49 protein-coding genes and 1 pseudogene (2 of these 50 cut by a window edge) are annotated in these 57056 nt (G+C 70.9%); 21 read left to right on the top strand and 29 right to left on the bottom strand.

Annotated features, from left to right (window positions below; genetic code table 11):
- The 3 genes from ACIQG9_RS24755 to ACIQG9_RS24745 form a co-directional block, all read right to left on the bottom strand.
- Positions 1-3 carry the 5' end (the start) of a response regulator gene (locus ACIQG9_RS24755; RefSeq protein WP_400406653.1) on the bottom strand. 645 nt of this gene lie to the left of the window's left edge, so only the first 3 of its 648 coding nucleotides appear in the window; its start codon is at positions 1-3; the stop codon falls past the left edge of the window.
- A 53-nt stretch (positions 4-56) separates the two neighbouring features.
- Entirely contained in the window at positions 57-2129 is a 2073-nt protein-coding gene (locus ACIQG9_RS24750; RefSeq protein ID WP_400406651.1) for a sensor histidine kinase, read from the bottom strand.
- Positions 2130-2244: 115 nt separating this feature from the next.
- Entirely contained in the window at positions 2245-2769 is a 525-nt protein-coding gene (locus ACIQG9_RS24745) for a hypothetical protein (RefSeq protein WP_400406649.1), read from the bottom strand.
- A 375-nt stretch (positions 2770-3144) separates the two neighbouring features.
- On the opposite strand from ACIQG9_RS24745, the gene ACIQG9_RS24740 reads away from it, so the two are divergent.
- The gene (locus tag ACIQG9_RS24740) at positions 3145-3750 is read left to right on the top strand and encodes a hypothetical protein (RefSeq protein ID WP_400406647.1); all 606 of its coding nucleotides are present in this window, start codon (positions 3145-3147) and stop codon (positions 3748-3750) included.
- Between the two features lie 310 nt (positions 3751-4060).
- Positions 4061-9517, top strand: a complete 5457-nt coding sequence (locus tag ACIQG9_RS24735; protein ID WP_400406645.1) for a carboxyl transferase domain-containing protein — start codon at positions 4061-4063, stop codon at positions 9515-9517.
- A 124-nt stretch (positions 9518-9641) separates the two neighbouring features.
- On the opposite strand, the pseudogene ACIQG9_RS24730 reads toward ACIQG9_RS24735, so the two are convergent.
- From ACIQG9_RS24730 to ACIQG9_RS24710, 5 genes and pseudogenes are all read right to left on the bottom strand, one after another.
- Positions 9642-9932: pseudogene (locus ACIQG9_RS24730) on the bottom strand (DUF6271 family protein); the annotation flags it as partial.
- A gap of 13 nt (positions 9933-9945) precedes the next feature.
- Positions 9946-10746: an ABC transporter permease gene (locus ACIQG9_RS24725; protein WP_400406643.1), complete on the bottom strand. Its 801-nt coding sequence runs from the start codon at positions 10744-10746 to the stop codon at positions 9946-9948.
- 5 nt (positions 10747-10751) lie between these two features.
- Positions 10752-11588 (bottom strand): ABC transporter permease, encoded by an 837-nt coding sequence (locus ACIQG9_RS24720; RefSeq protein WP_400406641.1) that lies wholly within the window; start codon positions 11586-11588, stop codon positions 10752-10754.
- Positions 11588-12514, bottom strand: a complete 927-nt coding sequence (locus tag ACIQG9_RS24715; RefSeq protein WP_400406639.1) for an ATP-binding cassette domain-containing protein — start codon at positions 12512-12514, stop codon at positions 11588-11590. The genes ACIQG9_RS24720 and ACIQG9_RS24715 overlap by 1 nt, the downstream gene beginning before the upstream one ends.
- Positions 12515-12588: 74 nt before the next feature.
- On the bottom strand, positions 12589-13749 hold the full coding sequence (locus tag ACIQG9_RS24710) for a glycosyltransferase family 2 protein (RefSeq protein ID WP_400406637.1): 1161 nt from the start codon (positions 13747-13749) through the stop codon (positions 12589-12591).
- Between the two features lie 277 nt (positions 13750-14026).
- On the opposite strand from ACIQG9_RS24710, the gene dcd reads away from it, so the two are divergent.
- From dcd to ACIQG9_RS24690, 4 genes are read left to right on the top strand one after another with little or no spacing between them, the layout of a single operon-like run.
- Positions 14027-14554 carry a dCTP deaminase gene (gene dcd, locus ACIQG9_RS24705; RefSeq protein ID WP_400406635.1) on the top strand — a complete coding sequence of 176 codons (528 nt, stop codon included), beginning with the start codon at positions 14027-14029 and terminating at the stop codon, positions 14552-14554.
- Entirely contained in the window at positions 14551-15075 is a 525-nt protein-coding gene (locus ACIQG9_RS24700; protein ID WP_400406633.1) for a dCTP deaminase domain-containing protein, read from the top strand. The genes dcd and ACIQG9_RS24700 overlap by 4 nt, the downstream gene beginning before the upstream one ends.
- A complete protein-coding gene (locus ACIQG9_RS24695; RefSeq protein WP_400406631.1) occupies positions 15072-16160 on the top strand; it encodes a glycosyltransferase family 4 protein in 1089 nt (362 codons plus the stop codon). The genes ACIQG9_RS24700 and ACIQG9_RS24695 overlap by 4 nt, the downstream gene beginning before the upstream one ends.
- Positions 16157-16582, top strand: a complete 426-nt coding sequence (locus tag ACIQG9_RS24690; RefSeq protein WP_400406629.1) for an HIT family protein — start codon at positions 16157-16159, stop codon at positions 16580-16582. Before ACIQG9_RS24695 ends, ACIQG9_RS24690 begins: the two co-directional genes overlap by 4 nt.
- A 41-nt stretch (positions 16583-16623) precedes the next feature.
- On the opposite strand, the gene hppD is transcribed toward ACIQG9_RS24690, so the two are convergent.
- From hppD to ACIQG9_RS24660, 6 genes are all read right to left on the bottom strand, one after another.
- On the bottom strand, positions 16624-17724 hold the full coding sequence (gene hppD, locus ACIQG9_RS24685; protein ID WP_400406627.1) for a 4-hydroxyphenylpyruvate dioxygenase: 1101 nt from the start codon (positions 17722-17724) through the stop codon (positions 16624-16626).
- A 60-nt stretch (positions 17725-17784) separates the two neighbouring features.
- Complete coding sequence (locus tag ACIQG9_RS24680) at positions 17785-18621, bottom strand: phytanoyl-CoA dioxygenase family protein (RefSeq protein WP_400406625.1); 837 nt, start codon at positions 18619-18621, stop codon at positions 17785-17787.
- 21 nt (positions 18622-18642) lie between these two features.
- Complete coding sequence (locus ACIQG9_RS24675) at positions 18643-20241, bottom strand: hypothetical protein (RefSeq protein ID WP_400406623.1); 1599 nt, start codon at positions 20239-20241, stop codon at positions 18643-18645.
- Positions 20242-20611: 370 nt separating this feature from the next.
- On the bottom strand, positions 20612-21472 hold the full coding sequence (locus ACIQG9_RS24670; RefSeq protein WP_400406621.1) for an HAD family hydrolase: 861 nt from the start codon (positions 21470-21472) through the stop codon (positions 20612-20614).
- A complete protein-coding gene (locus ACIQG9_RS24665) occupies positions 21469-22419 on the bottom strand; it encodes an ROK family glucokinase (RefSeq protein ID WP_400406619.1) in 951 nt (316 codons plus the stop codon). The genes ACIQG9_RS24670 and ACIQG9_RS24665 overlap by 4 nt, the downstream gene beginning before the upstream one ends.
- Positions 22416-24191: an amino acid adenylation domain-containing protein gene (locus ACIQG9_RS24660; RefSeq protein ID WP_400406617.1), complete on the bottom strand. Its 1776-nt coding sequence runs from the start codon at positions 24189-24191 to the stop codon at positions 22416-22418. The genes ACIQG9_RS24665 and ACIQG9_RS24660 overlap by 4 nt, the downstream gene beginning before the upstream one ends.
- 491 nt (positions 24192-24682) lie before the next feature.
- Between ACIQG9_RS24660 and ACIQG9_RS24655 the strand changes: the two genes are divergently transcribed.
- Positions 24683-25627, top strand: coding sequence for a glycosyltransferase family 2 protein (locus ACIQG9_RS24655; RefSeq protein WP_400406615.1), 945 nt, complete (start codon positions 24683-24685; stop codon positions 25625-25627).
- Positions 25628-25775: 148 nt separating this feature from the next.
- Here ACIQG9_RS24655 and ACIQG9_RS24650 read toward each other — a convergent pair whose 3' ends face one another.
- From ACIQG9_RS24650 to ACIQG9_RS24640, 3 genes are all read right to left on the bottom strand, one after another.
- Positions 25776-26519, bottom strand: a complete 744-nt coding sequence (locus ACIQG9_RS24650; protein ID WP_400406613.1) for a class I SAM-dependent methyltransferase — start codon at positions 26517-26519, stop codon at positions 25776-25778.
- Between the two features lie 428 nt (positions 26520-26947).
- A complete protein-coding gene (locus ACIQG9_RS24645) occupies positions 26948-28894 on the bottom strand; it encodes a fibronectin type III domain-containing protein (RefSeq protein WP_400406611.1) in 1947 nt (648 codons plus the stop codon).
- Positions 28895-29565: 671 nt separating this feature from the next.
- Positions 29566-30570 (bottom strand): trypsin-like serine peptidase, encoded by a 1005-nt coding sequence (locus tag ACIQG9_RS24640; protein ID WP_400406609.1) that lies wholly within the window; start codon positions 30568-30570, stop codon positions 29566-29568.
- A gap of 80 nt (positions 30571-30650) precedes the next feature.
- Here ACIQG9_RS24640 and ACIQG9_RS24635 point away from each other — a divergent pair, with 80 nt between their 5' ends.
- Together ACIQG9_RS24635 and coaD are read left to right on the top strand one after the other, a co-directional pair.
- Positions 30651-30827 carry a hypothetical protein gene (locus tag ACIQG9_RS24635; protein WP_400406607.1) on the top strand — a complete coding sequence of 59 codons (177 nt, stop codon included), beginning with the start codon at positions 30651-30653 and terminating at the stop codon, positions 30825-30827.
- A gap of 144 nt (positions 30828-30971) precedes the next feature.
- Positions 30972-31430, top strand: coding sequence for a pantetheine-phosphate adenylyltransferase (gene coaD / locus ACIQG9_RS24630; RefSeq protein ID WP_400406605.1), 459 nt, complete (start codon positions 30972-30974; stop codon positions 31428-31430).
- Between the two features lie 135 nt (positions 31431-31565).
- On the opposite strand, the gene ACIQG9_RS24625 is transcribed toward coaD, so the two are convergent.
- Both ACIQG9_RS24625 and ACIQG9_RS24620 read right to left on the bottom strand, forming a co-directional pair.
- Positions 31566-32825 carry a hypothetical protein gene (locus tag ACIQG9_RS24625; RefSeq protein ID WP_400406603.1) on the bottom strand — a complete coding sequence of 420 codons (1260 nt, stop codon included), beginning with the start codon at positions 32823-32825 and terminating at the stop codon, positions 31566-31568.
- 2 nt (positions 32826-32827) lie between these two features.
- Positions 32828-33343, bottom strand: coding sequence for a SigE family RNA polymerase sigma factor (locus ACIQG9_RS24620; protein ID WP_400406601.1), 516 nt, complete (start codon positions 33341-33343; stop codon positions 32828-32830).
- Between the two features lie 406 nt (positions 33344-33749).
- Between ACIQG9_RS24620 and ACIQG9_RS24615 the strand changes: the two genes are divergently transcribed.
- The 5 genes from ACIQG9_RS24615 (at position 33750) to ACIQG9_RS24595 (ending at position 36980) form a co-directional block, all read left to right on the top strand.
- Positions 33750-34076 carry a PadR family transcriptional regulator gene (locus ACIQG9_RS24615; protein ID WP_400406599.1) on the top strand — a complete coding sequence of 109 codons (327 nt, stop codon included), beginning with the start codon at positions 33750-33752 and terminating at the stop codon, positions 34074-34076.
- The gene (locus tag ACIQG9_RS24610) at positions 34073-34429 is read left to right on the top strand and encodes a DUF1048 domain-containing protein (protein ID WP_400406597.1); all 357 of its coding nucleotides are present in this window, start codon (positions 34073-34075) and stop codon (positions 34427-34429) included. Before ACIQG9_RS24615 ends, ACIQG9_RS24610 begins: the two co-directional genes overlap by 4 nt.
- Before the next feature lies 1 nt (position 34430).
- Positions 34431-34757 carry a DUF1048 domain-containing protein gene (locus ACIQG9_RS24605; RefSeq protein WP_400406595.1) on the top strand — a complete coding sequence of 109 codons (327 nt, stop codon included), beginning with the start codon at positions 34431-34433 and terminating at the stop codon, positions 34755-34757.
- Between the two features lie 271 nt (positions 34758-35028).
- A complete protein-coding gene (locus ACIQG9_RS24600) occupies positions 35029-36009 on the top strand; it encodes an alpha/beta fold hydrolase (RefSeq protein ID WP_400406593.1) in 981 nt (326 codons plus the stop codon).
- 287 nt (positions 36010-36296) lie between these two features.
- Positions 36297-36980 carry a TMEM175 family protein gene (locus tag ACIQG9_RS24595; protein WP_400406591.1) on the top strand — a complete coding sequence of 228 codons (684 nt, stop codon included), beginning with the start codon at positions 36297-36299 and terminating at the stop codon, positions 36978-36980.
- Positions 36981-37180: 200 nt separating this feature from the next.
- Here ACIQG9_RS24595 and ACIQG9_RS24590 read toward each other — a convergent pair whose 3' ends face one another.
- Positions 37181-38023, bottom strand: coding sequence for an aldo/keto reductase (locus ACIQG9_RS24590; RefSeq protein WP_400406589.1), 843 nt, complete (start codon positions 38021-38023; stop codon positions 37181-37183).
- Between the two features lie 246 nt (positions 38024-38269).
- On the opposite strand from ACIQG9_RS24590, the gene ACIQG9_RS24585 reads away from it, so the two are divergent.
- A complete protein-coding gene (locus tag ACIQG9_RS24585) occupies positions 38270-38851 on the top strand; it encodes a type 1 glutamine amidotransferase domain-containing protein (RefSeq protein WP_400406587.1) in 582 nt (193 codons plus the stop codon).
- Between the two features lie 264 nt (positions 38852-39115).
- Here ACIQG9_RS24585 and ACIQG9_RS24580 read toward each other — a convergent pair whose 3' ends face one another.
- Positions 39116-40456 (bottom strand): GAF domain-containing protein, encoded by a 1341-nt coding sequence (locus tag ACIQG9_RS24580; protein ID WP_400406585.1) that lies wholly within the window; start codon positions 40454-40456, stop codon positions 39116-39118.
- Between the two features lie 93 nt (positions 40457-40549).
- Between ACIQG9_RS24580 and ACIQG9_RS24575 the strand changes: the two genes are divergently transcribed.
- Positions 40550-40678, top strand: coding sequence for a hypothetical protein (locus tag ACIQG9_RS24575; RefSeq protein WP_400406583.1), 129 nt, complete (start codon positions 40550-40552; stop codon positions 40676-40678).
- Positions 40679-40703: 25 nt separating this feature from the next.
- Here ACIQG9_RS24575 and ACIQG9_RS24570 read toward each other — a convergent pair whose 3' ends face one another.
- From ACIQG9_RS24570 to ACIQG9_RS24555, 4 genes are all read right to left on the bottom strand, one after another.
- On the bottom strand, positions 40704-41729 hold the full coding sequence (locus ACIQG9_RS24570; protein ID WP_400406581.1) for a LacI family DNA-binding transcriptional regulator: 1026 nt from the start codon (positions 41727-41729) through the stop codon (positions 40704-40706).
- A 136-nt stretch (positions 41730-41865) separates the two neighbouring features.
- Positions 41866-43293: an MFS transporter gene (locus ACIQG9_RS24565; RefSeq protein ID WP_400406579.1), complete on the bottom strand. Its 1428-nt coding sequence runs from the start codon at positions 43291-43293 to the stop codon at positions 41866-41868.
- A gap of 1 nt (position 43294) precedes the next feature.
- Complete coding sequence (locus ACIQG9_RS24560; RefSeq protein ID WP_400406577.1) at positions 43295-44449, bottom strand: glycerate kinase; 1155 nt, start codon at positions 44447-44449, stop codon at positions 43295-43297.
- A complete protein-coding gene (locus tag ACIQG9_RS24555; RefSeq protein WP_400406575.1) occupies positions 44446-45222 on the bottom strand; it encodes an SDR family NAD(P)-dependent oxidoreductase in 777 nt (258 codons plus the stop codon). The genes ACIQG9_RS24560 and ACIQG9_RS24555 overlap by 4 nt, the downstream gene beginning before the upstream one ends.
- Before the next feature lie 138 nt (positions 45223-45360).
- Between ACIQG9_RS24555 and ACIQG9_RS24550 the strand changes: the two genes are divergently transcribed.
- Genes ACIQG9_RS24550 through ACIQG9_RS24535 form a run of 4 tightly spaced genes read left to right on the top strand, consistent with a single transcriptional unit; the run spans position 45361 to position 49797 of the window.
- Positions 45361-46518, top strand: a complete 1158-nt coding sequence (locus ACIQG9_RS24550) for a DUF993 family protein (protein WP_400406573.1) — start codon at positions 45361-45363, stop codon at positions 46516-46518.
- A 4-nt stretch (positions 46519-46522) separates the two neighbouring features.
- Entirely contained in the window at positions 46523-47341 is an 819-nt protein-coding gene (locus tag ACIQG9_RS24545) for a sugar phosphate isomerase/epimerase family protein (protein ID WP_400406571.1), read from the top strand.
- Between the two features lie 18 nt (positions 47342-47359).
- Positions 47360-49006: an acyl CoA:acetate/3-ketoacid CoA transferase gene (locus ACIQG9_RS24540; protein ID WP_400406569.1), complete on the top strand. Its 1647-nt coding sequence runs from the start codon at positions 47360-47362 to the stop codon at positions 49004-49006.
- On the top strand, positions 49006-49797 hold the full coding sequence (locus tag ACIQG9_RS24535; protein WP_400406567.1) for an enoyl-CoA hydratase/isomerase family protein: 792 nt from the start codon (positions 49006-49008) through the stop codon (positions 49795-49797). The genes ACIQG9_RS24540 and ACIQG9_RS24535 overlap by 1 nt, the downstream gene beginning before the upstream one ends.
- 346 nt (positions 49798-50143) lie before the next feature.
- Here ACIQG9_RS24535 and ACIQG9_RS24530 read toward each other — a convergent pair whose 3' ends face one another.
- Genes ACIQG9_RS24530 through ACIQG9_RS24520 form a run of 3 tightly spaced genes read right to left on the bottom strand, consistent with a single transcriptional unit; the run spans position 50144 to position 55025 of the window.
- A complete protein-coding gene (locus ACIQG9_RS24530; protein ID WP_400406565.1) occupies positions 50144-53230 on the bottom strand; it encodes an ATP-binding protein in 3087 nt (1028 codons plus the stop codon).
- Between the two features lie 47 nt (positions 53231-53277).
- Positions 53278-54732 carry an amidase gene (locus ACIQG9_RS24525; protein WP_400406563.1) on the bottom strand — a complete coding sequence of 485 codons (1455 nt, stop codon included), beginning with the start codon at positions 54730-54732 and terminating at the stop codon, positions 53278-53280.
- On the bottom strand, positions 54729-55025 hold the full coding sequence (locus tag ACIQG9_RS24520; protein WP_400406561.1) for a hypothetical protein: 297 nt from the start codon (positions 55023-55025) through the stop codon (positions 54729-54731). Before ACIQG9_RS24520 ends, ACIQG9_RS24525 begins: the two co-directional genes overlap by 4 nt.
- A 1044-nt stretch (positions 55026-56069) precedes the next feature.
- On the opposite strand from ACIQG9_RS24520, the gene ACIQG9_RS24515 reads away from it, so the two are divergent.
- The gene (locus tag ACIQG9_RS24515) at positions 56070-56228 is read left to right on the top strand and encodes a hypothetical protein (protein ID WP_400406559.1); all 159 of its coding nucleotides are present in this window, start codon (positions 56070-56072) and stop codon (positions 56226-56228) included.
- Between the two features lie 95 nt (positions 56229-56323).
- On the opposite strand, the gene ACIQG9_RS24510 is transcribed toward ACIQG9_RS24515, so the two are convergent.
- A protein-coding gene (locus ACIQG9_RS24510) for a hypothetical protein (RefSeq protein ID WP_400406557.1) crosses the window boundary here: on the bottom strand, positions 56324-57056 show its 3' portion. The gene runs 5 nt beyond the window's last position; only the last 733 of its 738 coding nucleotides appear in the window; its start codon lies off the right edge, out of view; the stop codon is at positions 56324-56326.

Below are 57056 nucleotides of genomic sequence, written 5' to 3'. Positions count from 1 at the left end.
CATCGCCCTCACCGCACTCACTGCCCGGCCCGCTCCCGCATCACGTCGCCATCCTCTCAGCCGACCGGCCCGGTCGGTGGGGACGACGTCGGCTCGACCACCGGCAGCCGCCCGGCGGACGACGGGGCCGGCGACACCGCCGGAGGGGGCGCGGGGGGCGCGGGCGAAACCGGCGCGTCGGGCGACGGGGGCGGCACCGGCGCGTCGGGGACGGGCTGGAACGGCAGCCGGACCCGGATCCGGGTGCCGCGCGGCTCCCGGTCGATGATCTCGCAGTCGCCGCCCAGCTCCGCGGCCCGTTCCCGCATGGAGTCCAGCCCGACCCCACCCGGGCGGCGGGCGACGATGCCGATCCCGTCGTCGGACACCTCGACGACCAGGGCCCGGCCCCGGCGCACCACCACGTCACAGGCGGTCGCCCGGGCGTGCCGGGCCACGTTGGCCAGCGCCTCCCCGACGATCCGGTACGCCGCCACCTCGACGGCGGCCGGCAACCGGTGCAGTTCGTCCTCCACCCGCAGCCGGACGGTGAGGCTCGGGCCGTCGAAGCGCTGGCACTCGGTCCGCAGCGCCGACTCCAGCCCCCGGTCCAGGGCGGCCGGGCGCAACTGGTCGACCAGTTGCCGTACCTCCCCGGTGCAGGTACGCAGGTCGTCGGCGAGCCCGTCGAGGATCTGCGCCAGCCGCTCCTGGTCGGTGGTGGCGAGCTTGCGGGCCGCGCGTACCTGCATGGACATCCCGGCGAAGGTGGGACCGAGCCCGTCGTGCAGGTCCCGGCGCAGCCGCCGCCGTTCCTCCTCACGCGCCATGACCAGCCGTTCGCGGGAGTCCCGCAGGTCGCGGATCAGCCGGGCGGTCGCCGCGGCCACCGAGGCGTGCAGCGCGACGTCGCTGAGCAGCCGGCGCTCCACCGAGGTGAACCGGGTGCCGGGCGCCCGGTGGGCCACCACCAGCCGGCCCACCCGTTCCCCGTGGGTCACCATGTCGAACCGCTCGACGGAGGTGGTGGCCCGGCCGTGCTCGGCGTGCACCTGCCGGGGCCGGCCGGCGCCGTCGCCGTTCCCACCGAGCTCCACCGCCACGTACGGCACCTGGAGCGAGCGGGCGATGGTGCCGGTGAGCAGCGGCAGCACCGCCTGCGGCTCCACGGTCCGCTCCAGCAGGTCGCCCAGCCGGGCCAGGACGGCGTACGGCTCGTCCCGGTCGCCGTAGAGCAGCCGGTTGACCCCACGCTGCACCCGGTGCCGCAGCGGCTCGAAGGTCACCGCGATCAGGCCGGTCGCCACCAGGGAGGCGTTCGAGGTGTCGCCGCGCAGCACGAGGTCACGCAGCAGGGCCACGGTGGCCACGAAGGCGGCGATCACCAACAGGCTCATCACCAGCCAGACCAGGGTGCGGTTGATGACCTGTTCCAGCCCGTACAGCCGGTAGCGGAGCACGGCCAGGGTCATCGCGCCGGGGATCGCGATCACCATGAGCACCCACGCGCCGGAGAGGTTGAGCCCGTCCAGCAGGAGCCCCAGCAGGAAGAGCACCCCGGCGGCCAACAGGCAGGCAAGCTGCTGGCGGGCCTCGCCGACCGCCCGCCGCCAGCGCAGCGCCAGGGAGACCAGTACCGCCACCACCGCCAGCAGCTCGACCGCGATCGCCAGCAGGGCGACCTGGACCAGCACCTGCGCCTGCCGGGTGGCGGCCGGCTCGGCGGAGAGGAGCAGCCGCCGGGGATCGCTGATGGCGGCCACCGCCAGGGCGGCCGTGGCGAGCAGAGTGGTGGCCCCGATCAGGTATCCGACGGAACGCCAGCGCCGGCCCGGCAGCCGGCCGTCCGGGAAGACCAGCAGGGCGAGGAAGATCAGGCCGTACGGCGGCCACCACAGCCACTGCCCCACCCAGGCGACCGGCACGAGCTGGGTCCAGCTCAGCGCGAGCGTCGCCCCGGCGGCGGTGAGTCCGGCGGCCAGCATCAGCCGGCCGACGAGCTGACCGGGGACCCCGGCCAGCACGAGTCCACCGAGTGCGGTGAACGAGGCGGCGATGGTGGCGGTCAACGCCACCGGTCCGGCCGCGTTCGGTTCCTGGTTGAGCCAGTGCCCGATCAGCACGAGGGCGGCGACGACCGTCCCCGCCACCGCCAGGGCAACGCGGCGGACGGTCGTTGATCCGGTGGTAGACGGCAAGGCGGGCACTCCGGGCGACGATGGGACGGTCACAGGGCCGACGACGGCAGGGCGGGGCCCTGCCGACTCAGTGCGTCCAGCCGGCGGCGTGCATGGCGTTGTGCAGCAGGTTGCCCGAGTTTCCCCGGACGTGCACGGGCAGCGCGCCGATCACCTCGCCGAGGTCCGGGTGGTCGAGTTCGGGCAGGTCGGCGAGGGCCTCGTCCACCGAGACCCGGGAGTCGCCGAGGGAGTCCGGGTGCTGCTCGATGAACTGCACCAGGTGGGCGACGACCGCCTTCAGCCGCTGGCGTACGGTCTCCGGCTCGGCGAGCTGGGCCGTCGGCTGGAGCCCGACCAGGTGCCAGTCCCGGGTGAAGACGGTCGTCAACCGGCGGCCGGTGATGTCGAAGAACTCGGCACCACCGCCGAACTCGTCGCCGTACGTCGGCTCGTCGAGCAGTTCGGCGAGGTCGCGGTAGACGTGGCAGAAGCTGTTGTCCGCGGCGATCAGCAGGATCCGCCGGTCGGCCCCGGCGGATTCCCCGATCGGGGCCTCGGTGGGTTGGTCGGTGCGCGGGTCGGTCTGGCCGTCGGTGGGCACGAAGGTCATCGGATTCTCCTCGGATCGCGAGCCACGGCGTGGGCGGTGGCCGTCCACAGTGGCATCGTCGCCCGTTCCGGCGGTCCAGCGGCATCGTCGCCGGTACCGGCGGTCGTCGGCGAAAGTTCGACGTCCTCATCGTCCTTCGACGGCTGTCCCGCTGACCCGGGGCGGATGTCCCGGGGCGGCGGGATTCAGCGGTGGTGGCTGCCGGCCGGACCCCGGGCGGCCGGTTCCGGCGTCCGGAGGGGTGAACCGCCCGCCGGCCGGGCATTGGAGTAGCGAGCCGGTGTCCCGTCCGATCGCACCACCCGCCGTGAACCGCACCACCGACGTGAGGAGTGGAACATGTCGACGAACCGATGGCTCGCGCGAGCTGGGCTGATGGTACTGACCGGTGCGCTGGGGGCGTGCGCGGTGGGCGGCCCACCCGGTGCCGCGAGCGAGCCGCAGGCCGCGTCGGAGCCGGGCGGGGCGACCGGGGCGAGCAGCGTCCCGGTGGCGGTGTCCGCGTCGCCGCCGGAGAAGAGTTCCACCCGGGGGGTGTTGTCGGGCACCCGTCAGGTCACGATGGTCCGGGTCGGCTCGTTCGAGTCGGGATTGTCGCTGACCGAGGCCGGGGGGCTGGCCGAGGTCGACGACGACAGCGGTCGGCAGCTCTTCGTGCCGACCCCGCAGGGCGGGCGGAGGTTCCTGATCAAGGCGTACTCCCGGACCAGCACCGGGGCGCTCTGCTGGCGGGTGCACAACCCGGGCGACACCCGGCCGCTGGTGGTGCGGGCCGCCGCCTGCGCGGCGGAGGACCCCCGTCAGCAGTTCGAGATCGTCGCCGCGAGCACCGGCGACCCGCAGTCCTACCTCATCAGCAACAGTGGGGCGTTCCTGCGGCATTCGGCGCAGTCCGGTCTGATCCTGGAGGAACTGGGCGACGGGTCGCCGACGAGCAGCTTCCGGTTCATCGACAACGGGCCCGCGCCCGCCGGCCGGTGACGCCTCCGGACGGTGTGCCGCGCCAGGTCCGTGGCCCGGACGTCCGTCCGCGACCGGGCCGGGGTCCGGGCCACCGCTGATCGACAGCCCGGCGGACCTGTCGCATTGCCGACGTACCGTGATCTGGTTCACCCGTGCGCTGCTCAGGCGAGAGTGACCAACGACTGTTGGTCGTTTCCTACAACTGGGGCCGCGTAGCGTGCGCTGTTTGCGACATGGCGCTGCCGGGCGATAGGAGGAAGGGTGGAACCCTGCTGTGGCCACCGTGTCGCGGCGCCTACATCGTCGGTCTACAGGAGGGCTCGGTCGGGTGTTCAGCCGTGTCGCCATCGTCAACCGTGGTGAGGCCGCGATGCGCCTCATCCACGCCGTCCGGGAACTGGCCGCAGAATCCGGAACCCGGATCGAGACCGTCGCCCTGCACACCGACGTCGACCGCAACGCCACGTTCGTGCGCGAGGCCGACATCGCCTACGACCTCGGTCCCGCGTCCGCGCGCCCGTACCTCGACCTGAAGACGCTCCGGCGCGCGCTGGTGGAGACCGGGGCCGACGCCGCCTGGGTCGGCTGGGGCTTCGTCGCCGAGGACCCGGCGTTCGCGGAGCTGTGCGCGCAGGTCGGGGTCACCTTCGTCGGACCGAGCGCGGAGGCCATGCGCAAGCTCGGCGACAAGATCGGCGCGAAGCTGATCGCCGAGGAGGTCGGCGTCCCGGTCGCGCCGTGGAGCCGAGGTGCGGTCGAGACCCTGGACGCCGCCCTGACGGCGGCGGCCGAGATCGGCTACCCGCTGATGCTGAAGGCGACCGCGGGCGGCGGCGGGCGGGGCATCCGCGTGGTCACCAACGAGGCCGAACTCGCCGACGCCTACGAGCGCACCAGCCAGGAGGCCGCGCGGGCGTTCGGCAGCGGTGTGGTGTTCCTGGAGCGCCTGGTCACCGGCGCCCGGCACGTCGAGGTCCAGGTGATCGCCGACGGTCAGGGCACCGCCTGGGCGCTCGGCGTCCGGGACTGCTCGGTGCAGCGGCGCAACCAGAAGGTCATCGAGGAGTCGGCGTCGCCGGTGCTCAGCCCCGCGCAGGCGGCCGAACTCAAGACGTCGGCCGAGCGGCTGGCCGTCGCGGTCGGCTACTGCGGCGCGGCGACCGTCGAGTTCCTCTACCACCCCGGTGACAACCTGTTCGCCTTCCTCGAGGTCAACACCCGCCTGCAGGTCGAGCACCCGATCACCGAGAGCACCACCGGTTTCGACCTGGTCAAGGCGCAGCTACACGTCGCCTCCGGCGGCAGGCTCGACGGCGAGCCGCCGGTGGAGCGCGGGCACGCCATCGAGGCCCGGCTGAACGCCGAGGACCCCGACCGCGACTTCGCGCCCTCCCCGGGCCGCATCGCCCGGCTGGACCTGCCCGCCGGGCCGGGCATCCGCGTGGACACCGGCGTCAGCGAGGGCGACACCATCCCCGCCGACTTCGACTCGATGATCGCGAAGATCATCGCCTACGGCCGCGACCGCGACGAGGCGCTCGGCCGGCTGCGCCGGGCGATGGCGCAGACCACGGTGATCATCGAGGGCGGGGCGACGAACAAGAGCTTCGTGCTCGACCTGCTCGACCAGCCCGAGGTGATCGACGCCAGCGCGGACACCGGCTGGATCGACCGGGTCCGGGGCGAGGGCCGGCTGGTCTCGCACCGCCACTCCGCCGTCGCGCTGGCCGCCGCCGCCATCGACGCGTACGAGGAGGAGGAGCGCGTCGAGCGGCAGCGGCTGCTGTCGACGGCGTTCGGCGGACGCCCGCAGGTGCAGCACGAGAGCGGCCGGCCGCTGGACCTCAAGCTGCGGGGCGTCGGCTACCGGGTACGCGTCGCGCGGATCGGCGCGCACCGGTTCCGGGTCGGCGTGGAGGCGGGTGACGACGTCCGCACCGCCGACGTCGAACTGGACCGCTTCGACCGGCACACCGGGCAGATCGTCGTCAACGGCGCCCGGTACCGCCTGCTCACCGGCACCCACGGGCCGATCCACCTGGTCGAGGTGGACGGGGTGACGCACCGGGTCAGCCGCGACGAGGGCGGCGTCGTCCGCTCACCCATGCCCGCGCTGGTCGTCGCCACGCCGTTGCAGGCCGGCGACGAGGTCGAGGCGGGCGCTCCGGTGCTGGTGCTGGAGGCCATGAAGATGGAGACGGTGCTGCGGGCGCCGTTCAGGGCGCGGCTGAAGGAATGCGCCGTCTCGGTGGGCAGCCAGGTCGAGGCCGGGGCACCGCTGCTGCGGCTGGAGCCGCTCACCGACGACGAGGCCGAGAGCACCGCGGCCACCGAGTCGGTCGAACTGGACCTGCCCCCCGCGCCCGGCACCCCGGCGCGCGAGCGCACCAGCCGTGGCCAGGAGGACCTGCGCGGCCTGCTGCTGGGCTTCGACGTCGACCCGCACGACGAACGCCGGGTCCTCGACGACTACCTGGCCGCGCGCCGGGCGGCCATCGAGGACGGCCGCCGGCCGCTGGCCGAGGAGGTCGAACTCGTCGACCTCTTCGCCGACCTCGCCGAACTGAGCCGCAACCGGCCGACGGGCGAGGACGGTGGCGGCGACGGCCACCTGCACAGCGCCCGCGAGTACTTCCACACCTACCTGCAGAGCCTCGACGTCGAGCGGGCCGGACTACCGGCGGCGTTCCAGGCCAAGCTCGCCAAGGCGCTCGGGCACTACGGTGTCACCGAGCTGGAGCGCTCCCCCGAGCTCGAAGCCGCCGTGTTCCGGATCTTCCTCGCCCAGCAACGCGCGTCCGCCGACGCCACGGCCATCGCGACGTTGCTGCGCGCGTGGCTGCGGGAGCCGCCACCGGACGAGACGCTGCGCGAGCCCGCCGGTCTCGCGCTGGAGCGGCTGGTGGCCGCGACGCAGGTCCGCTTCCCGGTGGTGGCCGACCTCGCCCGTGGCGTGGTGTTCGCCTGGTTCGGCCAGCCGCTGCTGCGCCGCAACCGGGCCCGGGTCTACGCCGGCGTCCGCAAGCACCTGCGCCACCTGGACACGCACCCGGACGCGCCGGACCGCGACGCGCGCATCGCCGAGATGGTACGCAGCACCGAGCCGCTGGTACGGCTGCTCGGCCAGCGGCTCGTCCGCACCGATCTGGACAACGCGGTCATGCTGGAGGTCCTGACCCGGCGGTACTACGGCAACAAGGGCCTGACCACCCGCACCCACGAGGTCGCGGGCGGCACCTTCGTGGTCGCCGAGCGGGCGGGTTCGTGCGTGGCCTCGACGGCGGTGAGCTTCGCGGCGCTGGGTGACGCGTTGCGCGGGCTCGCCGAGCTGGCCGGTGGCGAGGACGCCATCGACGCCGACATCTATCTGGCCTGGGAGAACCAGCCGGCGGACTCCGACGCGATGGCCGCCGCGTTGCACGAGGTCGTCAGCGCCCACCCGCTGCCGCACCAGGTCCGCAGGGTCACCACCACCGTCGCGGGCCGTGGCGGCGCGGTGATGCACCACCACTTCACGTTCCGCCCGTCGAGCACCGGGATGGTCGAGGAGCGGCTGATCCGGGGCCTGCACCCGTACATCGCGCAGCGGATGCAGTTGGAGCGGTTGCGCAAGTTCGACCTCACCCGGCTGCCGTCCTCGGACGAGGAGATCTACCTCTTCCAGTGCGTGGCCCGGGAGAACCCGTCGGACGACCGGCTCGTCGCCTTCGCCCAGGTGCGGGACCTGACCGAGCTGCGTGAGCACGACGGCCGGCTGGTCGCGCTGCCGACGGCCGAGGACGCCATCGCCACCTGCCTCGACTCGATCCGCCGGGCGCAGTCGTTGCGACCGTCGAACAAGCGGGTCAACACCAACCGGATCGTGCTCTACGTCTGGCCGCCGAGCGACCTCACCGGCGAGGAGATGGCGATGATCGCCAGCCGGGTGCGGCCGACGACCGGGGGCGCCGGGCTGGAGGAGATCCTGTTCATCGCGCGGCAGCGCGACCGGAGGACCGGCGAGCTGACCAAGGTCGCCGTACGGATCACCTTCGACGCCACCGGCACCGCCCGGCTGACCGTCGGCGAGCCGTCGGACGAGCCGGTCGAGCCGCTCGACAGCTACCGGCAGAAGGTGCTGCGCGCGAGCAGCCGCAACACGGTCTACCCGTACGAGCTGACCGGCCTGCTCGGCGACTTCGTCGAGCACGACCTCGACGAGAACCACGCGCTGGTGCCGGTCGACCGGCCCAAGGGGCGCAACACCGCGGCGATCGTCGCGGGCGTGGTCACCACGCCGACCTCACGGCACCCGGAGGGCGTCACCCGGGTGGTGCTGCTCGGCGACCCGACGAAGGCGCTCGGCGCGCTGTCGGAGCCGGAGTGCCGCCGGGTGATCGCCGCGCTGGACCTGGCCGAGCGGATGCGGGTGCCGCTGGAGTGGTACGCGCTGTCCGCCGGCGCCCGGATCTCGATGGAGTCGGGCACCGAGAACATGGACTGGGTGGCCGCGTCGCTCAAGCGGATCGTCGAGTTCACCCAGGACGGCGGCGAGATCAACATCGTGGTCGCGGGCATCAACGTCGGCGCGCAGCCGTACTGGAACGCCGAGGCGACGATGCTCATGCACACCAGGGGAATCCTGGTGATGACGCCGGACTCGGCGATGGTGCTCACCGGCAAGCAGTCGCTCGACTTCTCCGGTGGCGTGTCGGCCGAGGACAACTTCGGCATCGGCGGCTACGACCGGGTGATGGGTCCGAACGGGCAGGCGCAGTACTGGGCGCCGAACCTGGCCGCCGCGCGGGACGTGCTGATGTCGTACTACGACCACACGTACGTCACGCCCGGCGAGGCGGGGCCCCGGCGGGCGACGACGAGCGACCCCGCCGACCGCGACATCTCCGACTTCCCGCACGACGTGGCGGGCAGCGACTTCACCACCGTCGGCGAGATCTTCTCGGCCCAGGCCAACCCGGACCGGAAGAAGCCGTTCGACATCCGCACCGTGATGCGGGCCATCTCCGACCAGGACCACCCGGTGCTGGAACGCTGGGCGGGAATGGCCGACGCGGAGACCGTGGCGGTGCAGGACGTACACCTCGGCGGCATGCCGGTGTGCCTGCTCGGCATCGAGTCACGGGCGGTGCCACGGCGCGGCTTCCCGCCCACCGACGGCCCGGACACCTACACCGCGGGCACGCTGTTCCCGCGGTCGTCGCAGAAGGCCGCGCGGGCGATCAACGCGGCCAGCGGTAACCGTCCGCTGGTGGTGCTGGCGAACCTGTCGGGCTTCGACGGTTCACCGGAGTCGATGCGGAAGCTGCAACTGGAGTACGGCGCCGAGATCGGCCGGGCGATCGTGAACTTCCGTGGGCCCATCGTGTTTTGCGTGATCTCGCGGTACCACGGCGGCGCGTTCGTGGTGTTCTCGAAGGCGCTGAACCCGAACATGACCGTGCTCGCGCTGGAGGGCTCGTTCGCCTCGGTGCTCGGCGGGGCCCCCGCCGCCGCGGTGGTGTTCTCCGGCGACGTCAACGCCCGTACCGCGGCCGATCCGCGGGTGCGGGACCTGGAGGCCCGCGCCGCAGCCGTCTCCGTTGCCGACCGGGCCGCGTTGACCGCGGAGCTCGACGAGCTTCGCTCGGCGGTTCGCGCGGAGAAGCTCGGCGAGGTGGCCACGGAGTTCGACCGTGTGCACAACATCCAGCGCGCCGTCGAGGTCGGCTCCGTCGACGCCGTCATCCGCGCCGCCGAACTCCGCCCGCGGGTGATCGAGGCCATCGAGTCCCGGTTGGCGAGCTGATCCGGCACCGGTCCGTCGGCGGCCCGGGTTGCTCACCGGACCCGTTCCCGCCGACGCCCCCGGCAGCCTGGCGGGTGGTGGTCGACTCGGCCACCACCCGCCAGGACCGGAATGTCCGACCCCGTCATGACCTCGCGGGCCCGGCGGGGCTCGCGCCCGGGACCTTCTGATCCGTGGCCGGCGGCAGCGGGACCCGCTCCGGCAGTCCGTAGAAGCTGATGTTGTGCAGGTCCACCCGCATCGGGTCGACCACGGACAGGAGGAATCGATCCCCGGCGTACGGCTCGCTGCCGGTGAACGACTCCTCGACCAGGGCCCGCTTCCCGGCGAGGGAGGTCCCGTCGGCGGCCCAGAGGCTCACCAGGTCGAAGTACGCCTCTTGACCGCGGACCTCACCGAGGTCCACCGACATCGCACCGGCCTGCGAATCACGCGCCGACGCTCTGGTAACCGCGAACCTGGCGGTGCCACCACCGGTAGGCGACCGTGAACCAGAGCAGACCGATCAGCGGTGCGGCGATCGCGACCGCCCCCGGGACATGCAGGTCGCCGGTCCTGCCGAGCAGCACGCTGGAGGGCAGGTACGCCACCACGGCGACCGGCACCACCCAGGTGAGCCCCCAGGCCAGGGTGGGCCCGAAGATGCTCGTCGGGTACGACCCGAACATCAGGTAGACATTGTCGGCGAGCCGGCTGGCCGCCCAGGTCTGCACGAACCGGAAGCTGAGCGACGAGACGAACACCTTCGCGGCGCCCTCGGCGAGCGCGCCGCCGATGACAGCCAGCACCAGGTAGAGGATGTGCAGCGGGGAGAAGTCGACCGACACCAGGTTCACGGCGATGACGAACATGACGACCGCCGCCAGCACGTCACCGATGACGTTCATCTGGAACCGGGTGGTGATCACCTGGAGGAACGGGCTCAGCGGCCGTACCAGATAGCGGTCGAACCGGCCCTCCCGGATCGTGCCGTCCATGAACTCGAGTTGGTGGAACGGCACCGCCCAGGCGGCATGGGCGAGCAGCCGCAACGAGTACAGGAAGGCCACCTCACCGAAGGTCCAGCCGGCGATGGTGTCGAAGGTGCGCAGCATGACCCAGACGAACGCGATGCCGCTGCCCTGGTACACCACGCCGAGGACGCACATCAGCACGAAGTTGAGCCGGTACTGCCGCTCGCCACGGATGGCGATCCGGTAGAGCTCCAGGGTGAGCCGGAGGTCGCTCATCGACCTCACCCGCCCTGCACCACGACACGGTGCAGCGCACGCGACCACACCACGCGGGCGGCGAGCGCGAGCAGGACGATCCACAGCAGTTGGACACCGATCGCCCGGATCGCCTCGGTGCCCTCCAGTTGCCCGACGTAGATCGCCACCGGGGTGTACGTCGTCGCCTGGAACGGCAGGTGCTCGGCGAGCGTGCGCAGCAGGCCGGGGAAGTAGCTCAGCGGGACGAACACCCCGGCCATGAACTGGCTGACCAGCGAGAACAGCATCATGATCCCATTGATCTCGGTGGTCCAGAAGGCGCTGAGGCAGATCATCAGGTTCATCATGATCGCGACACCGATGCCGCACAGCAGGCTGACGAGCCACAGCCCGAGGGCGGCCGGCGAGGCCGGCGCCCCGAGGGTGCCGATGACCGCGACCACCGGCAGCGCCGTCACCGTGAACATCAGCATCATCAGCGCGCTGCCGACCAGTTGGGCGATGATCTGCGGGATGAACCCGGCCGGCCGCAGCAGGTCGAAGGCGATCCGCCCCTCGCGGATCCGCTCCCACAGGTAGGAGCTGACCGTCGAGTCCTGCACCGCCCAGCCCTGCAGGTTGGCGAGCGTCAGGTAGACCAGCATCTCGGTCAGCGGGATCCCGCCGACCGTTCCGGCGTCGCCGTACAGCGCGGTCCAGACCTTGCGCAGGATGAAGATCTGCACGATCACGATGCCCAGGGTGAACACGACGTTCTGCCGGTACGTCACGGCCGTGCGCATCCGGCTCCGGATGATCTGGCCGTACGCGGGCATGTTGCGCCACGGCCCGTCGTGACGGGCGGCGAGTTCCGTGGACATCAGACGACCTCGCGGTCGCCGTAGAGGGTGCGGACCACGTCTTCGAGATCGGGCTCGACGATCGACAGGTCGGCCACCACGCAGTGGTCGTTGACCGCGGCGATGACCTCCTGAGCGCTCACCCGGGCGGCCTCGAACCGGATCTTCAGCACGCCGTCCTCGTCCGAGACGACTTCGCCCGGGATCCCGGCACGAAGCGCCTCGGCACGGTTGCCGGCGGGCACCGGGTCGGCGGCGAGCTGGGCGACGAGGATCCGGTGCGGGGCGTACCGGGCCTTGAGGTCGGACAGCTTGCCGTCGTAGAGCACCCGTCCACTGTCGATCAGAATGACCCGGTTGCACAGCGTCTCGACGTCGACGAGGTCGTGCGTGGTGAGGACCACGGTGGTCCCGTTGTCCCGGTTCATCTCGGCGACGAAGTCGCGCATCCGTACCTTGGCGACCGCGTCGAGGCCGATGGTCGGCTCGTCCAGGTAGAGGATGTCGGGTTCGTGGAGCATCGCGGCGGCAAGGTCGCCGCGCATCCGCTGACCGAGGCTGAGCTGGCGCACGGGCTGGTACAGGAACGGGGTGACGTCCAACAGCTCCACCAGCCGGTCCAGGTTGCGACGGTAGGTGGCGTCCGGGAGTCGGTACAGCTTGCCGAGCATGGCGAGCGAGTCGATCAGGGGCAGGTCCCACCAGAGCTGGCTGCGCTGGCCGAACACCACGCCGATGTGCATCCCGTTGCGTTCCCGGTCACGCCAGGGGACCGCGCCGTTGACCTCCAGGATGCCCCGGGTCGGCACCAGCACGCCGGTCATCATCTTGATGGTGGTGCTCTTGCCGGCGCCGTTCGGGCCCAGGTAGGCGACCAGTTCGCCGGCCGACACCGTGAAGTCGACGCCGTCGACCGCGCGGACCTCGTCGTACTGCCGGGTCATCATCGTGCGCAGCGTGCCGAAGGGACCGTCGAAGCGACGGGGCCGCCGGAAGCACTTCGTCAGACCTTCGGCCCGGATCACCGCCGACACAGGTCGTCCCCGGAAGGCCGAGCGGTCGGGTGGGCGGCCAGGATCTGCGCGCGGTCCTCCGCCGACGGCCGGCGGAAGTACGCCAACTCCCGGGACAGGTTCAGGCACTGGATGGTGGCGGCGAGTTCGCTGTCCCCGGTCTCGTCGAACACCAGCAGGTCCGCGGACTTGGCCCGCTCGGGCAGGCTGGCCCGCACCTCGGCCAGGTTGCCCGGGTTGACCTCGATCACCTCGTACGTGGTCCGTTCGGGCAGCCGGCCGTTCAGGGCACGGACCGCCGCCTCGAACCGCCGGTAGCACTCCAACCAGGTCAGGTCGGCGTTCACCCGGTCGAAGACGCGGTCCAGCACCCACTGCGCGGTGACGGCCGGGTCGGTCGGGTACTTGGCGGTGAACCGAACGAGGTTGGCGACCCAGTCCCGGTACATCCCGTCGGTCAGAATCTGGGCGTGCTGGTGGTAGACGACCGCGTCCCGGTTGTAGGCGAAGGCCAGCCCCAGCCGGTGCAGCCGGTATCCGAGCTCGCTGTCCTCCAGGCCCCAGCCGGTGAAGCTGTCGTCGAACCCACCGACGGTGAGGAGGTGCTCACGCCGTACCGAGACGTTGCAACTGAACGTCAGGTGCCAGGCCGTCGCCAGATTGTTCAGGTTGTCCGACAACGCGGCGAGGACCTGGTCCCGTAGGTCCGCGCCGGCGGCGGGGACCAACTCCGCCCAGGCGTCGGCGTCGACCGGGCCGTCCGGGCCGATCTCGACCTCGGTGAAAAAGCCGCGCGGGCCGGTGACCACCAGGTCCGGCCGGCGCCGGTGGTAGTCGAGATGGGCGGCCAGCGCACCGGGCGGCAGGAGCACGTCGGCGTCGACCAGCACCACGATCTCGCCGGTGGCCGCGCGGATGCCGTGGTTGCGGGCCGCCGCACGTCCCGACTCGGCGGTCCGTGGCAGATAGTGGTACTGCAGGTCGAAGTTGAGGTCGGGCCGGCCGCCGAGGTCCTGGACGAGCGCCCCGGTGCCGTCGTGTGAACCGTCGTCGACGACCACGACCTCCACCGGGTGGCCGGCTACCGGATGCTGCCGGTTCAGGGTTGCCAGGCAGGCCCGCAACTGCGGCCCGGAGTTGTACGAGGGGATGACGACGCTGACCTTCATTTCCCCGCTTTCTCTGCTGGTGGGATCACGGTTGCCGATCCGTGTGTGGAGACTACCTGATCCGCCGAATGCGTCGAATGTCCATGATAGACTGTCCCGGCAACCCCATTAAGGCATCGTCAGACTTCCATGATCATTGTAGAATGCGTGGAGCTGTGCCATACACGGGGAGGTACGCCGATGAGGCGACGCATTACGGCAATCATGCGACTTTTCAAGGGATCGCAGACGTGAGCATCGAGCCGAGCGTCGGTCCCGGGAAAGCCATGGTGCCCGCATGATTCTCACCGGTCCACAAATCATCGACTCGACAGCGAGCGGACGCATCAGGATTTCGCCGTTCGAAGCCGCTCAGGTCAACCCGAATAGCTACAACGTGCGTCTCGGCAGCACGCTGCGCACCTACAACACCGAGGTCATCGACGCCTACCGGCCGAACCCGACGCGGTCCGTCACGATGGACAGCGACGGGTACGTGCTGCGCCCCGACGAGCTCTACCTGGGGCACACCGTCGAGGAGGTCGGCTCGGATCACTACGTGCCGCTGCTGTTCGGCCGCTCGTCGGTCGGCCGCCTCGGACTGTTCGTCGAGATCACGGCGCCGATCGGGGACATCGGCTTCCACGGCCAGTGGACCCTGATGCTGTCCCCGGTGCGTCCGCTGCGGGTCTACCCGGGGATGAAGATCGGCCAGATCATGTTCTTCGAGTCGTACGGCGACATCGAGCTCTACTCGGGCAAGTACCAGCGGGCCGCCGGGCCGCAGGAGTCCCGGTACTGGCACGACGTTGTGGGGACGATGTGATCCTCACCGGCCCGGAGATCCGCCGCGCCGTCGTGGCCGGCGACATCACGATCGAGCCCTACGACGCCGCCCGGGTCTCCCCCAACGCCTACGACTGGCGGCTCGGCGACACGATCCGGGTCTGCGACACCGACCTGGACGCGGCCCGGCCGTCGCACTTCGTCGAACAGGTCATCCCGCCGGAGGGCATGGAGCTGATCCCCGGAAACCTGTACCTCGGCGTCACCCACGAGCGCACCCACTCGGACCTGTACGCCCAGTTCATCAACGGTGACCACAGCCTCGGCACGCTGGGCGTCTGGGTGCACGTGTCGGCGCCGCTGGGTCACACCGGCCACGGGATCCGCTGGACCCTGGAGATCCGCGTCGCGCGCCGCGCCCGGATCTACCCACGGATGACGTTCGGGAAGATCATCTTCCTGCGGAACAAGGGCACGATCGTCAGCTACCAGGACATCGGCCAGAAGTACGTCGCCAGCACCGGGATCGACGTGTCGCGTCTCTACGAGGAGATGCGATGAGAGTTCTCACCGGCATCGACCTCCCGTACGGCACCCCGGGCGGCAGCGTCGAACTGCTCCGCGACCTCTACCTCGGGGAGCGGCCACTGGTTCCGTCGGACGCCTTCATGCTGGCGCCGGCCGATCCCACCGTGGCCGTCCCCGAGGCGGCCCCGTTCATCCTGGTCGTGGACGGCAAGACGCTGGACGCGCCCGGGTTCTGGACGTACACGGAGAAGCTCAGCGTGGCCGTCAGGGAGCGGTTCGATCCGGCCCACGTCGACGTGATGCACCTGCAGCACCTCGCGTTCGGGGCCACCCCCGCCCTGCAACGGGCGTTTCCCGAACTGCCGCAGATCGCCGTCGTGCACGGCACGGATCTGCTGTTCGCCGAGTCCCACCCCACCCAGGCCGAGGTGCTGCGCAGCACCGCCCGGACGGCCGACGCGGTCGTGGTGCCCACCCTGGCGATGGTGGACCGGCTGGCCGCCCTGGACGCGTCGCCGCGCGGGCCGGTCGTGCACATCCCGTGGGGCGTGCCCGACGAGTTGCTCGCCGCCGAGGCGGGCGAGCAGCGGGACCGGTCGGGCCCGCTCCGGGTCCTCTACGCGGGGCGGCTGACCGCGGAGAAGACGACCCCGTCGATCCTGGCCGTGTTGGCCGGCCTGGACGGCGTGCAGCTCTCGGTGGCCGCCCCGCCGGGCGAGTACGCGCGGTTGGCCGGCAGCCACGATCTCGGCAGGGTCGACTACCTGGGCTGGAAAACCCGACCCGCGCTGTGGCGTGAGTTCCGGCGGCACGATCTGCTCATCGTGCCCTCGCTGCGGCTGGAAGCCTTCGGGCTGGCCGCCATCGAGGCTCAGGCGTGCGGGCTGCCGGTGGCCTTCCACGCCGTGCCCGGCCTCCGCGAGGTGCTGGCGGACAGCGCCCTCGCGGTGGACTTCACGGTGACCGCCGACGTGGTCGCGATGGTCGAACGTGTACGGCGCGACCCGGCCGTACTCGACGAGCTGCGGGCCAGGGGCCGGGCGAACAGCGCCCGTTTCCCGTTGTCGGCGACCGCGACGGCGCTACGGTCGCTCTCGGCCGAGGTCGCGCGAGCATGACGGACGACTGCGTCTTCTGCGCGATCGTGGCGGGCACCCACCCGGCGCCTGTCGTCTACGAGGACGCCTCCACCGTGGCCTTCCTGGACATCACCGCGGTGACACCGGGGCACAGCCTGGTGGTGCCGAAGAGGCACGCGACCGACCTGTGGGAGATCACGCCGGAGGACTGGGTCGCGGTCGCCCGGACCGCCCATCGGATCGCCCAGCGGATCCGGGCGGAACTGGATCCGGACGGCATGACCCTGTTCCAGGCCAACCGCGCCGCCGGCTGGCAGGACGTCTTCCACCTGCACCTGCACGTGGTGCCCCGCGCCGAGGGCGATCACCTGCACCGCCCGTGGGTGGCCTCGCCAGTGCCCCTGGAGCAGTTGGAAGGCATGCGCCGCCGGCTGGACCTGCGGGGTCCCGCCACCGCGTAGGGGCGGCGGCCGGTGCGGTACGCCGGCCGCCGCCCGCAGGCTCAGCCCCGCTCGCCGAGCGCCGCCGTACGCTCCAGCTCGACGGCCTCGTACAGCGCCTTGATGTTGGAGCTGCCGAAGGTCTCGGCGCCGCACCGCTCGATGAGCTCGAAGAACAGCGTGCGCCGATCGTGCACCGACTGGGTGAAGAGCTGGAACAACTGGCCGCCGTGGTCCTCGTCGACCAGGATGTTGAGCTCACGCAGGTCGTCCAGGCTGTGCTTCTGCGGCACGAGCCGCTCCCCGATCCGGTCGTAGTACGCGCCCGGCGTGGTCAGGAAGTGGACACCGCGGTCCGACAGCACCCGGACCGAGCGGGCGATGTCCTCGGTGGTGAACGCGATGTGCTGGACGCCCGCCCCGCCGTGGTTCTTGAGGAACTCGTCGATCTGACCCGGATCGGCGGCCGGGTCCGGCTGGATCATGGTGAAGGTGATCTGACCGGTGCGGCTCTGCACCACCTTCGAGATCATCGCCTGGGAGCCGACGACGATGTGCTCCTCGAAGATGTCGCTGAACCCGAATGCCGCCTGGTAGAACTCGGCCGCCCAGTCCAGATGCCCGGTCTCCAGGCAGATCGCAAAGTGGTCCATCTCGTGCAACCGGGACCCGGCATCGGCCGGCTCGGGCGTCGGCGTGCCGGGCAGCTCCCGGAAGCCCGGAAGCAGCCCGGACCCGGAATCGCGCCGCTCGACCAGCGTGTGCACGACGTCACCGAACCCGGACACCACGGCGCTGACGGCGACGTCACCACCGTCGTGCTGCTCCGGCCCGGCGAACACCCTGGCGCCATGCCCGACCACCTGGGCGAACGCCGCCCGTACGTCCGAGGTGCGGAACGCGATGTCGGCGACGCCGTCGCCGTGCGTCAGCACGTAGGAGGCGGCCGGGTGCTGCTCGCTCGTCGCCTCGGTCAGCACGAGCCGCATGTTGCCCTGACCCATCAGCACCGAACGGAAGCCCGCCGCGGGTGACCCGGCGGCGGCCACCTCGCGGAAGCCGTACCGGTCGCGCCACAGCGCGATCTGCGGGTCCAGGTCCCGGACGTACATCACCACGTGGTCCAGCTCGAAGTCATCGATCACGTCGCCGTGGGACGTCATGTCTCTACTGCCTTCCTTGTCGAAACTCGGTGGACGGTCTCTCCGTCGGCCGGGGCGGGGCTACCAGGGGTCCACGCCCAGCAGCTTGCGGCCGAGCGGCGTCATGGCGGCGAGCTGCGCCTCGTCGAAGCCGTTCGCGCCGGGGCGGTCACCGGGCCGCTCCCCCATGCCCCACGGGGCGTCGTCGCGCGAGTAGCGCAGGAACTGCGCCACCCGGGTGGTGGAGTTGCGGTTGTGCGACGCCGCGTGCGGCATCAGGTGATGCATCAGGACGAAGTCGCCGGCCGACCCGGTCACCTCGACCGTTTCCAGGTCGGTGATGTTGCGCCACTTGTCGTGCAACTGACGGCCGCCCGGCACGCCCCGGGCCGCCTCCTCCACGAGGCGGTGACCACCCGGCACGACGTGGATGCCACCGCCGTGCGGCGCGACGTCGGTGAAGTAGAAGCACCCACCGATCTCGATCTCCTCCGGGGTGAACAGGAAGTCGTCGACGTCCTCGGGCACCGCCGGGTCGAGGTGGACCTGCTGGCTCAGCTCACTGGCGTGGGCGGTGTCGTTGCGCATCGTGATGGCCAGCGACCCGTCCCGGACCAGCAGCCGGTGCGACCGCAACAGGCGGGTCATCACCGCGTACAGCCGCTCGTTCTGGAACAGCGGGATGAAGTCCGGGCCGTCGAAGGTCTGGACCCCGGGGGCCTGGAAGGGCTTGAACCGGCCGTCGAATGCCTGCCAGTGGTCCGGTATCCGGAGGTCGCCGGGCAGCAGTGCCCGGATCAACTCGGCGAAGTGGTCGGCCTCCTGCCTGCTCAGCGCTCCCCGGACGACCAGGAAACCGTCGGCCCAGAAGCGGTCGACCTCGTCCTGGGTGATGGCTGGTGGGGTGATGACGGACATGCGAACTCCGTTCCTTGGGTCTCAGCCGGCGGACGACTCCGGCCAACCGGCGATCTCGTAGCGGTCCGGAATGATCAGCAGCTCGCCGGTCCCGACCGCGGGAAGAAGACCGGCGCGCAGGTCCGTGGGGCGGGGCGTGGTGCCGGGCGCGGCCACGACGTACGCGACGAGCTGCGGCTCGGCGCCGTCCGCCACATGCGGGACCACCTCGGCCCGCGCCACGTCGTCCCGCTCACCCAGCCGCTGCGCGATCAGGGCGGGATCGATCCAGCGGCCCGCGATGCGGGCTTCACCGTCCACCCGCTCCCGCCCGGCGAGCCCGACCTCCTTCGCGATCTCGCCCGGCTCGCAGTCGAGGCCGGCCGCCAGCCGGCCGAGGCCGCGCTCGATGCCACGGAGCAGCGCCTCGGCATCGTCGGGCGGCAACGCCTCCGCGTCGCCGTGGATCGAGAGCCGGCCGGTACGAGCGTCGGCCCACCGCACCGACAGGCTGGCGGCGTACTCGTAGGAGACCTCGTCGGTGGTCGAGCCGGTGATCACCGACTCGGCCTCCGGCCCCGGCTCGCGTTCGTCCTCGACCAGTGCGGTCCAGCCCTGCGGCGGCGGGACGAAGTTGAACGCGAGGTCGGCGGTGAGACAGGCGCCCCGGCGACGCTGCGCCCGGTCGCGTTCGGCGAGCAGATCGAGCGGGTCGTACCGCCCGTATGCGGGGTAGCCGTCGGCGAGTACCCGTTGCACATCCTGGGCGTACGCCCGCAGCAGCCGATCGGTCCCCAGCAGGGCGACCGGGATGCGTTGCGCCGTCGCGCAGAGGGTCAGCCGCAGCTCACGGTTGTGCCGGTTGTCGACCGAGACGTTCACGGTGCAGGCATCGTGGTCGTTGTGCCAGCACATGAGCTGGGTGAAGGCCGCCAGGATCAGCGCGGACGGGAGCACGGCGGTGGCCGAGATCAGCCGGGCGAACAGCCGGTCCGCGCCGGGAACTTCGAGCGTTCGCCGGTAGTAGCGGCCCTCGGCGACGTCGCCGGGGGGACGGCGGCGATGCATGCGCAGCGGGGTGTCGGCGAAGTGGCGGCGGAGTCGCTCCGCCGCCCTGTCCCGTTCCCGCTCGCCGCAGGTGCCGGCCTCGATCGCCGCGGCGGCGAACGGCTGAATGCCCGCCTCGTCGCCCAGAATGCTCGGCCCGTCGCCGGGTGGCTCGCCGAGGAGCCGGCTGATCTCCTGGTTGATCACCCGGTGGAAGGCGGCGTCAACGGCCACGTTGTCGGCGACCATGCCGAGCCAGCCCCGGTCTGCCGTGCGCAGCAGGAAGAACTGGGCCAGCAGCCCGCCGGGGCGGCCCTGCCGGCCGACTCGGAACTCCTCCACCAGGGCTGCCATCCGGGTTTCCAGCTCGGACGCCACGGTCAGCTCGACCACGACGAGCGGCGCGCCGGAGTCGTGCCGGTGCTGCCGCAGCTCGCCGTCGACGTGGTCGATCGAGGTACGCAGCACCTCGAAACGCCGCTCCAGGGCGGCGACCAGGTCCCGGGCCGCCTCGACGGCCGGATCCGGGAGCGGCCGTACGCCCTCGGCGAGCCCCTTCTCCAGGTGCCACTGGAACTTCTGCGCCCTGGTCATGTGTGCGATGCGCGAGGTCATTTCCTGCCCCCAAGTCGCCGTTCCGGAAGTGCCCGGGCCGGTCCCGGGCTGCCGGGAATCCCGACCCGTTCTCGAAGCAGATCCGGATTCCGGGTGGAACAATTTCAGCGCGATCACGTCCGGTGGTCGCGGACGAGTGCGGCGGGCCGGCGCACCCCGTCAGCCATTCCATCGGCCGACAATGCGCCGCACGACAATCCGATCGATCGTCGCCCCCCCATTCCCCGAATAGCGGAGACCCGTCGGAACCCCTGGCACGCCGTATCTCGCGGTACCGCTCTCCAGCAGTTTCCGTCGGTCGCCAGTGGCACGTCCACGACGCGGAGAAGCCCCGGCGGGCGCATTCCGGTCACCCGCCTGAGTCCGGTGGTCTCCCACGCACACGATCGCCATACCGGTCCCCCGTCTCCCGTCGATGCACGATTGACTCCAGTACGTCGGCCAGCCCGTCCTCGGCGCAGGATCCGGTCACCTCGTCCGCCGCTGCCCGTACCGCGTCGGGCGCGTGTCCCATCGCGACGCCACGCGCCGCCCAGCGCAGCATCTCCACGTCGTTCAGGTGATCGCCGACGGCGACGGTGTCGCCCGCACCGACGCCGAGGGTGACCCGCAGACGCTCCAGCGCGGAGGCCTTGGAGATGCCGGGCGGGCCGGCCTCCACCCCACCGGTACGGCCCGTGGTGTCGTCCACTCCGCCCAGGCCGAGTTCGCCGGCGAGCGCCGCGAACCGGGACCGGTCCATCCCCTCGACGATCACCCGCCGGGCGCCGTATCCGCCGACCAGTTCCCAGGAGGTGACGACCACCGCACCGGACAGCTCCCCGGCCGGGAACCCGGCGGTGACCCGGAACCCCTGCGCACCTGGGGCCTCGACCGCCACCGCGCAGCCGGACGGGTCCCGGGCCAGGACGGCCAGCAGCGGCCCCGGGTCGAAGGTCTGCTCGGCGACCACGGTGTACCCGTGGCGACCGGACGGATCCGTCAGCAGCGTGACCGCGCCGTTCGCGCACACCGCGTGGGCGCCGGCCAGGCCGAGCGTGGCGATCACCGGCGAGGTGGCCTGCGGTGACCGGCCGGTGGACAGCACGACGTGGTGCCGCGCGTCGTGCACCGCCCGGATCGCCGCGTGGACCCGGGGCGCGACGGCCCCGTCGGACCGGACGATGGTGCCGTCCACGTCCAGCGCGATCAGCAGCCGGTCGCGGGTCATCCGCACGCCCCGGTCAGGTGCCGGCGAGCGAGGTCGGCCGCGCCGACCAGGCCGGCCAGGTTACCCAGCTCGGCCGGCTGCGGCTGCGCCCTCGACCAGGCGCCCCGGCCGCCGAGTTCCTTCCGGTAGGCGTCGAGCAGCGGCGTCATCAACAGGTCACCGGCCTCGGCCACCCCGCCGCCGACCACGAGCACCTGGGGATCGAGGAGCTGCGCGACGTCGGCCATGCCGCGGGCGATCCAGCCGGCGACCTGTCGAAACGCGCGCACCGCCACCGGGTCACCGGCTCGGGCCGCCTCGGTGACCGCCGCGCCGCCGCCCTGGTACGCCCCGACCGGCACGCCGGGACGGGCCGTGGCGCCCTCCTCGGCGTACCGGACGAGCGCCCGGCCGCTCGCGTACTGGTCGAGGCAGCCCGCACGACCGCAGCCGCAGGGCCGGCCGTCGGGAACGGCGACCATGTGACCGGGCTCGGCGGCGATCCCGGTGGCCCCGCGTACCAGCTCGCCGCCGAGGACGAAGCCGCCACCGATGCCGGTGCCGACCGTGAACATGACCATCGACTCGGTGGCGTCCCGGGCCGCCCCGTACCGGAACTCCGCCCAGGCCGCGGCGTTGGCGTCGTTCTCCACCACCACCGGCAGGCCGACCGCCGCCGTCACGTGCTCCCGCAGCGGCTCGTCGCGCCAGCCCAGGTTGGTGGCGAACAGGACGGTGGATCGGGTCGCGTCCACCAGGCCGGTGGTCCCGATGCCGACGGCGGCCACCGGGTGCCGGGCGGCGAGTTCCCGCGCCACGTCGACGACCACGTCCCGGGTCGCGGCCACGTCGTCGGCGGGCGTCGGCCGGCGTACGGTCGCCAGCACCTCCCCGGCGGGGTCCACCACGCCGCCGACCACCTTGGTCCCGCCGACATCCAGGCCGAGGGCGAGCGGCACCGAGGTCATGCCGCCGTCACCGCCTGCGAGAGCGCCCGGATCGTCGGATGCTGGAACACGGTCCTGACCGTCACCGGCCGCCCGGTCGCCTTCTCCACCGCCGCTGCCACGTGTACGGCCGACAGCGAGTCGCCGCCGAGATCGAAGAAGTTGTCGTCGAGGTCCATGCCGTCCAGACCCAACGTGTCGCACCAGAGCGCGGCCAGCATGGTCTCCAACTCGCTGCCCGGCTCGGCCGGGATCTGCGGGCCCGGGACGGCTCGCTCGACCGCCGGGGCGGGCAGCCGGTCCTGGTCCACCTTGAGGTTGTCGGTGAGCGGGATGGTCTCGATGACCGTCAGCGTGGCGGGGCGCTGGTAGCTGGGCAGCGCTTCGCGGACGTGGGCCCGGACCGCGGCCACCAGTTCCCGGCGGTCGGCGAGGTCGTCCGGCCGGGCCGGGACCAGGTAGGCGTCCAGCCGCTTGTCGCCGGTGCCGTCCTCCCGGGCCACCACCACCGCGTCCCGGACGTCCGGGTGCCCGGTGAGGACGCTCTCGATCTCGCCGGGTTCGATGCGGTACCCACGGACCTTGATCTGCCGGTCGAGCCGGCCGAGGAACTGGATCGTCCCCTCCGGGGTGATCCGCGCCAGGTCGCCGGTGCGGTACCGGTCGGCGCCCGGGTCCGCGTCCGGGTCCGGGACGAAGCGTTCGGCCGTGATGTCCGGCCGGTTCAGGTAGCCGCGCGCCACCCCCCGGCCACCGATCACCAACTCACCCGTGGCCCCGTCGGGAACCGGCCGTCCCTGTTCGTCGACCACCCGGACGTGGACGTTCCGGATCGGCCCGCCGATGGGGACGTACGGTGTGCTCCCGGTCATCTCCGCCAGGTCCAGGAAGGTGGCGAAGCCGGTGGTCTCGGTCGGGCCGTACAGGTGGATCAGCCTGCCGCCGAACGACTCCCGGGCCCGGACACCGATGTCGATCCGGACCGAGTCGCCGCCGAACAGGATGGTGTGCACCCCGGCGAGCCGCTCGAAGTGTCGCGGTTCGAGGAGCCGGAAGATCGGGCTGGTCAGATGCAGGACCGTGATCGCGTCTCGCTGTGCCTTCGCCACCAGGCCGGCCAGGTCGTCGCCGCCGAACTCGTACACGACGCAGGTCGCACCGTTGACCAGTGGCGCCCACAGCTCGAAGGTGGACGCGTCGAAGGCCAGGGTGGCCAGCGCGGCGACCCGGTCGGTGGCGGTCACCGAGACGTAGCTCTGGTCGGTCACCAGGTTCACCACGCCGTCGTGGGTGACCAGGACACCCTTGGGCCGGCCGGTCGAACCGGACGTGTAGATGACGTAGGCCGGGTCATCGGCCGCGACCGGCTCGTCGAGGTCGTCCGCCGGGTAGTCGTCGAACTCTCCCGGCTGGTCGAGCAGCACGAGCGCCGCATCGTGCCGTGGCAGCAGCGGGGCGGTCCGGCGGCCGCAGACGATCACCGGCGCGGCGGTGTCCTCGATCATCAGCGTCAACCGGTCGGCCGGGTAACCCGGGTCCAGCGGGACGTACGCGCCGCCGGCCTTCAGGATGGCGAGCAGAGCGGCCGGCAGGTCGGCGGACCGGTCGACGCTGATGCCCACCATCGTTCCCGGCCCGACGCCGAGTTCCCGCAGCCGCCGGGCGATCCGGTTCGCCCGCCGGTTGAGTTCCCCGTACGACACGGTCACCCCGGCCGCGACGACGGCCGACCGGTCGGGGTCGATCCGCGCGTGGTGCTCGAACAGGGCGTGCAGGGTCGTCCGCTGATCCACTTGAGACTCCGTTCTGGCGACGGTTCGCCGATGTCGGTCTAGGTGGGACCTGGTCCGGGCGTCGGGACGCCACGCGCCGGCCGGGACGGAATCAACCGTCGCGGCGGACGCCAGAGGTTCGAAGAGTCTTCCCACGGCCGGTTGCCATCCCTGTGGCAATACCGCGGCACTTCTCGCACGACCCGGTGAGCCGATCGACACCACCTCGACGTGATGCCGTGCCGGTCCAAGGCGGAACCGTTCGGAGCCTCCGACCAGGTGCCGGGGACAGCGGATCCCCGGAAGAATGCATGATGACGCTGATGCGCATGTTACCCCCGTGTTGCCTCCCGCCTAATATAGATCACGTTCCACGTTCGCAGGACCCCTGCGTCCACTGGGGAGGCCGGCAGGTGAGGGCGACATAGGCGCGCCGGCTCGCTCTATAGTGGGCACGCCGCACGCGAAAAAGGTCGAGAGGCCCCGATCTAGCCAAGGTGCATATCGTGCCGATGCTCAGCATTGTCATGCCGTTCTACAACGTGAAGCCCTACCTGACGCGCGCTCTGGAGTCGATCCGCCTACAGCGGTTCACGGACTTCGAAGCCATCCTGGTCGACGACGGCTCGGGGGACGGCAGCAGTGCCATCGCGGCCGGCTTCGCCCGACGGGACCCGCGCTTCCGCGTCATCCGGCAGGAGAACACCGGTCCTGGCCCGGCCCGCAACCGGGGAATTGCCGAGGCGCGCGGCGGCTACCTCGCCTTCGCCGATGGCGACGACGAGGTGACGCCCGAGGCGTACGCGTCGATGATCCGAGCACTCGAACGCAGCGGTTCCGACATCGCGTGCGGCCGGGTCCTGCGGTTCGTGGGCGAGGAACCGCCGTTCCTCTCCGAGTTGCACGAGGAGATCGGGAAGACGGCAGCCACCCGGACCCACATCACCCGCTACCACCCGCTGGTGGCCAACCGCACCATGTGGAACCAGATGTTCCGGCGGACGTTCTGGGACGAGCATCGTTTCGGCTTCGACGCGGTGCTGTACGAGGACATCGCGGTGTCGGCCGAGGCGCACGCCCGGGCCCGCTCGGTCGAGGTGCTCTCCGATGTCGTCTACCGCTGGCGGATGCGGACCGCGCAGGAGACGACCTCGATCACCGGCGCTTTCGGCCGGCCGGACAACGTCCTCGCCCTGATGAACGCGATCGCCCGGACCAACGCCGTGCTGCTGGAACTCGCCGCCGAGGCGAAACCCGCGCACGACAAACTCGTGATCAAATACGACTTCGAGGCGGTCCTGGTCGCGCTTCCGCAGGCGGATCCCGAGACCCGGAAGCTGATCATGGCTCGGGTGGCGGAATGCGTCGCGACCTTTCCGCCGGACGTCGCCGAGGGTCTCCCCGCCGAGCAGCGCAATCGGTACGCGCAGATCATCGCCCTGGTCGGCGACAACTGAGTTCCACCGGCACCTGGCCGGCGCAGGCGCAACTGCGCCGGCCAGGTACGACTTCGCCCGTTAAGGTGCGACTTCGCCAGCCAAGCTGTTACTGCACCGGTCAGGTGCGACCGGGACGCGCGGTGTCGTCCCGCTTGTCGGGACCGCGCTACAGGTCGGCGATCCGCCACACGCCGATCGACTTGTCGGGGAACCGCAGCTCGATCTGCACGCCGTCCTCCTCGTAACGGTGGACCTCGGTGCACCGTTCGTTGATCAGCCGGAACGGCTCGGGCAGTGCGAAGGGCGCTCGCTGGAGGTTCAGCGGGCGCCAGCCGCCGGCCTCGATGTCGTCGGAGTTCTCCGCCCGGTCGGTGAAGGTGGTCGTCGCGAGGAAGGTCGCGCCGCTGCGCCGGATGTTCTCCAGGGCGCGCTGCACGTCATCGTCGCCGAGATGCACCAGGCAGTCGCGGGAGAAGATCAGGTCGACCTTCGGCAGCGGATCCCGGGTGAGATCGATGACCCGGAAGTCGCGGCCTGCCCGCCCGTAGCGTTCCCGGTTCCGCTCGATCAGCCAGGGAACGATGTCGGCACCGATGTAGGTTTCGGCTCCCAGGTGGTCGACCCGAGACATCCAGAAGAAGTCCCCGCAGGGCACGTCGAGGATGCTGCTGACCCCCAATTCGGCGATCAGGGCCGGCAGTTCCGCCCGTAGCGTGGCGGTCTGTACCAGGTTCGAGCCCAGGCCGGAGCGGGACTCGGCGTCATCCCCGGCCATACCTTCTTCGATCAGGGTCCAGGCGCCGCTGGAATAGATCTGGGCAAAGGTCGACTGAAGCGCGTGACCAGGGTGCTCGCCGCCGAACAGGTTCGCAGAGCCGCGCTCCTGCGATTCCTTCACATTGTCAGGCATCGCTTCCTCCTCGACCGTCCACACGAGATTGCGGACCCGGGAAGAGCGCGCTCGGAGTGCTGCTCCGACCGGGGCGTCCGGTGCGGCTCCCACGCGCGAACACCGGTGCACATCGTGCGGCAAACAAGGCAACAGCGCGACTGCGCCGCTGCGCTGCGCATGCTCCCGCATCCGCCGGGAACTGCCGGCCCCCGCCTGACTGGATCTTCCGGCAAGGACGATTGCACCGTAACAGATTCAGCGCCGGCGGCGCTGACCACAATGGATGCCGGCTCGATATCGACATGCACCCGGGCCCAAGATTGGGCAGCGGGATCGGGGGGCGCACCGGCGGTGGCGGCGGACGCCAACTGCCGGCCGGCGGTCAGCCATGGCGGGCCCGGCGGCACGCCCGGGTCGAGGCGTGCCGCCGAGCCGCGATCACCGAGTCATCGCTGCGCCAGGGAGACCGGAATGTCCGGGCCGGTCGAGTACCCCTGGATCAGGCCGGACGGGTTGGGCTGCCAGTAGAGCTGATTGGTGCGAGTGTTGATCACGTACAGGTACCGCAGCTCGCAGTTGGCCGGCACGATGGTCTTCGACTCACCCGTCGCCAGCGTGCCCAGGTCCTCCAGCAGCTTGCCCTGGCGATCGTAGTAACCGATCCGCATCGGCGCGGCGCCGTCGTTGACGAAACGGAAGCTGTGGACGAGTTGCACCGGCTGGTAGCGCGCGACGGTCCACTGGGCCGTGACCGTCCGCCCGCCCGGCTCCGAGGCGGTCAGGACGTACCGGACGTTCCCGTCGTGCCTGCCGCCGCCGGCACTGCCCTGCCACCGTTCACCGGTCGGCTTCGTCTGCTCGAAGATCCGCTTTCCGTCGGCGGTGATCTCGACCCGGGTTGCCCCGATGACGTCCCAGGTCAAGGTGATCTCGGCCGGCTCGCAGGCGTTCACCCCCGCCTGGTTGGCCGTGAACGAGGTGACCCTCGGCGCGCCCCCGGTCACCGCCTCGACCCTCCCCAACAACTCCTCCGGCACAGCAGCGGCGTCGTCCTGCAACGGCGCGAGGTAGATCCGGTAGCGGGTGCTGGGGGTGAGCCCGGTGACCGTGTAGGTCATCGGTCCCGTACCGGGGTTGGCGGGAAGTAGTTTCGGCTCCTGGTGGGTGTCACCGACCCAGACCGTCACGGCGTACCGGTCCTCCGCCGTCGCGTTGTCCGTCCACGCCACGGTCACCGAGGTATCGGACACGGCGCTGACCCGTACGTCCGTCGGAGCGGCCGGCGGCTCCCGCAGCGACACCCCGCACACCTCGGCCGAGTTCTCGCTCGGGTAGTCGTTGGACACCACCAGCCGGTAGCAGTAGCGCGTCATGGGCTGCACGTCCTGGTCCGACCATGGGTTGTTGGGGTTGCTGGCCCGGAGCACCTCCTGCCACGGGCCGCCGGCCACCGACCGTTCGATCCGGACACCGTGCACCGGCACCCCGTCGGTCGTCCAACTCAGCCAGTTCTGCTTCCAACCGAGCGTCCCCCCGGCCTTGGTCAGCGGCGCGATGACAGGCTTGGGCAGCGGGCCCGGTCGCACGTACCGGGCGCAGCCGACCGTGGTGTCCGTGCCGGGACCGACGTTGACGGCTTGCAGGCACACGGAGTGCTCGCCCGGGCCGGCGGCGGGTACGTCGACCTGCACGCCGTGCCGGGCGCCCAACTCGGGGTGCGCCCGCGCGACGTCCGGACGGTCGACGTCGGCCCGTACCGTGGCGACCGGGGCGTTGTCGACCAGCACCCGCACGTCGAGGGACCGGGTCGGCTCGTCGGGGTCGGCCGCCCAGCCCCGCACGGCCACCGTCGCCCCGACCCGGTTGATCTCGATCTCGCCGAACGGGTTGTGCCGCACCTGGTAGGTCTTGCAGCCCAACTGCTTCGCGGCGCCGGGACCGGCCAGGTTGTGGGCCGTGACGCACACCGTGTGGTCGCCGTCGGGCCCCTCCGGGACGAGGATGGAGATGCCGTGGGAGGGCCCGTACCAGGGATTCGCGGCATCGACGTCCGGCCGGGCCACGTTCGCCACGGTGGTGGCGACCGGGGTGCCGTCGCGGGAGACATGGAACACCACGGGCTCCGCCGAGTCCGGGTCGATCGCCCAGCCCGTCAACCGCACGTCCGTACCGACCCGCTCCAGGTTCTGGACCTCACCGTACGGGTCGAACTGGATCGGCATGTCCCGGCACCCGAGCACCACCTCGACGCCCTGGCCGATATCGGTGGTGGAGGCGCAGACACGGTTGCCGGGAATCGCCGCCACGTAGTCGAAGAATCCGGAGTTGCCCTGACCCGGGTACGGCTTGTTGGCCCGCATGGTGCCAGCGAGCTTCCCGTCCACCTTGATCATGACGGGCAGGCTGTCACCGTCCGGGTCGCTGACCCATCCTGCCGCACGGATCCCGCCAGGATGGCGCTGAATCACATCGAGACGCCAGGTGGGCGGCCCTTCTCCCGGCCAGCCCGCGCACTCCGGCGGAGGCGTCTCACTCTGACAGGGGCTCTGTGCCGCCGCCGGGCCGGACACCCCGACGACCGTCGAGGCGGACAGCACGACAGCCGCCAGTGCCACCAAAGGTTTCCACTTCATGGCGTTCATGAACGCACCGGCGGCTTGGTCGCCACTTGGCGACCACTTGGCCGCAGGGCCGGCCCGTCCGGGCCGGGACGCCCGGGCCGGGACGCCCGGGCCGGCCCGGGCGGGCCGGGACGCCCGGGCCGGCCCGGGCGGGCCGGGACGCAATCTCGGGGATGTGGCGGTGTCCCCACGTCCGGATACCGCAACATCGGCCCAAGCGAGTCGATCATGAGGGGGATGTCGGGCGGCCCTACCGCAGCGCTCAACAGCGCAGCGCCGCCGGCATCCGCCGATCCGGCCGTACCCCTGGTGGTAATTAACCGACGCGGGGTAACGCATTCATGGGAATTGCCCGCCCAGGACCGGAGCCCTGGCCGGCGGCCAGGGCTCCGGTGCGAGAGACCGGATTACGCGGGAGAGCGGATTTACGCGGGCGAGCGGATTTACGCGGGCGAGCCCGCTTCTGCGAAGTCGTACAGGCTCTTGATGTCGTCGTCGTAGTACGGGCCGTCGAATTGCCCGTTACCGGGATTGTCGCCGTGGCTGACGGTACTGTTGATGTATCCGGCCCCGCTCACGTCGTTGTACTCCTGCAACCAGGGACCACCGCTTGATCCGTAGGTCATGTTGCAGCTCATCCGGATCTCCTGGCCGCCGGCGTCCCAGGTCGTACCCTGGCAGAAGTACTGGCTCTCACCGCCGCCGAGATTGGACGGATAACCGAGGGCGGTGACTGCAACGGTGTAGCCCCAGTTCCAGCGCAATCCGTTGCCGCCGACCGTGTCGACCACCTTCGCACCGTAAATGCCGCCGTTCGACATTACCGCGATGCCCATGTCCTCGGCGTAGCTTGAGGAGTTGGCCCACGCGGCGCGGGTCGAGAGGCTGCCGGCCACAAAGGTGCCGAACGGCCGAACACCATTGCGGTACCGGGGGACGAACTGCCAGTTGGTGTACCACTGACCGCCGCTACCCTGGTGTACGCAGTGGCCCGCGGTCACCACGAGTCGCCGCTTGGCGCTGGCCACGGTGCTGGCCGAGCAGGAGGCGGTTCCGCCGCCGGGGACCGTGAAATAGACCTTTCCGACGGTCTGCGCTTCGTTCAACAACGTCCTGGCGCCACCGCCGGAGATGCTCGGCGCCACCGGCGCGACCGCACCGGCAGGTCCAGTGGGAATCGGCGCGCGGCTCGGTGTTCCGGCGGCATGCGCCGACTTCGGGAAGTCCAGGTCGACGGCGGATGCCATTCGCTCCGGAGTCCAGAAATCGGTGACCTCCTTGGCGATCTTTTCGTTGGTGATCGCGCGGCCGTCCAGAGTACGGGCAACCGTGGTGATGTTTCCTTTCTGGTCGATTGTGGTCGACTTCGCCTCGGCGGCCGGCGCACCGGTCAGGGCCAACACGAGCGCCGAACCGGCACTCACAGACCAACGCAGAACGGATTTCAAGAGGACCTCCTTGCCCCTTGCGACTATAACTCCGGCAGCATATTGACGTACTGCTATTGATCACAATACCCACGGAGTCGATGTCAAAAATCCGCCTCACCGACCTTGCCGCCATACCCACACGCTGGTTTTTGCGCACCTTGGGATATGCCTGCGAGTTGATTCCGGTCGCGGCGCAGCAGGCGCGCATGGCGAAAGCACGCAGATTGCGGCTCTTTCATCGTGATGGCGCTGTCACGGTGGGTCTGGGAAGCTGACGCCGACATAGGACGAAATCTCCGGTAGGACCGCAGTCGCTTCGGCGGTGACGACAAGGCCCACTGTCGGGTCGGCACAGGTACGGCTGGGATGATCGTGCCCATGTGGTTGGAGTCGCGGTGACGGCTACATCGGATCGTGGGGTGGTACCGGCACGCGGTTCGTTGGCGGTCTATCCCGGTACGTTCGATCCGTTCACCCCGGGGCACCGCGACCTGGTGGCTCGGGCCCGGGTGATGTTCGACCGGATCATCGTGTTGCTGGCGGTGAACGCCGACAAGCGACCCACCGCCGAGACCACGGCCAGGGCCGTACGCGTGCGCGACGCCATGCCGGCGGCCTGGGGCAATGTCGAGGTGGACACCTGGACCGGCCTGACCGCTGCCTACTGCCTGCGCCGCGGCGCCACGGTCATCGTCCGCGGCCTACGTACGGCTGCGGACCTCCGCTACGAGCACCAGCTCGCTGCGATGAACGAGCAACTCGGCGTGCAGACCGTCTGGCTGCCGGCCCGTCCGCAGCTCGCGGCCACCTCGTCCACGGTCGCACGCGCGTACCGCTCGGCACAGTCGGCCCGCCCGTCGCACAACGCTGAGGAGTGACGCCGAGGGGTACGGTTCCGGTCGCCCGAATGGTGGACCACCGGTTGGGTCGAGGACCTCGCCGTACGGCGGCATCCGCCGGCTGCACTCGATGGCCCCGGTCCGGGGGCGGTGCGGGACCGCCCCCGGACCCGGTCACCGGCAGGTCCAGCGCACCGGCCGGACCTGGTCGTCGGACTCGAGTTTCCCGCCGAGCACCCGGCCGTCGTCGCTGAAACTGGTCACCCCGCCCTGCCGCTCGCCGCGCCAGCCGTCCGGCATGGGCAGTTTCACCGACCTCGTGTCGGCGATCACGCCGGGGACGTCATCGGAGACCCAACCGGCCATCCAGCCCTGACCGTTGCCGGTCCCGGACCAGAGGACGCCCTTCAGTACGTCCGCCTGCCCGGTCCGCAGGTTGATCCGCACCGGGTACCTGGGTATGCCGTTCCGGGGAACCACCTTGGTGTCGCGTTCGGCGGTGCCGGTCACCCAGCCACCGCCCAACGACAGGGGCAGGAACCGGTCTGCCTTCCCGCCGGGCACCTGCGGCAACGGCAGCACCTCCGGCCGGGCGGCGCCCGGACGCCACACAACCGCGCGGGTGGGCTTGTCCGGGTGCCCGTCGGACATTGCGGCCAGGATGGTGCCGTCTTCGTCGATGCCGACGGCCACGCCCTCCCACTGCGGGCCGGGCAGTGGCAGGTCGACCGGCTGGCTCTGGTACGAGTCCCAGACCACCGGCAGTTGCTTGGCTCCCGGCTCCCCGGCGTGCCCCGGGCTGCGGTAGCCGACGATCCGGCCGGCGTCGTTGACGGCCGTCGCCCCCTCGGACGTCCCCCCGGGCAGGCGGACGACCTCGCCGTCGCGCACCGCCCACGCCCGCAACTCGTTGCCGGCCTCCAACGACGAGCCCACAGCCAGGCCCGTCCGGTTCACATCCGTCAACTTCTGCATCGAGCCCGGCAACTGGACCTCCCGGACCTGGTTGCCCTCCCAGATCAGCAGACCGAAATCCATCAGACCCTGCCCCTGCGGAGCCCGCCGGCCGACCAGCCACCGGCCGTCCGGGTCACCGCCGGTGACCGCGGCCCGTGGATCGCCCGGCACGGGCAGCAGTTCGGCCCTGCACATCCCCCGCCACGGACCGGTCGGCTGCGGTTCCGGCAACGGCATCGACGGACTGGGGCTCGCGGCCGGCGCAGGCGCCGCCCGCCCGTCCCCGCCCAGCGCCGCCGGCAGCGCGGCCACCGCCAGCACACCCATCGCGACGGCCCCGGCCGCCGCCACCCGGCGGTTGCGCCGCCGCCGACGGGCCTCCCTTATCGCCCCCGGCAGGTCGATCCGGGGCGGGCCGGTCGGCTCGTCGTCCAGCCACCGCAGCCGGTCGGCGACGTGTTCGTCATCGGTCCTCATGCTCACCGCTCCTCTCCGGTCCGACCGGCCAGCTCGCGGTCTCCGAGCAGCCGGCGCATCGCCGCCAGGCCGTGCGAGGTCTGGCTCTTCACCGTGCCGGGCGAGCAGCCCAGCGTCCGGGCCACCTCCTCCACCGGCAGGTCGTGCAGGAAACGCAGCACCAGCACCGCGCGCTGGCGGGGCGGCACCTTGGCCAGGGCGTCGCGCAGCACGGTTCGCTCCTCGACGCCCCTGTCCTCGGTGGACCGCACGTCGGGCGGCCCGCCGAACAGGTGGATCCGCCACCAGCCGCGCCGCCGCGTGTCCAGGAAGTGCCGGACCAGCACCGTACGGACGTACGCGTCGAGATGCTCGACCTCGGCGATCCGCGCCCAGCGCAGATAGAGCCGCGTGGCGGTCTCCTGCACCATGTCGTCGGCCAGGTCGCGGTCGCCGCAGAGTCCGTACGCGAGCCGCCGCAGCGCCGGCAGGCGCGCCGTGACGTACTCGACGTATTCCTGGTCCGATGCATCCGGCATCCGGCCACCTCCCTGGGGTTCACCGTTCCAGACGGCACCGCGCCAGATTCGGTTGTACGCGATCATGGAACAGGCCCGAGGATGGCCGGACGGAGATCCCTGAGAGCCTGCGGTGGACCGACCGGATCCGGCGGGCCGGGCCTGGCGCACGGTGCTGCCGGACCGGCCGACGGAGTGCGTCGCACAGTGGACCTGCGGATGGTGGACGCCCTTTCGGGTACCCGTCCGCCTCGCTGACCGTGCCGGTCGTAGAGCAGGTCAGCGCGACGTAGCCGCAATCGTCGAGCAGCCACGATGCCCGCCCTTGCCGAAGTTTCAGGCCGGGAAGCCCGTTCGGCGCACTACTCGGTGATACGGTATAGCGGTACTCGGTGCTACGGGGTACCGGGCGCACAAGGGAGCCGCGATGGACGATCTGACGGAGATGCTGAAGGGCACGCTTGAGGGCTGCGTGCTCGAAATCATCGGCGGCGAGGAAACCTACGGGTACGCCATCACGCGTCGGCTGAACGAACTCGGCTTCGTCGACGTCATCGAGGGGACGGTGTACACCATCCTGCTGCGACTGGAGAGGAACGGCCTCGTCCAGGTGACGAAACGACCGTCCGAGGTGGGCCCGCCGCGCAAGTTCTATGCGCTCAACGACGCCGGGCGCGAGGAACTGGCGACGTTCTGGGCGAAATGGCAGTACGTGTCGTCACGTATCAACAAGCTCAGGGAGGGCGGGAGATGAGCTTCTGGGAGACCATCACAGGCAGCGACCTCACCAGGGAATGGACGGCGTTCGAAGCCCGGGCAGCGGCATTGCCGGCCGACTACCAGGCGGCGTGGGAACAGCTCAAGGGCCACCTCTTTCCGTACGGGGGCTTTACGGGTCGCAACCTGATGCCGATCCTCGACGCCGCCCTGGGGCTGCTCGAAGAAGCATCGGCGGACGGGCAGAGCATCCACGAGGTGTTCGGCGACGACATCCCCGGCTTTTGTACGGCCTTGGCCGGTGGAGCAGGCGCCCGTACCTATCGGGACCGGTGGCGCGAGCAGTTGAACCGGAATGTCGCAAGAAAATTGGGCCGGCTAGGAGGCTGACATGGGCATCCACGACATCATCGAGGGCAAAAAGCAGTGGCGGGCGCATGTGGCTCGGGTCAAGGCGCTTCCGCCGGACTACCAGATCGTCTACCAGGAGATGCAGAGGTACCTGATCAAGGTCGGGCCGATCGACCTGTCCGACGGGCGCCTGCTCCCCGGGATCGTCGACTTCTTCGAGGAGGGCACCGCAGCCGGCAAGGGGGTTCTGGAACTCGTCGGCAGCGACGTCGCCGCCTTCTGCGACGACCTGGTCAAGGACTCACGCACCTACGCGGACGTCTATCAGGAGTCCATCTGCGGGAAACCCGGCACGGACGAGAAGTAAGACTCGTCGTCCGACCACGATCGCGGCCAAACAACATCGACTCAGTGGATCACGAGATCGACTCGAAGCTACGTCCACGGATCGTGGCCCAAGATCGTCGCCTTCCCGTTGACGGCCGTCCCGGCCATCGGACGCCAGCGCAGGAAATTAGGTCCCATCGGTCATTCCCGATGGACCATCGGGCATCCGTGACCTTGGCACAACCCTTCAATTAGGAAAGTCGGTAAAGATCCATGTCACCGTCTAGAGAACTGGAGCATGCGTGTCTTCGATGAACAGAAGGAAGCTGATCGCGCTCGGCGCCGGCGCGGTCGCCGCAGTGGCGACCGGCACCGCGGCACAGGCCGCACCGTCCACCGACGGTGCGCTGGCCGCCGCCCCTACCGCCGCCGACCTCGCAGCCACCCTTCCGGGGGGTTTCACGAGCAGGTACGCGGAGGTCAACGGAGTCCGGCTGCACTACGTCGCCGGTGGGCGCGGCGAGCCCCTGATCCTGCTGCACGGCTGGCCGCAGACCTGGTGGGAGTACCACAAGGTGATGCCCGCGCTGGCCACCCGATACCGCGTGATCGCCGTGGACCTGCGCGGTGCCGGCGGCTCCAGCAAGCCGGCGTCCGGGTACGACAAGAAGACCATGGCGGCGGACATCGCGGCGCTGGCCGGGGCGCTGGGCTACACCAAGGTGAACGTCGTGGGTCACGACATGGGGGCGATGGTCGCCTACAGCATTGCGGCGAACCATCCCGCGATCGTCAACAAGATCGCCATGCTGGACGTGCATCACCCGAACAGCAGCTACTACGAGTTCCGGATGCTGCCGGCGCCGGGTGCCCCGTTCCACCCCTGGTGGTTCGCCTTCAATCAGGTGTCCCAACTGCCGGAGCAGCTCATCACGGGCCGGTCCCGCTTCCTCGTCGACTGGATGTTCGACAACCTCCTGGTCAACAAGGAAGCCATCAGCAGTTTCGACCGGGCCGTCTACGCCCAGGCCTACTCGACTCCGGACGCCATCCGGGGTGGCAACGGCTGGTACAAGGCGCTGGGCCAGGACATCATCGACAGCGAGACGTACGCGCCGGTGACCGTCCCGGTCCTAGGTATCGCCCACGACATCTTCTACCCGAGCTTTGCCGCGACGCTCACCCAGCAGGCCACCAACGTGCAGCTGGTACAGATCGCCAACACCGGGCATTACTTCGTGGATGAGCAGCCCCAGGTACTCATCCAGCACCTGAGGTCGTTCTTCGGCTGAGCGGGCCGAGCTGAGCTGAGGCTCCCGGCGGGCGGGTGGGCGACGGCCGATCGAGCCGTCGCCCACCCGGCCCGCATTCCACCGATGCTGTTCGGGCACGGCTGGGCGAGCGGATGGGCAGCACGAAGTCGGCGTGACGGCTGCCGTACCGCCGGTACACCATGCCCGCCTCGTTGGCCCTGGCCACCCATCCCCCAAGACACCCGGACAGGCTAGACAGCAGGCAAACGGATCGGATCATGCGTCCCGGCTGTTTACTGCGGACTCCCCCTGGGTAGGCGCGCCTGGTGAGCCGGCCAGACACGGACCTCGGCACCCGGTCGGACACCAGCCGTGCCGTGGCGTTCAGCGATGCCATCTTCGCCATCATCATCACGCTGCTGGTCCTGGATCTCCGGGTGCCGAACGTCCCGCCCGGTCGCCTCCTGTCCGGACTGCTCGGCCAGTGGCCGGCGTACCTCGCGTATCTCGCGTCCTACTCGTACGTGGCCGTGGTCTGGCTCAACCACAAGGCGGCGTTCAACCGCATCCGGCAGATCGATCGCGGCCTGCACTGGATGAACCTGTTCGTGCTGTTCACCACGGCGCTGCTGCCGTTTCCGACCATCGTCGTGTCGCACGCGCTGCAAGAGCACGACAACGCGGACCAGCGGGTGGCCATCGCCTTCTACGCGCTGATCGGCGCGTGGCTGTGCGCGACCTGGCTGGCGTTCTACCACTACCTGGCCCGGCGCCCCGACCTGCTGAAGGAACAGGTCAACGACGGGTTCTTCCACGTCGAACGGTTCCGGGCCCTCGCCGGGGTCGTGCTGTACGTCCTGGCGGGGGTGGTCGGCTACCTGGTGGCGCCGCTGGTCGGCGTCGCCATCTTCCTCCTCCTGCCCGTCTTCTACGCCGTCACCAGCGCCGGCCTGTACCAGTTGCGGGTGACCCGCCGGATCACCCACCGCCATCCGCCACCACCCGGCTGAGGGCGGGCGAACCTCCGTTTCACCCGGCAGGCGCGGGTACCCGCCGGAAGCCGGTGCGAGAGGGGCTGGTAGCGGTCGGGGACCGACCGGTGCTCAAGACTGTCGCCCGGCAAGGCCACCCTGCCCGACGCGAGCGCTATCGGTCGCCGAGCGGATGGCGCCGACCGACCGGAGCCGTCCGCTGAAACAGTCGGGGGACGCTACAACATCTCCAGCGGTTGCGGGCCGGCCGGCGGTGGGAACGCCCTGTCGAGTGCCGCCACGTCCTCCGCTGTCAGATGCAGGTCGCGCGCTTCCGCGTTTTCCCGGGTGTGTTCGGGCTTGGACGATCGGGGGATCGCCGCAACCGTCTCCTGCCGAAGCAGCCAGGCCAGCGCCACCTGAGCGGGCGTGGACCCGTGCCGGGCGGCGATCTCCGCGACCTGGGGGTGGCCGAGCAGTCGGCCCTGTTCGATGGGCGAGTACGCCATCACCGGGATTCGGTGCTCGCGTAACCACGGCAGCAGGTCGTACTCGGGACCGCGGCGGGTGAGGTTGTACAGGATCTGATTGGTCGCACAGGCGCTTCCGCCCGCCTCAAGGAGGTCCGTCATGTCCGAGAGGTCGAAGTTGCTCACGCCCCACTGCCCGATGTCACCGGCGTCCACGAGTTCGGCGAACGCCTCGATCGTCTCCGCGAGTGGATGCGCGCCGCGCCAGTGCAGCAGGTAGAGGTCGATGTGGTCGACGCCGAGTCGTTGCAGGCTGCGGCGGCAGGCATGCACGGTTCCCTGTCGGCTGGCGTTGGACGGCAGCACCTTGTCGACCAGAAAGACGTCGGCGCGTCGGCCGACGATCGCCTCGCCGACGAGTTCCTCGGAAGCGCCGTCACCGTACATCTCCGCGGTGTCGATCATGGTCAGGCCCAGGTCGAGCCCGGTGCGTAGGGCGGCTATCTCGTCCCCCCGCCTCGCGGGGCGCTCGCCCAGGTACCACGTTCCCTGGCCGAGGACGGGCATCGTCTGGCCGGACGGCAACTCGACAGCGGCGGCAGCGAGGGTCATGTCGACCTTTCCGGAAGCCTGGGTACCAGTGGGGTTTGCCTTGTTACCCGCTGCGACAGCCAGCACACGCCCTCGTGGCGGCACCCTCCGCTGAGCAGACCTCGCTGCGCAACGGGCAGGTGGTCGGATTGTCCGCCCTCGAACGGCGTTCGCTGGCCTGTTTGCCGGTGCCCGCACCGGGAAGGCGGCCGCGAGCGAGCGATGCGCCGCTGACGGGGTGGCGCCGGCAAAGGGAGGCCACAGCCAATGGCGCAAAGCCAGCAGCCACTGACCGGCAAGCGAGTCGCTTGCCTCGCCGCCGACGGGGTGGAGGACGTGGAGTACACCCAGTCCCGAGCCGCCGCGGAGCAGGCGGGAGCCAAGGTCCACCTGATCTCGTTGAAATCCGGCGAGATCCAGTCGATGAACCAGGACATCAACCCGGCCAACCACTATCGGGTGGACCGGACCGTGAACGACGCCAACGCGGCCGACTACGACGCCCTGTTGCTGCCGGGAGGGACGGTCAACCCCGATCGGCTCCGGATGAACCCGCAGGCGATGGACTTCGTCCGGGCGTTCTTCCAACAACAGAAGCCGGTGGCGGCGATCTGCCACGGCCCCTGGTCGCTGGTCGAGACCGGCATGGTCAACGGCCGGACCCTCACCTCATTCCCCAGCCTGCGGACCGACATCCGCAACGCGGGCGGGAACTGGGTCGACCAACAGGTGCAGGTCGACAACGGCCTCGTCACCAGCCGCAGCCCCAGCGACCTTCCGGCCTTCTGCGCGAAAATGGTCGAGGAATTCGCCCAGGGCGAAGACGTCCGCCAGATGGCGACAGCCTGACCGGCCTCGCACCGGTGAAAGCCCTGGCGAGACGCCTTCCTGCCGGCCACGCCCAGGTGATCGGGCGGTGCGGGCACTATCCGTAGCTGGAACCACCAACCGCGTTCCGGCAGGCGATCGACTCATTCCTCCACGACCGGGAAACCACGTGCAGGTCTGCAATGCCGCCACGGAACGTCGCCCGAGAGTGAGCCAGAGCCGTTCACGAGACAGCCCCTGTGTGGCGTGCGTGATCGCCGCCCAGTAATTCTCCCGGGCGGCGGGTCAGCGGTTGAGGTAGGTGGCCAAGCCGCCGAGTTCTTCGCTGGCGATGAACACCGACCGCACGTTGAGGATGGCTTCCTCGACGTGAGCGGGGCAGCCCCACGCGGAGTCGCCCCACGAGTCAGCGATCTTGATCTCGGCGGGTGCGGCGCAACCGGGGGTGCCGCCAAGCTGGCAGCGCTCGGGGTGCGGCATGGCGGCCTGCGCGGCTGCGGCGGCGCGCATCCGGACGGCGAGGTCCGCGGCGGCCGCGGCGCGCTGCTCGGCCTCGGCGCGTAGCTCTCGCTCCGCGCGTAGAGCCTTGGCCAGGTCGTCATGGGCTGACTTGGCGCGTGCTTCGGCGGCCACCTTTGCCTGTTCGATGTGGTGGCGTTCGATGGCGAGGGCCGTGGTGCCGGCGAAGATCCGGGTGAGGGCGAGGTCGGTGTCCTGCGGGACGCGTGGGGTGCGGTGGTACATGGCGAAGGTGCCCAGCAGCCCGCCGTCGCGGGCCAGGATCGGCGTGGACCAGCAGGCGGCCAGTCCGGCCTGACCGGCCAGGTGCCGGAAGTCGTCCCAGAGCGGGTCGGTGGTGATGTCGGTGACGATGACCGGTTGCCGCCGGTGGGCGGCGGTGCCGCAGGAGCCGACGCCTTCACCGGTGGCGATCCCGTCGATGGCCTGGTTGTAGAAGTCGGGCAGGCTGGGCGCGGCACCGTGACGCAGGTGCCGGCCATCGGGGTCGGCGAGCAGAACGGAGACAAGAACCTCCTGCGGTGCGAGATTCTCGATACAGCGGGCCATCCCGTCGAGTACCTCGGTCAGGGGCGCCTGACGGGCGATCTGCTCCAGCAGCGCACGGTGTTCGGTCATCAACCGTTGGGCATGCTTGACCTGGGTGGTCTCCACGCCGATCACCCGGATCCCGGTCACGTTGCCGCCGGCGTCTCGGCGCGGCTCGTAGGTGAAGTCGAAGAACGCCTCCCGCGCGTGCGGGCCGGTGCCCACCACGACCCGGACGTCACGGCCAATGTAGGGCTCACCCGTGCGGTAGACTTGGTCCAGCAGCGCGATAAAGCCTTGACCGGCCAGTTCGGGCATCAGGTCCACCAGCGCGACCCCCGTACGAGCCCGTTCTTCGCCGATGGTGGCGAAGAACGCCGGGTTCGCCGTCTCCACCACATGGGCCGGCCCCGCAAGCGACGCGAAAACGGCGGTGGACTGCCCGAACAATGCCCGCAGATCCTCCTCCGCTGCCTGCCCGGCAACCGTCGGGTCCGCAGCAACCGGCCGCTGGCCAGATACCGCCGTCATCTGTGGTCCGCCTCTCATCTGCGGCTGGTGGAAGGACCTATGGCTCACCGGGACGGTAGCAGTGGCCACAGTACGCTGAAAGGAGTCACCTGCGGGCGGTCTGCTCGTCGGCGACAAGGTCACGAAGAGACCCGACTCCTCATGGCCGCCGACCCCGACACGATGTCCGGCAAGGCCAAGAAGGCTCGCCAGTACGGCATTCCGATCGTTCACCCCACCGCCTACAAGCAGTTTCTCGCCAGCCTCTCGGCAACAGCTTCGGTGCCTTGACAGACAAGGCGGCTGGTGGTGTCGATCATCGGCTCTTCGCGGTGCCGGTGGATTGCCGGGTGACCAGCGTGGCGGGTAGGAGCTTGACCGCCTCGCCCAGGTCGCGTTGGTCGAGCGACGCGTGCAGCAGTTCCCAGGCCTGCCGGCCGATCTCGTCACGCGGGGTGGTGGCGGTGGTCAGGGCGGGAAAGACGTGTTGGGCGATGGCGATGTCGTCGAAGCCGGAGACGGAGATGTCGCCCGGCACGTCGAGGCCGAGTTCGCGGAGCTTGGAGATGGCGCCGATGGCGGCGAGGTCGTTGAAGCAGACCAGGGCCGTGGGCTCGTGGCTCAGTGCGGCTTCGGTGGCGGCGTAGCTGGTCTCGATCGTGCCGTCGGCCTCGACGCGGGTGGCTTCGATGCCGAGGATGCGTTCGCTGGTCCGGACCCCGCGCCAGCGCTCGCGGTCCTGCCAGGCCCGTTCGGAGCCGGAGAGGTAGACGACGCGTCGGTGACCAAGCTCGGCCAGGTGCGCGCAGATCTCCAGCATGGCGGTGAAGCTGTCCACGCCGACCATGGGCAGGTCGATGCCGGGCTCCACGCGGTTGACCAGCACCACGGGGGTGGGCTGTCGGGCGATGTCGCGCAGCCCGGCCAGGTCGATCCGGGAGGAGAGCAGGGCGAGCGCGTCGACGTGCCCCATGAGGTCCATCGCGGTCGCGCGTTCGTCGCCGGGGTCGCCGGAGTGTTCGGCGATCAGCAGCCGGAAGCCGCTGTGGGCCGCACCGCTGTGCATGCCCTTGACGATGTCGTGGAAGTAGGCGTTGCCGAGGTCGGGCATGAGGGTGCCGATGTTGCGCAGACCGGCGCCCAGGACCAGGCCGCGGGCGGCTTCGCTGGGCCGGTAGGCCAACTCCTCCGCGATTCGCCGCACCCGTTCGGCGATCTCCGGGTTGACCGTGGGGACGCCGCTCATGACCCGGGAGACGGTCGCGGTGGAGACCCCGGCGGCGGCGGCGACCGTACGGATGGTCGTCCTCCGCGTCGGACCCGGCGTCGCGTCGCTTGCCACGCGTGTTCCCCCTGGCTCGATCGGGCAGGACGGGTACGCTGCCGCCTCGGATCGTACGTTGCTCGGGCCGTCGGTCGTCGTCGTGTCACGAGCGGCGGCATCCCGCCGCACCCGGGCGGCGGGATGCCAATTCCGCTCAGGTGGTCTGGCGTTGCACGTCGAGGGCGTCGCGCGGGTCCTCCAAGTCTCGACCGGCCGGGTCCGGCGTGACGAAGGTGGTGGCGACGGTGATGGCGCAGAGGAGGGCGGTGTAACCGGCCAGGAAGACCCAGGAGCCGAGTCCGGCGCCGGGGACGTCGGAGCCTCCGTCGGCGGTGACGACGGCAGCGATGATCGCCGCGCCGATCAGGGGTGCGATGCCGCCGGAGAGTACGGCGGAGACCTCGCGGGCGACCGAGACGCCGAGGTAGCGGTGGCGGGCGCCGAACAGCTCGGTCATGAAGGCGCTCTGTGAGCCGAACATGCCCCAGGTGCCGATGCCGAGCGCCAGTGAGATGACGACGATGGTGAGTACGGTGTCGCCCTGGCTCAGCGCCCACCAGATCGGAAAGGCGGCGACGAGCTGGAACAGGGCGAAGCCGCGGTAGACGCGTACCCGGCCGTACCGGTCGGTCAGGGCGCCGGCGATCGGGACCATGACGGAGCCGAGGCTGGCGGCGAAGACCAGCGAGAGCGCGCCGATGGGCCCCGTGATGCCGACGGCGGCGGTGGTGACGTAGGCGACGGCGAGGGCCTGGTAGATGGAGGATGAGCCGTTCTCGGCCAACCGCAGGCCGATGCCGCGCAGGAGGGTGCCGCGGGAGTTGGTGAGCAACTCCCGCAGGGGGTGGTCGGCGATCTGGTCGTGGGCCTTGAGCTTGCGGAAGGTCGGGGACTCCTTGAGGCGCAGGCGCAGCCAGATGGCGACCCCGATGATGAGGACACTTGCCAGGAACGGTACCCGCCACAGCCAGCTCTCGGTGATCGTCTCCTTGCCGGCGGAGTAGAGCAGGAAGTAGATCAGCGCGGCGGCGACGGTGCCGACCTGTACGCCCATGAACGGCAGAGAAGCGAAGAAGCCTCGGCGACGTCGGGGTGCGTACTCGGTCATGAGGATGGAAGCGCCGGCCATCTCGGCGCCGGCACCGAGGCCCTGCACGACGCGCAGGGCGATGAGCAGGATCGGTGCGAGGATGCCTGCTCCGCCGTACCAGTCGCCGGGGTTGTCGTGGTAGGTGGGCAGCAGTCCGATGAGCAGGCTGGCGGCGCCCATCACGGCGATGGTGGTGGTGAGGACGAACTTGCGGCCCAGCCGGTCGCCGAGGCGGCCGAAGATGATGCCGCCGACCGGGCGGACGGCGAAGCCGACGAAGTACGTGCCGAAGCTGAGGATCAGTCCGGTGGTGGGGTCGGCGCTGGGGAAGAAGAGCGGGCCGAAGATCAGTGCTGAGGCGAGGCTGTAGAGGGCGAAGTCGTAGTACTCGAGGGCGCTGCCCACCGAGCTGGCCCAGGCGGCGCGGCGGAGATCGGTGGTGGTGACCGGGTCGGGGGGCGGTGTGGCGTCGGTCAGGATGGGCTGGCTCATGTCATCGGTCCTTCGGTGTCAGTTCTGGTAACGAGGTGGTGGGGAGCGAGGTGCCGAGCAGGCGGGCCGCGGCGGAGCCGGCCGCACGCAGCCACCGGAGTGGTCGGGTGACTGCGGAGTGGCTGGAGCCGGCGAGCCGGGTGAGGTCGACGGCGAGGTCAGGTGGGGTGAGGTCGAGGCGTCCGGCGACCACGACGCTGCGGATGCGGTGCCGGTCGGCGCGGCACAGCAGGGCGCCGACGAGCTTGCCGGTCGCGGAGGTGTGGTCGTAGCGGCCCTCGCCGGTGACCACGACATCGCAGGCAGGCAGGGCATCGGAGAGTCCGGTGAGGTCGGCGATGCGGACGGCGCCGTCGGTGATGCGGCCTCCCCAGGCGGCGAGACCGAAGCCGGTTCCGCCGGCAGCTCCGGCGCCGGGCCGGTCGGGATCGGCGGCGAGCTCGGTGCCGAGTACGGCGGCGAAGTGGTCGAGGGCGGCGTCAAGCTGGGTGATCTGGCGGGGCGTGGCTCCCTTCTGTGGTCCGAAGAGCTGCGCGGCGCCGGTTGTACCGGTGAGTACGGCCCAGGTGTCGGTGAGCAGTTCGACCCCACCGGGTGGTGGGGAGATGAGCTCGGCGAGGTCGATGCCGCGCAGGCGGGCCAGGGCGGCACCGCCGGCGGGCAGCGGCTGGTCGTGTTCGTCGAGCAGGCGGGCGCCGAGGCCGGTCAGCGCGCCGGCGCCGCCGTCGGTGCTGGCGGATCCGCCGAGGGTGATGCAGAGCGCCGAGGCGCCGGCCTCGATGGCGGCGCGGACGACATCGCCGAGGCCGCGCGTTCCCGATCCCGTCGGGTCGGGTTCGGGCAACAGCGGCAGGCCGCAGGTCTGGGCCAGCTCCACGACGGCGGTCCCGTCGGGCAGTTGCAGCCAGCGGCCGGGCACCGGCGTGCCGTTCGGGCCCGGCACCGGTCCGGCGTCGTTCCAGGTCGCGCCGGGTACCGCCGTGGCGATCGCGTCGGCGGTGCCTTCCCCGCCGTCGGCCTGGGGCAGGACGACCAGGTCGTCGCCCGGTCGCTCGTCGTGCCAGCCGGCGCGGAGCGCGGCCGCCACCTCGGCGGCCGTCGCCGTGCCCTTGAACGAGTCCGGGGCGATGAGAACCCGCAGCGCTCTGCTGGTCATGTGATCGAGTAGCCGCCGTCGACCGGCAGCACGGCACCGGTCACGTATCGGGCGGCATCGGAGACGAGGAAGGCGACAACATCGGCGACGTCGCCGCTCTCGGCGAGCCGGCCCAACGGGATGCGGCTCAGGACGCGGTCGCGGAACTCGGGCTGGTCGAGCACGGCGGCGGTCATCGGGGTGGTGACGTAGCCGGGTGCGACCGCGTTGGCGCGGATGCCGAGGGGGCCGAGCTCGACCGCGAGACCCCTGGTGAGCTGCACGAGGCCGGCCTTGGTCGCACCGTAGGGCACGATGCCGGCCACCGCCCGGTCTGCCGACAGCGACACGATGTTGACGATCGAGCCGCCGGCTGCGGCCAGCGCCTTCGTGGCGGCCTGTACGAGCCGGTAGGCGCCGGTCAGGTTGACCGACAGCAGCCGGTCCCAGTCCTCGGCGGCGATGTCCACCGCCGGGGTGCGGACCTGGATCCCCGCCGCGTTGACCAGCATGTCGATTGATCCGGTGCGGGCAAGCACGCGGTCGACGATGCGGGCCGGGGCGCCGGCCTCGGTCAGGTCCGCGATGACCGGCACACCGCCGACCTCCTCGGCCACGGCTTCGGCCCGGCCGTCGGTGTCGACGACGGCCACGCTCGCGCCCTGCCCCGCCAGCGCACGAACGATCGCCGAGCCGATGCCACCCGAGCCGCCGGTGACGACGGCCGTACGACCGGACAGGGGCGCGGGTACCACGAGATCCGTCTCGTCACGGGGGAGGCGATTCGGAGTCATCATTCCCACCTTGTCTTGGCCCGGCGAGCAATCGTTTACCCATGCTCAGCCGAGCCGTGTTACGGGCTGTTTACTTGTGTTTCGGGACCGTATACCGTCTCGGAAGTCAGCACAAGCAAACGTTTACTGGAGCGTGCGATGACGGAAATCGCCCTTCCCGCCGCCGACGGCACCGTTCGCCCGTACGCCCTGGACGGGTCCGCCGCCCTACCCGCGCAGGCCGCGCCGTCGGCGAGCCGGCTGGCGTACGCGGCGGCCCACGTCGTAGCCGATCCGCTGCGGGCCTCCGCCGAGGGCGGCTCCGGCCAGATCGACTGGGATGCCACCCTGCGGCTGCGGCACCGGCTGTGGGACCTGGGCCTGGGCGTGGCCGAGGCGATGGACACGTCGCAACGCGGCATGGGGCTGGACTGGCCGTCCGCCCGTGAACTGGGTCGCCGCTCGGTCGCCGAGGCGCGCAGCCGGGGCGCGAAGGTCGTCGTCGGGATCGCCACCGACCAGTTACCCGTACGCGGCAACGAGCTGGCGGCGGTCCGCGACGCGTACCTCGAACAGCTCGCCGAGATCGAGGGCCTCGGCGGCGAGGTCGTCCTGATGGCCAGCCGGCAGCTCGCCGACGCCGCCACCGGCGTCGAGGACTACGTGTCGGTGTACGACGCGGTGCTCCGCGCGGCGTCGCGGCCGGTGATCCTGCACTGGCTGGGTGAGGTGTTCGACCCGGCGCTCGCCGGCTACTGGGGCCACCCGGAGCCGGCCAAGGCGTTGACCGTGGTCAGCGACCTGATCACACGGCATGCCGCGTCCGTACGCGGAATCAAGGTGTCGCTGCTGGACGCGGAGCTGGAACGCGAGTTACGCCGCCGGCTGCCGGCCGGGGTGCACCTGTTCACCGGCGACGACTACCACTACACCGACCTGATCGCCGGTGACGGCGACCGGTACAGCGACGCCCTGCTCGGGGCGTTCGCCGTCATCGGCCGGCAGGCCGCGGCGGCGCTCACCCGCCTCGATGCCGGCGACGAGGACGGCTTCCGGGAGATCCTCGCCCCCACCGAGGCGCTGTCCCGGCTGGTGTTCGCGGCGCCGACCCGGTTCTACAAGGTCGGCGTCGTCTGGCTGGCCTACCTCGACGGCGCGCAGGACCACTTCCGGATGATTGGCGGCTTCGAGACCGGGCGCAGCCTCGGCCACCTGGGGGACCTGCTCCGCGCCGCCGACGCGGTCGGGCTCTTCGCCGACCCGGAGTTCACCGCCCGTCGTGCCGCCGGCTACTTCGCCGCCCAGGGGATCTGGTGACTCGATGGACCTGTCGTCGTGCAGCCTCAACTCGATCACCGTACGCTCCGCGTCGCTCCCCGAGCTGCTCGAACTCGCCGGCCGGCACGGCTTCGGCGGTGTCGGCCTCTGGCGCGACAGCTACGCCGCCCTCGGCGCGCAAGAGGCCGCCCGCCGGACTGCGGCGGCGGGCCTGCGGGTCACCAGCGTCTGCCGTGGCGGCATGTTCCCGCAGCCGACCCCGCAGGCCCGCGCCGAGGCGCACGCCGACAACCTCCGGGCGATCGACGAGGCGTACACGCTCGGCGCGGACTGCCTGGTCATGGTGTGCGGACCCGCGCCGGACGGTGACCTGACCGGTGCCCGCCGACAGATCGCCGACGGCCTCGCCGCCCTGCTCGACGCCGCCGCCGCCGCGGAGATCCGGCTGGCCGTCGAACCGATGCATCCGATGATGGCCGCCGACCGGTCGGCGATCACCTCCCTCGGTGAGGCCGTCGACCTCGTCGAACGCATCGCCTCTCCCTGGCTCGGGCTGGCGATCGACACCTACCACGTGTGGTGGGACATCGCGCTGCCCGACCTGCTCGCCCGCGCCGCCGCCGCCGTGCACACCGTGCAGCTCGCCGACTGGGTGCTACCCATCCAGGGACAACTGTCCAGCCGTGGCATGCCCGGCGACGGGCACATCGACATGCCCGGTTTCGTCCAGCTCGCCCGCGCTGTGGGCTATCGCGGGCTCATCGAGGTCGAGGTGCTCAGTGACCACTGGTGGTCCAGACCGCCCGCCGAGGTCGCCCGTGCCGCCGCCGAGGCCCTCTCCCGGATCCCCGCCCCGAACTGACCGCCAGGAGCATCCGCCATGCACACCCCTGAGATCCTCTCCGCTCGCCGCGCCGCCGACCTCGTCGCCGACGGCGACGTCGTCGCGGTCAGCTCCTCCTCCGGGCTGGGCTGCCCCGACGCCGTACTGGCCGGCATCGGGGAGCGCTTCGCCGAGACCGCGAGCCCACGCAACCTGACCACGCTGCACCCGATCGCCGCCGGCGACATGTCCGGCATCAAGGGCATCGACCACATCGCCCGCCCCGGCCTCCTCCGCCGAGTCGTGGCCGGCTCCTATCCGTCCGGCCCGTCGCGCGCCGAACCGCCCCGGATCTGGCAGATGATCGAGAACGGGGAGGTCGAGGCCTACAACTTCCCCTCCGGCGTCCTCTTCCAGATGCACCGCGCCGCTGCGGCCAAGCAGCCGGGCGTGTTCACCAAGGTCGGCCTCGGCTCCTTCGTGGACCCCACCGAGACCGGCGGCCGGATGAACGACGCCACCCCCGAACGGTTCGTCCGCCGCACCGAACTCGACGGCGAGGAGTGGCTCTACTTCCAGGCCATCACCCCCGACGTGGCGATCATCCGCGCCACCACCGCCGACGAGCGCGGCAACCTCACGTTCGAGGAGGAGGCATCCCCGCTCGGCGCCCTCGACCTCGCCTACGCCGCCCACAACAACGGCGGCATCGTCATCGCGCAGGTCAAGCGGCTCGCCGAAGGCGGCAGCCTCGACCCGCAAGCCGTCCGGGTACCCGGCATCCTCGTTGACGCGCTGGTCGTCGCTCCCGAGCAGTTGCAGACCACCCAGACCGTCTACGACCCGGCCATCTCGGGACAGCTGCGCCGGCCGCTGTCCGCGCTCGCGCCGGTGCCCTTCTCACTGGAGAAGGTCACCGCCCGCCGCGCCGCCTGCGAACTGCGTACCGGCGAGACCGTCAACCTGGGCTTCGGCATCTCCGCCCTCGTCCCGCACCTTCTCGTCGAGGAGGGCCTCGCCGGCTCGGTCAGTTGGGTCATCGAACAGGGCGCCGTCGGCGGCGTACCGCTACTCGACTTCGTCTTCGGCGTCGCCCAGAACCCCGACGCGATCATGCAGAGCGCCGACCAGTTCACCCTGCTACAGGGCGGCGGGTTCCACCGCACGATGCTGTCGTTCCTCGAAATCGACCAACACGGCTCGGTCAACGTGCACCACCTGCCCACCCGGCGCCACGTCACCGCCGGCGTCGGGGGATTCGCCGACATCGTCTCCCACGCCCCGGAGATCGTCTTCGTCGGCTCCTTCACCGCCGGTCGCCGCGACATCACCGTCGACGCCACCGGCCTGCACATCCGTGCGGACGGCCCGCACACCAAACTCGTCAAGCGGGTCACCTCCCCGACCTTCTCCGGACCGCGCGCCCTCGGCAAGGGCCAGAAGGTCACGTACGTGACCGAGCGTGCCGTGCTCGAACTGCGCCCCGAAGGTCTGACCGTCACCGAACTCGCCCCCGGCGTCGACCTCGAACACGACGTCCTGGCCCGATCGCAGTTTCCGCTACAGGTCAGTGACCAGCTCAAAATGATGGACGCCCGCCTGTTCCGGCCCGGCCGGGGCTGCCTGACCCTCTCCGCCGCTCCGCCGCATCCACGGATCGCCGCCCTCGGCACCGCCCAGCCGCGACCCGACGAGGATCACTGATGCCTCCCGCCGACACCACCCTTGGCACGGTCACGGTCAGCCACAGCCACGACGGGCTCGTGGCCACCGTGCTGATCGACCGCGCCGCCAAACTCAACGCGCTGACCCTGGACATGCTCGGCGACCTGGAGGATCGGCTCGACGAGATCGCCGCCTCCCCGGCCCGGGTCGTGCTCATCCGTACGGGCGGCAGCAGGGTCTTCTGCGTCGGTGCCGACATCGCCGCGTTCTCCCAGCTTCCGGCCGCCGACATGTGGCGGCGTTGGATCAGCGCGGGTCATCGCGTCTTCGACCGCCTGGCGCGATTGCCGCAGCCCACCATCGCGGTCGTCGACGGCCTCGCCGTCGGCGGCGGCCTCGAACTCGCCCTGGCCTGCGACCTGCGCATCGCCCACCCAGCCGCCCGCTTCGGGCTGCCCGAGGCCGCCCTGGGCACCATCCCCGGTTGGGGCGGAACGGCACGCCTGACCGAACTGGTCGGACCCTCCCGCGCCAAGCAGCTCATCCTCACCCGTCGGCAGATCGACGCCGACACCGCACAGCGCTGGGGCCTCGTCAACGATGTGGCCGCAACCCTCGACGCCGAGGTCGAGGCGTACGTCACCGATCTGCTCGGCTCGGCGCCCATCGCCCAGCAGGTCGCCAAACAACTGATTACTGCCGCCGCCGCAGGCGCCCCTGCGGCCATCACGGAGAGCATCGCCAGCGGTTTCACCGCCCACACCGACGACTTCGCCACCGGCGTGCAGGCCTTCCTCGCCAGGGAGACCCCCAGGTTCGATGCGCGCTGAACCGAGGTCTATCTGTCCGGCCGGTCGCTCTCGACGAGGGCCGAGGCGAGGAGCGCCACATGCCGGTCATCGTCGTGGCTCAACTGCCGCACAGTACTCAGCGCGATGGTGCCGGCAGCGCGTCCGCGAGCAGCGCGGTCGTGTCGTCGCCGGGCAGCTCGGCGCGCCATGACCACGCGCCGCCGGACGTCGACGTCGTCCCCTGCTGTCACAGTGACAGTGTCAAGCTCAGTCGTATCCGATCCCTGGTGACCGTGGTACCGCAGCTACACGACCCCTGCACCGCCGTGATGTCGCCGCTCGGGTCGCGATACGAGAGGTTGAAGCGAAACCCAGTCCAGCACCGTCAGGACGTTCGCCAGGTGGTCGGCTCGGCCGGGCGGTAACTACACGACGTCCCGGTGCGCACTGACGCCCGCAGGTGCACCCCCAGCTCGGGGTGAGCCGCCTCGATCCGACGCAGCGCGTCCCGGATCCGTGCTGTGACTGCCGTGCGAGCTCGCTCACCCGGGCTGCCCGCGCGACGTACGCGCCCACCGATCCCGTAGGCGGCCGCGAGCTGCGCCGTCAGCGCCTTCCGTTCCAAGGCGATGCGGACCGAACGCTCGCTGTCCCCGGCGAAGTCGGCGTCGGCATCTTCCTCGTCCAGCTCTTTGAGTCGCCGCCGGTACGCCTCGCGCGCCTGCGCGTCGACCACGTCACCGAGGTCGCCCGGCGGGTGCAGGCCGTCGGGCAGCGTGCCGGCCGACACGCCGGGCCCGGCTCCCGGCGCGGTGGCGAGGTCGAGCGCGGCGTGCTCCTGCCCGGGCGTGGCGAGCAGCACGGCCACGTCGCGCAGTCCCTTGCTGTCGCGCAGCCGGATCTCCTTTCCGACGTAGCACATAGTCCAGTGCTCGCCCTCACGCGCGATGCGGTTACCCGTTTCGAGTCGACTCGACGCGGCGCGTAGGGAGATCCCGAGCGCACGGTAGCGGTCGTGCGCGGCGGCGAGCCGGTCGGGGTCGGACAACGCCGTCCCGGCGTCACGGAGCGTACGAGCGACGAGCAGAGTGGCACCGATGGCGCCGGCCTCCTCGACGGCCCGGTCGAAGTGGGCGACAGCGGCGGCCCTGTCGCCGCGGGAACTCGCCAGGATCCCGAGGTGCCGGTGCACCGGACCGCGCAGTGCGGCGCCGGTCCCCTCGACGACGAACATTTCGGCGTACGGGAGAAGCTGCTCATACGCCCAATCGGCCAACGGGTGCGAGCCGACCGCGCCGATCGCCTCGGCGAGCTGGGCGATCATCGGCAACCACTCGGCGTCGCGGTGTGCGTCGGGCAGCCACGGCGCGACGGCATCCAGCCGGGCCGTCGCTTCGCCGAGCCGCCCGTACTGCGCCGCGACCAGCGCCATGGCGACGTACGGCCAGACGCCCTCGAACTCGGTCAGGTCCACCTCGTCGAACAGCGCGTCCATGGCAGCGAACTCGTCCTGCTCAGCGGCCAGACACCAGCGCAGGGTTCCCAAGAGCATCTCCGCGTTGGCGCTGCGGGCGCGTCTGCCCAACTCGCGAGCCTCGTCAAGCTCCGCTGCCGAGTCGGCCAGCCGGCCCTCCGACAACGCCCGCATCGCCCGCCACATCGGCACATACCAGCCGTAGCGCGGCTGTCGTAGCTGGTTGGCGACCACGCTGTAGGCGCGGGCCTCCGCGTCAGCGCCCACGACGTCACCCAGCTCGAGCAGCGCGAGCAGCCGCAACCGGCGGCCCAACAGCTCCAGCTCGGGATCGCGGATGCGCTGCGCGATCGCAATGACCTCTCCCGCCCACTCCCGCCGGTCCCTGGTGTGTTCCGGGCCCGCCAGTGCGTCGCAGCGGGCGGCCAGGGCTTGGGCCAGCGCGCCGTCGTCGCCTGCGGTGCGGGCGAGGTCCACGGCTTCCTCGCTGAGCGCGGCCCGCTGCTCGTTGCTGGCGAGCATGCTGAGCGCGACCGAGAGCCGTGCGGCCACCCGGGCACGCAGACCGGCCGAGTCGTCCGTGAGCGCGTCTCGGGCCTCGGTGAGCAGGTCGATCTGGGCGCCGTCGAGCAGGGCGACCTCGAAGCCGACGTGCCCAGCCAGCCCGAGTGCGGCCCGAGCCAGCAGGTCAGGCCGGTCAAGTACATGGGATTGTGCCGCGGCGGCCAGGAATGCGGCTCGCGCGGCATCCGGCGCCCCGGCGGCGCTCAACATCTCGCCCCTGGCCAGCCCGATCTTCGCCTGCCGCACGACCGCGCCCGGTACCCCGTCCAGCGCGACGGCCGCTCGTTCGTACCAGTGGGCCGCATCCTCATAGGCGCCCAGCCGGGCCGCGCACTCGGCAGCCTGGGTGGCCACCGACGCTGCGGCCTCCGCGTGGCCGGGGCCCGCCAGCAGCAGGTGGTGGGCCGTCTCGGCCGGATCAGCGCCGGTCTCCGTCAGGGCGGTGCCGATCCTGCTGTGCAGAGCGGCCTGCTCGGACCTCGGGAGCGTCTGGAGGACGGCATCGCGGAGCAGGTCGTGGCGGAACGGGAACCGGCCCGGGGCAGTCTCGATGACCAGTCCTTCGGCCCGTGCCGGGTCGAGGACGCGGGCCACTTCGGCCGGATCAAGTCCGAGCACCGCCCCGAGCACGGCGGGACCAGCGGCGCGACCCAGCGCAGCCGCGGTGATCACGGCGGTCGCCGAGTCGGCGGGCAGGCGGCCCAGCCGCGCGGCGACCAGTGCGCGCACCGACTCCGGAAGCACGTCGTCCGGAGTCGCGCCGTCCGGACCTGTCCCGGTGGCCAGCGCGGCCACCAGCTCGGTGACCAGCAGCGGGTTGCCGCCCGTGCGGTCAACCAAACCGCGCACGGCCTCCGGCCCGGCGACTACCCCGGACGCCGTCATCAGTTCGGCGACTTCCGGTGCGGTGAGCGTCGACAGCGGCAACGACCGGCCCAGCGCGGCAAGCTCGCCGCGAATCCGCTCGTTTCCCGCCCACGCCCGACCCCCGTCCCGGGCAGTCGCGACGATCACCACCGGGGCCGTACGGAGCTGCCGCCCCACGTGAACAAGCAGTTCGAGGGACGACGTGTCGGTGTCGTGAACATCGTCCAGCACCAGCAGCAGCGGCGACTCCACGGCCGCCGTCCGAAGCAGGTCGACGACGTCGTCGAACACCTGCTCGCGTGGGCTCGCCGGGCCCGGCTCGACGAGAACGTCCGCCGTTCCGGGAACGACCGCGCCGAGAAGCCGCGTCCACGGCCGGAATGCCGACGAGTCACGGTCACATCCGTGCCAGGCGAACCGGAATCCGGTGGCGAGCCGCACGGCCTCCTGCGCCAGGCGCGACTTGCCGACACCTGGCTCCCCGGTGAGCAGCAGCAGTGTCCCTGTCCCACTACGCCCGGCGGCGAGCACCGCGTCGATCGCGGCGACCGCCGTCGCGCGTCCCACTAGCGGAAAGAACGTCGCTCCCGCCGATCCCGTCCAGGCCAAGTCGCTCAGCCGTTCGATGCGTGCAGCATCGGCCGTCGACCCGCCCACGGTCTGGCCCGCTCCACCTGGCCGGCCAGCCGGAACAGTGTCGCGTCCGCGCCGAACCGGCCGAGCGCGTGCACCCCGATCGGGAGACCCTCGGGATTCCACCACAGTGGCAACGACATCGCGGGATTGCCCGTGATGTTCGCGGCGATCGCCGGGTACGCGACCGTACGCCCGCCGCGCTCAAGGCCGCGCATCGGGTCGTCCGGAGTCGGCGATATCTCGCCGAGCGGGGCGGGCGGCTCGGACATCGTCGGCGTCAGCCACACGTCGACGGTCTCCATGAACCGGGCCATCTCCCGCGCCACGCCCTGGAGGTGCTCCACGGCCAGCAGATAGTCCCCGGCGCTGACCCCGCGGCCGGCGTCCCAGAAGATCCGGGTGACGGGCTCGAGATCATCGGGGCCGGGCTCGCGGCCCAGCTTGCGGACATAGCGCCCGATGATCCACCCTGCGGTCGCGCCGAAGACGGCGTTGATCGCGTCACCCGTGGCGCCGCCGAGCCCGGGGAGTTCGGCTTCCACGAGGTCGTGGCCGAGGCCCTCGAGCAGTGCCACGGTGTACTCCAGCGCCGCGACCGTGTGGGGGTGGCCAGGCACCCCGGCCGGCGTCTTTGTGGTGAACCCGATCCGCAGCCGCCCCGGGTCCGTCCGGACCTCCGTGAGAAACGACCCTGCCGGTGCCGGTGCCGGGTACGGGTCGCCGAGGGCGGACCCGGCGGTGGCGTCGAGCAGTGCAGCGCTGTCACGCACCGAGACCGTCAGCGCGTGCTCGCTGACCCAGCCACCGACCATGTCGCCGTATGCCGGTGCCAGCGGGTTACGGCCGCGCGTGGGCTTGAACCCGAAGAGCCCGCAGGCCGACGCCGGGAAGCGCAGCGAACCGGACAAATCGCTGCCGTGCGCGAACGGCACCATACCCGACGCTACTGCGGCCGCAGACCCGCCGGACGAGCCGCTGGTGGAGCGGTCCGGGTCCCACGGGTTGCGGGTGGCGCCGTGCAGCAGCGGCTCGGTCGTCGGAGACATGCCGAACTCCGGGGTGTTGGTCTTGCCGAGGATCACCAGGCCCGCCGCCCGCAGCCGCTCGACCAGCACCGACGTGTGGTCGGAGACGTAGTCGCGCAGGAACGCCGACCCGGCGGTGAGCGCGACACCCGCGTCCTCCGCGAGAAGGTCCTTGAGCAGGTACGGCACACCGGCGAACGGCCCGGCCGGCCTGCGGCGGGCTTCCTCCCTGGCCCGCTCGAACACCGTGGTTGTCACGGCGTTGAGCTGCGGGTTCAGTCGCTCGATCCGCTCGATCGCCCAGTCCACCAGCTCCACGGCCGTCACCTCACCGGCCTGGACCAGCTCGGCCTGGGCGGTGGCGTCCAGGCCAGCGACCTCGTCGGCCGGCCTCCTTCCCGCGCTCATCGCGACTCCCGCACCACGTCGGACAGCGTCGTTCGGTACACGTCGCCGAGTTCCTCGATGTGCGGCTCGGGCAGCCCGGCGGCAGCGAACGCGCGCCGTATGTCGGCTCCGGCCGCGAAGGTGCGGAACGACTCTCGGCTCGGGCACGCGTCATAGACGGAGATGCCGCGGTCGGTCGCCAGGCACAGCTGCAGCGTGATCGTCGTATCCGGGGAAAGGCCGGCGATCAGCCTGTCGTACGCGGGTAACAGCGCCGCGTGGTCGCCGTCGAAATGGTACACACCAAGGAACATGACGGTTCTTCCTCTTGTCCGCGGACCCCGTCGGCCCGTCCTGGAAAGTAGGCGTGAGATCTGTCGTGCGGAGTGTGGGAAAAGGTCGCACACCGCCGCAGCCACCGGTCCGTCACTCGAACGGAGCACGATCTCGATCGGCAAGGGCCGTCCATCCCGCCCCTCAGGCCACGGGACCTTCACCAAGCCCGCACCGGCACCGGACCCGCCGTCATCGCCACACTCCGCGATCGGCTACCACCGCGCCAACGGCGACTCCAACATCGCCCGCGCCACCCGACGCGCCAACGCCGCCCACATGACCTCATCGACCCAATACCAGCAGTGACCCGAGAACGCAATGCCCCTGTCCCTTGGGGGCCCGGTCCCTGCTTAGCCAGGCGTCGGTGTTGAGTTCGCGCTCGTCGCGTCGCGGAGCCCGAGTTCCTTGCTGCTGCCGCCGCCTTCACCGAGTCGGCGTCGATCAACCCTTCGTAGTGCAGGTCGTCGATGAAGCACGTCGGTGCCTGGTGCAGGTGCATCGCTTCCGCGTCAGCGAGGTCCTCGTCGACCCACTGGGCCCCGGTGCGCATCTCCCAGAATCGGCCCTGTCGGGCCGCCGCCTCGTTGGCGAGGGCCGCAGACCGACCCAGCGGCTGATCGAGCGGGAGAGGACGGAACGCGTACACGACCTCGCTGCCGAAGCGGCCTTCCATCTCGCGCCGCATCTCCCCGGCGGCCGGCGATCTCGATTGCGGCGCTGCGCCCGATGTCGGCGCGCGCGCCGGTCACCACGGGAACCGCCTGGCGAGGTATCTGCGTGCTCACCTCTCCAGACAACCCGAAGGCCGCACGGCGTGTTAGGGAAATTCTCGCAACTTCTTGCCTAATCCTCGCTGTGCCGCCGGAATCCGGTGCGGTGCAGGCCCAGGGCTTCCTGCAAGCTCGCAGAAGCCCTGGGCTCATCCCCGCCCTGCTCAACGCACCCCAGCCACGATCAACTGACGTTGTCTGCCGGTCACGGCGCACTTCAGCGGCGCGAGTCCGGACCAGCCGGGGCTCGGCGTGGGGTTGACGCTCGATCCCACTGTCATCGCTGACCTGCTGCTGCAAGCGCCGGCCGACATCTGGCCCGACAGGGACGAGGGTGTGCCTTCCGGGCTGGCCATCAGCACGGCCTCCACCGACATCCTCGACGCGGTGTTACGGCCCCGTTCCGGGTAGAGACTGCGGCACGGCAGGCGGGCATGACGTGCGTCGAGCGAGGCGATCATCAGGAGTCCCGCGGTCGGCCGCGGTGCAGGCCCCGGTGGTCGCGGTCAGTCGCCCTGCCCCTTGTGGATCGACGACTTGTTCGGGAAGACCGAGTACTGGTCGGCCGAGGCGTACGCGTCGGCGGTGGAGTTGAGCAGCTCGATGAAGCCGCCCGTCATCGTTATCGCGTCGGCCGCGTGCTGAAGGGCAGCGCGCTGGTTCATCCGAAGCCCCTCCAGGAACTTGCGGGTGCTGTGCGCCGAGGGCGTGTACGTGTAGTGCGGGCTGTTCTCGATGGCGCCCCGGATATCGCTCCTCTGCCGGTCGGCGGCGATGCCGGAGCGCTGGATCTGGTTCACGCCCTCCTCGGTGCCCCAGAAGTCGGCGCCCAGCACCGCCTCGGACTCGGTTACCAGCGCGTTGAACCGGTCCGCGAGCGGCTTCACCCGGTCGAGCACGCTCTGCTCGTGGGCCAGCAGGTCCTCGGGGCGGATGTGGACCGACTCCCACTCCGGGCCGTCCGACTCCAGCTTCTGCCGATAGGCAGGGTCCGGACCGCCGCCGCTACTTCCGCCGCCGCCGTCAGCGGAGCCGCCGTCGCTGCTCCCCCCGCCACCGTCGGTCCCGTCGTTGCCGCCGCCCTTCCCGCCGCCGGCGGTGACCGTGTGTAGCGGCTGCGGGCTCGACCAGTTGACCCGCAGGGACTTGGAGGGCGCGACATCGGGCGGGCTCGACAGGTCCTGCGAGCCGCTTCCCGGGTCGGGCAGCGGGTTGGGGTCGTAGAGCGACCTGTATCTG

Origin of the sequence: Micromonospora sp. NPDC092111 (assembly GCF_044755745.1) — a bacterium.
GTDB lineage: Bacteria > Actinomycetota > Actinomycetes > Mycobacteriales > Micromonosporaceae > Micromonospora.
The sequence above is the reverse complement of the archived record's forward strand: the minus strand, read 5'-3'. Positions and strand labels throughout refer to the sequence as shown.

Bases quoted from the DNA above. Each gene is read 5' to 3' on its own strand.
- ACIQG9_RS24745 (WP_400406649.1), bottom strand. From the start codon at position 2,769: ATGACCTTCGTGCCCACCGACGGCCAGACCGACCCGCGCACCGACCAA.
- ACIQG9_RS24740 (WP_400406647.1), top strand. From the start codon at position 3,145: ATGGTACTGACCGGTGCGCTGGGGGCGTGCGCGGTGGGCGGCCCACCC.
- ACIQG9_RS24725 (WP_400406643.1), bottom strand. From the start codon at position 10,746: ATGAGCGACCTCCGGCTCACCCTGGAGCTCTACCGGATCGCCATCCGT.
- ACIQG9_RS24720 (WP_400406641.1), bottom strand. From the start codon at position 11,588: ATGTCCACGGAACTCGCCGCCCGTCACGACGGGCCGTGGCGCAACATG.
- ACIQG9_RS24715 (WP_400406639.1), bottom strand. From the start codon at position 12,514: ATGATGACCCGGCAGTACGACGAGGTCCGCGCGGTCGACGGCGTCGAC.
- ACIQG9_RS24710 (WP_400406637.1), bottom strand. From the start codon at position 13,749: ATGAAGGTCAGCGTCGTCATCCCCTCGTACAACTCCGGGCCGCAGTTG.
- dcd (WP_400406635.1), top strand. From the start codon at position 14,027: ATGATTCTCACCGGTCCACAAATCATCGACTCGACAGCGAGCGGACGC.
- ACIQG9_RS24695 (WP_400406631.1), top strand. From the start codon at position 15,072: ATGAGAGTTCTCACCGGCATCGACCTCCCGTACGGCACCCCGGGCGGC.
- ACIQG9_RS24690 (WP_400406629.1), top strand. From the start codon at position 16,157: ATGACGGACGACTGCGTCTTCTGCGCGATCGTGGCGGGCACCCACCCG.
- hppD (WP_400406627.1), bottom strand. From the start codon at position 17,724: ATGACGTCCCACGGCGACGTGATCGATGACTTCGAGCTGGACCACGTG.
- ACIQG9_RS24680 (WP_400406625.1), bottom strand. From the start codon at position 18,621: ATGTCCGTCATCACCCCACCAGCCATCACCCAGGACGAGGTCGACCGC.
- ACIQG9_RS24675 (WP_400406623.1), bottom strand. From the start codon at position 20,241: ATGACCAGGGCGCAGAAGTTCCAGTGGCACCTGGAGAAGGGGCTCGCC.
- ACIQG9_RS24670 (WP_400406621.1), bottom strand. From the start codon at position 21,472: ATGACCCGCGACCGGCTGCTGATCGCGCTGGACGTGGACGGCACCATC.
- ACIQG9_RS24665 (WP_400406619.1), bottom strand. From the start codon at position 22,419: ATGACCTCGGTGCCGCTCGCCCTCGGCCTGGATGTCGGCGGGACCAAG.
- ACIQG9_RS24655 (WP_400406615.1), top strand. From the start codon at position 24,683: ATGCTCAGCATTGTCATGCCGTTCTACAACGTGAAGCCCTACCTGACG.
- ACIQG9_RS24650 (WP_400406613.1), bottom strand. From the start codon at position 26,519: ATGCCTGACAATGTGAAGGAATCGCAGGAGCGCGGCTCTGCGAACCTG.
- ACIQG9_RS24645 (WP_400406611.1), bottom strand. From the start codon at position 28,894: ATGATCAAGGTGGACGGGAAGCTCGCTGGCACCATGCGGGCCAACAAG.
- ACIQG9_RS24635 (WP_400406607.1), top strand. From the start codon at position 30,651: ATGTCAAAAATCCGCCTCACCGACCTTGCCGCCATACCCACACGCTGG.
- ACIQG9_RS24625 (WP_400406603.1), bottom strand. From the start codon at position 32,825: ATGAGGACCGATGACGAACACGTCGCCGACCGGCTGCGGTGGCTGGAC.
- ACIQG9_RS24620 (WP_400406601.1), bottom strand. From the start codon at position 33,343: ATGCCGGATGCATCGGACCAGGAATACGTCGAGTACGTCACGGCGCGC.
- ACIQG9_RS24615 (WP_400406599.1), top strand. From the start codon at position 33,750: ATGGACGATCTGACGGAGATGCTGAAGGGCACGCTTGAGGGCTGCGTG.
- ACIQG9_RS24610 (WP_400406597.1), top strand. From the start codon at position 34,073: ATGAGCTTCTGGGAGACCATCACAGGCAGCGACCTCACCAGGGAATGG.
- ACIQG9_RS24605 (WP_400406595.1), top strand. From the start codon at position 34,431: ATGGGCATCCACGACATCATCGAGGGCAAAAAGCAGTGGCGGGCGCAT.
- ACIQG9_RS24600 (WP_400406593.1), top strand. From the start codon at position 35,029: ATGAACAGAAGGAAGCTGATCGCGCTCGGCGCCGGCGCGGTCGCCGCA.
- ACIQG9_RS24590 (WP_400406589.1), bottom strand. From the start codon at position 38,023: ATGACCCTCGCTGCCGCCGCTGTCGAGTTGCCGTCCGGCCAGACGATG.
- ACIQG9_RS24585 (WP_400406587.1), top strand. From the start codon at position 38,270: ATGGCGCAAAGCCAGCAGCCACTGACCGGCAAGCGAGTCGCTTGCCTC.
- ACIQG9_RS24575 (WP_400406583.1), top strand. From the start codon at position 40,550: ATGGCCGCCGACCCCGACACGATGTCCGGCAAGGCCAAGAAGGCTCGC.
- ACIQG9_RS24565 (WP_400406579.1), bottom strand. From the start codon at position 43,293: ATGAGCCAGCCCATCCTGACCGACGCCACACCGCCCCCCGACCCGGTC.
- ACIQG9_RS24560 (WP_400406577.1), bottom strand. From the start codon at position 44,449: ATGACCAGCAGAGCGCTGCGGGTTCTCATCGCCCCGGACTCGTTCAAG.
- ACIQG9_RS24555 (WP_400406575.1), bottom strand. From the start codon at position 45,222: ATGACTCCGAATCGCCTCCCCCGTGACGAGACGGATCTCGTGGTACCC.
- ACIQG9_RS24550 (WP_400406573.1), top strand. From the start codon at position 45,361: ATGACGGAAATCGCCCTTCCCGCCGCCGACGGCACCGTTCGCCCGTAC.
- ACIQG9_RS24545 (WP_400406571.1), top strand. From the start codon at position 46,523: ATGGACCTGTCGTCGTGCAGCCTCAACTCGATCACCGTACGCTCCGCG.
- ACIQG9_RS24540 (WP_400406569.1), top strand. From the start codon at position 47,360: ATGCACACCCCTGAGATCCTCTCCGCTCGCCGCGCCGCCGACCTCGTC.
- ACIQG9_RS24535 (WP_400406567.1), top strand. From the start codon at position 49,006: ATGCCTCCCGCCGACACCACCCTTGGCACGGTCACGGTCAGCCACAGC.
- ACIQG9_RS24525 (WP_400406563.1), bottom strand. From the start codon at position 54,732: ATGAGCGCGGGAAGGAGGCCGGCCGACGAGGTCGCTGGCCTGGACGCC.
- ACIQG9_RS24520 (WP_400406561.1), bottom strand. From the start codon at position 55,025: ATGTTCCTTGGTGTGTACCATTTCGACGGCGACCACGCGGCGCTGTTA.